The organism is Erythrobacter colymbi (genome assembly GCF_002155685.1).
Lineage (GTDB): Bacteria > Pseudomonadota > Alphaproteobacteria > Sphingomonadales > Sphingomonadaceae > Erythrobacter > Erythrobacter colymbi.
The window spans coordinates 1-54,487 of the sequence record NZ_MUYK01000015.1 but is presented as its reverse complement, the minus strand read 5'-3'; the positions used below and the strand labels follow the sequence as shown (position 1 = coordinate 54,487).

At 61.8% G+C, this 54,487-nt stretch carries 63 protein-coding genes and 1 pseudogene (1 of these 64 cut by a window edge); 53 read left to right on the top strand and 11 right to left on the bottom strand.

Going from position 1 to position 54,487, the window contains the following annotated elements; translation table 11 throughout:
* From BZF57_RS17570 to BZF57_RS17555, 4 genes are all read left to right on the top strand, one after another.
* On the top strand, window positions 1–1,057 hold the 3' portion of the coding sequence (locus tag BZF57_RS17570; protein WP_143738556.1) for a hypothetical protein. Its footprint begins 113 nt before the window's first position; 1,057 of the gene's 1,170 nt are visible here — the last part of the coding sequence; its start codon lies beyond the left edge, outside the window; it ends in the stop codon at window positions 1,055–1,057.
* A 129-nt stretch (window positions 1,058–1,186) separates the two neighbouring features.
* The gene (locus BZF57_RS17565) at window positions 1,187–1,825 is read left to right on the top strand and encodes a DUF7007 domain-containing protein (RefSeq protein ID WP_086740449.1); all 639 of its coding nucleotides are present in this window, start codon (window positions 1,187–1,189) and stop codon (window positions 1,823–1,825) included.
* Between the two features lie 5 nt (window positions 1,826–1,830).
* Complete coding sequence (locus tag BZF57_RS17560) at window positions 1,831–2,151, top strand: DUF5983 family protein (protein ID WP_086740447.1); 321 nt, start codon at window positions 1,831–1,833, stop codon at window positions 2,149–2,151.
* Window positions 2,148–2,582 carry an adenine nucleotide alpha hydrolase family protein gene (locus tag BZF57_RS17555; protein WP_086740445.1) on the top strand — a complete coding sequence of 145 codons (435 nt, stop codon included), beginning with the start codon at window positions 2,148–2,150 and terminating at the stop codon, window positions 2,580–2,582. Before BZF57_RS17560 ends, BZF57_RS17555 begins: the two co-directional genes overlap by 4 nt.
* 206 nt (window positions 2,583–2,788) lie before the next feature.
* Here BZF57_RS17555 and BZF57_RS17550 read toward each other — a convergent pair whose 3' ends face one another.
* Entirely contained in the window at window positions 2,789–3,643 is an 855-nt protein-coding gene (locus tag BZF57_RS17550) for a PhzF family phenazine biosynthesis protein (RefSeq protein ID WP_206073293.1), read from the bottom strand.
* A gap of 254 nt (window positions 3,644–3,897) precedes the next feature.
* On the opposite strand from BZF57_RS17550, the gene BZF57_RS17545 reads away from it, so the two are divergent.
* The 16 genes and pseudogenes from BZF57_RS17545 to BZF57_RS17470 all read left to right on the top strand — a co-directional run bounded on the left by BZF57_RS17545 (window position 3,898) and on the right by BZF57_RS17470 (window position 15,588).
* Window positions 3,898–5,040 carry a tyrosine-type recombinase/integrase gene (locus BZF57_RS17545; protein WP_066271265.1) on the top strand — a complete coding sequence of 381 codons (1,143 nt, stop codon included), beginning with the start codon at window positions 3,898–3,900 and terminating at the stop codon, window positions 5,038–5,040.
* Window positions 5,033–6,850 (top strand): site-specific integrase, encoded by a 1,818-nt coding sequence (locus tag BZF57_RS17540; RefSeq protein ID WP_073981529.1) that lies wholly within the window; start codon window positions 5,033–5,035, stop codon window positions 6,848–6,850. Before BZF57_RS17545 ends, BZF57_RS17540 begins: the two co-directional genes overlap by 8 nt.
* A 79-nt stretch (window positions 6,851–6,929) precedes the next feature.
* On the top strand, window positions 6,930–8,663 hold the full coding sequence (locus tag BZF57_RS17535) for a site-specific integrase (RefSeq protein WP_230959601.1): 1,734 nt from the start codon (window positions 6,930–6,932) through the stop codon (window positions 8,661–8,663).
* Window positions 8,647–9,105, top strand: coding sequence for a hypothetical protein (locus BZF57_RS17530; RefSeq protein WP_066271277.1), 459 nt, complete (start codon window positions 8,647–8,649; stop codon window positions 9,103–9,105). Before BZF57_RS17535 ends, BZF57_RS17530 begins: the two co-directional genes overlap by 17 nt.
* 103 nt (window positions 9,106–9,208) lie before the next feature.
* A pseudogene (locus BZF57_RS17525) lies at window positions 9,209–9,814 on the top strand (hypothetical protein); the annotation flags it as partial.
* Window positions 9,808–10,167 carry a DUF3768 domain-containing protein gene (locus BZF57_RS17520; RefSeq protein WP_338029948.1) on the top strand — a complete coding sequence of 120 codons (360 nt, stop codon included), beginning with the start codon at window positions 9,808–9,810 and terminating at the stop codon, window positions 10,165–10,167. The pseudogene BZF57_RS17525 and the gene BZF57_RS17520, both read left to right, overlap by 7 nt.
* A 65-nt stretch (window positions 10,168–10,232) precedes the next feature.
* Window positions 10,233–10,625, top strand: a complete 393-nt coding sequence (locus BZF57_RS17515; protein WP_143738554.1) for a DUF2384 domain-containing protein — start codon at window positions 10,233–10,235, stop codon at window positions 10,623–10,625.
* Window positions 10,626–10,688: 63 nt separating this feature from the next.
* Window positions 10,689–11,039 (top strand): hypothetical protein, encoded by a 351-nt coding sequence (locus BZF57_RS17510; RefSeq protein ID WP_086740441.1) that lies wholly within the window; start codon window positions 10,689–10,691, stop codon window positions 11,037–11,039.
* Window positions 11,040–11,091: 52 nt separating this feature from the next.
* Entirely contained in the window at window positions 11,092–11,598 is a 507-nt protein-coding gene (locus BZF57_RS17505) for a hypothetical protein (protein WP_086740438.1), read from the top strand.
* Window positions 11,595–12,053 (top strand): DUF6878 family protein, encoded by a 459-nt coding sequence (locus tag BZF57_RS17500; RefSeq protein WP_086740436.1) that lies wholly within the window; start codon window positions 11,595–11,597, stop codon window positions 12,051–12,053. Before BZF57_RS17505 ends, BZF57_RS17500 begins: the two co-directional genes overlap by 4 nt.
* Before the next feature lie 3 nt (window positions 12,054–12,056).
* Window positions 12,057–12,449 (top strand): DUF6915 family protein, encoded by a 393-nt coding sequence (locus tag BZF57_RS17495; RefSeq protein WP_086740434.1) that lies wholly within the window; start codon window positions 12,057–12,059, stop codon window positions 12,447–12,449.
* A complete protein-coding gene (locus BZF57_RS17490; RefSeq protein WP_086740432.1) occupies window positions 12,439–12,783 on the top strand; it encodes a hypothetical protein in 345 nt (114 codons plus the stop codon). Before BZF57_RS17495 ends, BZF57_RS17490 begins: the two co-directional genes overlap by 11 nt.
* A 23-nt stretch (window positions 12,784–12,806) precedes the next feature.
* Window positions 12,807–13,499 carry a hypothetical protein gene (locus tag BZF57_RS17485; protein ID WP_086740430.1) on the top strand — a complete coding sequence of 231 codons (693 nt, stop codon included), beginning with the start codon at window positions 12,807–12,809 and terminating at the stop codon, window positions 13,497–13,499.
* On the top strand, window positions 13,496–14,659 hold the full coding sequence (locus BZF57_RS17480) for a phosphoadenosine phosphosulfate reductase domain-containing protein (RefSeq protein ID WP_086740428.1): 1,164 nt from the start codon (window positions 13,496–13,498) through the stop codon (window positions 14,657–14,659). The genes BZF57_RS17485 and BZF57_RS17480 overlap by 4 nt, the downstream gene beginning before the upstream one ends.
* Window positions 14,656–14,958: a hypothetical protein gene (locus tag BZF57_RS17475; RefSeq protein ID WP_143738553.1), complete on the top strand. Its 303-nt coding sequence runs from the start codon at window positions 14,656–14,658 to the stop codon at window positions 14,956–14,958. The genes BZF57_RS17480 and BZF57_RS17475 overlap by 4 nt, the downstream gene beginning before the upstream one ends.
* Window positions 14,959–15,093: 135 nt before the next feature.
* Window positions 15,094–15,588, top strand: coding sequence for a hypothetical protein (locus BZF57_RS17470; RefSeq protein ID WP_162291042.1), 495 nt, complete (start codon window positions 15,094–15,096; stop codon window positions 15,586–15,588).
* A 20-nt stretch (window positions 15,589–15,608) separates the two neighbouring features.
* Here the strand turns inward: BZF57_RS17470 and BZF57_RS17465 are convergent, their stop codons facing one another.
* Window positions 15,609–16,448 carry a sigma factor-like helix-turn-helix DNA-binding protein gene (locus BZF57_RS17465; RefSeq protein WP_162291041.1) on the bottom strand — a complete coding sequence of 280 codons (840 nt, stop codon included), beginning with the start codon at window positions 16,446–16,448 and terminating at the stop codon, window positions 15,609–15,611.
* A gap of 114 nt (window positions 16,449–16,562) precedes the next feature.
* Entirely contained in the window at window positions 16,563–17,156 is a 594-nt protein-coding gene (locus BZF57_RS17460; protein WP_143738552.1) for a hypothetical protein, read from the bottom strand.
* Between the two features lie 389 nt (window positions 17,157–17,545).
* Between BZF57_RS17460 and BZF57_RS17455 the strand changes: the two genes are divergently transcribed.
* The 11 genes from BZF57_RS17455 (at window position 17,546) to BZF57_RS17405 (ending at window position 22,790) form a co-directional block, all read left to right on the top strand.
* Window positions 17,546–17,998, top strand: a complete 453-nt coding sequence (locus BZF57_RS17455; protein ID WP_086740418.1) for a DUF736 domain-containing protein — start codon at window positions 17,546–17,548, stop codon at window positions 17,996–17,998.
* Between the two features lie 139 nt (window positions 17,999–18,137).
* A complete protein-coding gene (locus tag BZF57_RS17450) occupies window positions 18,138–18,386 on the top strand; it encodes a hypothetical protein (protein ID WP_086740416.1) in 249 nt (82 codons plus the stop codon).
* Window positions 18,387–18,505: 119 nt separating this feature from the next.
* Entirely contained in the window at window positions 18,506–18,781 is a 276-nt protein-coding gene (locus BZF57_RS17445; protein ID WP_086740413.1) for a type II toxin-antitoxin system Phd/YefM family antitoxin, read from the top strand.
* Window positions 18,765–19,181 carry a hypothetical protein gene (locus BZF57_RS17440; RefSeq protein WP_143738551.1) on the top strand — a complete coding sequence of 139 codons (417 nt, stop codon included), beginning with the start codon at window positions 18,765–18,767 and terminating at the stop codon, window positions 19,179–19,181. Before BZF57_RS17445 ends, BZF57_RS17440 begins: the two co-directional genes overlap by 17 nt.
* 50 nt (window positions 19,182–19,231) lie before the next feature.
* The gene (locus BZF57_RS20925; protein WP_143738550.1) at window positions 19,232–19,960 is read left to right on the top strand and encodes a hypothetical protein; all 729 of its coding nucleotides are present in this window, start codon (window positions 19,232–19,234) and stop codon (window positions 19,958–19,960) included.
* 85 nt (window positions 19,961–20,045) lie between these two features.
* Window positions 20,046–20,288 carry a hypothetical protein gene (locus BZF57_RS20920; RefSeq protein ID WP_143738549.1) on the top strand — a complete coding sequence of 81 codons (243 nt, stop codon included), beginning with the start codon at window positions 20,046–20,048 and terminating at the stop codon, window positions 20,286–20,288.
* A 646-nt stretch (window positions 20,289–20,934) separates the two neighbouring features.
* Window positions 20,935–21,270, top strand: a complete 336-nt coding sequence (locus BZF57_RS17425) for a single-stranded DNA-binding protein (protein WP_196490270.1) — start codon at window positions 20,935–20,937, stop codon at window positions 21,268–21,270.
* Window positions 21,271–21,328: 58 nt separating this feature from the next.
* The gene (locus tag BZF57_RS17420) at window positions 21,329–21,595 is read left to right on the top strand and encodes a hypothetical protein (RefSeq protein WP_086740405.1); all 267 of its coding nucleotides are present in this window, start codon (window positions 21,329–21,331) and stop codon (window positions 21,593–21,595) included.
* Window positions 21,592–21,936, top strand: coding sequence for an A1S_2505 family phage non-structural protein (locus BZF57_RS17415; RefSeq protein WP_086740403.1), 345 nt, complete (start codon window positions 21,592–21,594; stop codon window positions 21,934–21,936). Before BZF57_RS17420 ends, BZF57_RS17415 begins: the two co-directional genes overlap by 4 nt.
* Before the next feature lie 70 nt (window positions 21,937–22,006).
* Complete coding sequence (locus BZF57_RS17410; RefSeq protein ID WP_086740401.1) at window positions 22,007–22,195, top strand: hypothetical protein; 189 nt, start codon at window positions 22,007–22,009, stop codon at window positions 22,193–22,195.
* Between the two features lie 64 nt (window positions 22,196–22,259).
* Entirely contained in the window at window positions 22,260–22,790 is a 531-nt protein-coding gene (locus tag BZF57_RS17405; RefSeq protein ID WP_143738548.1) for a hypothetical protein, read from the top strand.
* 29 nt (window positions 22,791–22,819) lie between these two features.
* Here the strand turns inward: BZF57_RS17405 and BZF57_RS17400 are convergent, their stop codons facing one another.
* On the bottom strand, window positions 22,820–23,053 hold the full coding sequence (locus BZF57_RS17400; protein ID WP_066542624.1) for a hypothetical protein: 234 nt from the start codon (window positions 23,051–23,053) through the stop codon (window positions 22,820–22,822).
* Between the two features lie 343 nt (window positions 23,054–23,396).
* On the opposite strand from BZF57_RS17400, the gene BZF57_RS17395 reads away from it, so the two are divergent.
* The 4 genes from BZF57_RS17395 to BZF57_RS17380 all read left to right on the top strand — a co-directional run bounded on the left by BZF57_RS17395 (window position 23,397) and on the right by BZF57_RS17380 (window position 28,537).
* Window positions 23,397–23,924 carry a hypothetical protein gene (locus BZF57_RS17395; RefSeq protein ID WP_086740397.1) on the top strand — a complete coding sequence of 176 codons (528 nt, stop codon included), beginning with the start codon at window positions 23,397–23,399 and terminating at the stop codon, window positions 23,922–23,924.
* A gap of 1,047 nt (window positions 23,925–24,971) precedes the next feature.
* Window positions 24,972–26,000 carry a DUF2493 domain-containing protein gene (locus tag BZF57_RS17390; protein WP_086740394.1) on the top strand — a complete coding sequence of 343 codons (1,029 nt, stop codon included), beginning with the start codon at window positions 24,972–24,974 and terminating at the stop codon, window positions 25,998–26,000.
* Window positions 26,001–26,340: 340 nt separating this feature from the next.
* Entirely contained in the window at window positions 26,341–26,592 is a 252-nt protein-coding gene (locus BZF57_RS17385) for a hypothetical protein (protein ID WP_073981505.1), read from the top strand.
* Between the two features lie 1,384 nt (window positions 26,593–27,976).
* Window positions 27,977–28,537: a hypothetical protein gene (locus tag BZF57_RS17380; protein WP_143738547.1), complete on the top strand. Its 561-nt coding sequence runs from the start codon at window positions 27,977–27,979 to the stop codon at window positions 28,535–28,537.
* Window positions 28,538–28,640: 103 nt separating this feature from the next.
* On the opposite strand, the gene BZF57_RS17375 is transcribed toward BZF57_RS17380, so the two are convergent.
* On the bottom strand, window positions 28,641–28,859 hold the full coding sequence (locus BZF57_RS17375) for a hypothetical protein (protein ID WP_086740389.1): 219 nt from the start codon (window positions 28,857–28,859) through the stop codon (window positions 28,641–28,643).
* Between the two features lie 496 nt (window positions 28,860–29,355).
* Here BZF57_RS17375 and BZF57_RS17370 point away from each other — a divergent pair, with 496 nt between their 5' ends.
* From BZF57_RS17370 to BZF57_RS17310, 15 genes are read left to right on the top strand one after another with little or no spacing between them, the layout of a single operon-like run.
* Complete coding sequence (locus BZF57_RS17370; protein WP_086740387.1) at window positions 29,356–29,649, top strand: ribbon-helix-helix protein, CopG family; 294 nt, start codon at window positions 29,356–29,358, stop codon at window positions 29,647–29,649.
* The gene (locus BZF57_RS17365) at window positions 29,636–32,095 is read left to right on the top strand and encodes a type IV secretion system DNA-binding domain-containing protein (RefSeq protein WP_086740385.1); all 2,460 of its coding nucleotides are present in this window, start codon (window positions 29,636–29,638) and stop codon (window positions 32,093–32,095) included. Before BZF57_RS17370 ends, BZF57_RS17365 begins: the two co-directional genes overlap by 14 nt.
* Window positions 32,096–32,097: 2 nt before the next feature.
* Window positions 32,098–35,214, top strand: coding sequence for a MobF family relaxase (mobF, locus tag BZF57_RS17360; protein WP_206073292.1), 3,117 nt, complete (start codon window positions 32,098–32,100; stop codon window positions 35,212–35,214).
* A 2-nt stretch (window positions 35,215–35,216) separates the two neighbouring features.
* On the top strand, window positions 35,217–35,501 hold the full coding sequence (locus BZF57_RS21285; protein ID WP_162291040.1) for a hypothetical protein: 285 nt from the start codon (window positions 35,217–35,219) through the stop codon (window positions 35,499–35,501).
* Entirely contained in the window at window positions 35,498–35,809 is a 312-nt protein-coding gene (locus tag BZF57_RS17355) for a helix-turn-helix transcriptional regulator (protein WP_162291039.1), read from the top strand. The genes BZF57_RS21285 and BZF57_RS17355 overlap by 4 nt, the downstream gene beginning before the upstream one ends.
* Window positions 35,809–36,582, top strand: coding sequence for a hypothetical protein (locus BZF57_RS17350; protein WP_086740381.1), 774 nt, complete (start codon window positions 35,809–35,811; stop codon window positions 36,580–36,582). The genes BZF57_RS17355 and BZF57_RS17350 overlap by 1 nt, the downstream gene beginning before the upstream one ends.
* Window positions 36,579–37,043, top strand: coding sequence for a DUF2726 domain-containing protein (locus BZF57_RS17345; protein WP_086740379.1), 465 nt, complete (start codon window positions 36,579–36,581; stop codon window positions 37,041–37,043). Before BZF57_RS17350 ends, BZF57_RS17345 begins: the two co-directional genes overlap by 4 nt.
* Window positions 37,040–37,372 carry a helix-turn-helix transcriptional regulator gene (locus tag BZF57_RS20915; protein WP_143738546.1) on the top strand — a complete coding sequence of 111 codons (333 nt, stop codon included), beginning with the start codon at window positions 37,040–37,042 and terminating at the stop codon, window positions 37,370–37,372. Before BZF57_RS17345 ends, BZF57_RS20915 begins: the two co-directional genes overlap by 4 nt.
* Entirely contained in the window at window positions 37,369–38,013 is a 645-nt protein-coding gene (locus tag BZF57_RS17340) for a hypothetical protein (protein ID WP_086740377.1), read from the top strand. Before BZF57_RS20915 ends, BZF57_RS17340 begins: the two co-directional genes overlap by 4 nt.
* A 53-nt stretch (window positions 38,014–38,066) precedes the next feature.
* Window positions 38,067–38,270 (top strand): hypothetical protein, encoded by a 204-nt coding sequence (locus tag BZF57_RS17335; RefSeq protein ID WP_086740374.1) that lies wholly within the window; start codon window positions 38,067–38,069, stop codon window positions 38,268–38,270.
* Window positions 38,271–38,309: 39 nt separating this feature from the next.
* The gene (locus BZF57_RS17330) at window positions 38,310–38,615 is read left to right on the top strand and encodes a hypothetical protein (RefSeq protein ID WP_086740372.1); all 306 of its coding nucleotides are present in this window, start codon (window positions 38,310–38,312) and stop codon (window positions 38,613–38,615) included.
* Window positions 38,608–39,444 carry a CsgG/HfaB family protein gene (locus BZF57_RS17325; protein ID WP_086740370.1) on the top strand — a complete coding sequence of 279 codons (837 nt, stop codon included), beginning with the start codon at window positions 38,608–38,610 and terminating at the stop codon, window positions 39,442–39,444. Before BZF57_RS17330 ends, BZF57_RS17325 begins: the two co-directional genes overlap by 8 nt.
* The gene (locus tag BZF57_RS17320; protein WP_086740368.1) at window positions 39,425–40,633 is read left to right on the top strand and encodes a nuclease-related domain-containing protein; all 1,209 of its coding nucleotides are present in this window, start codon (window positions 39,425–39,427) and stop codon (window positions 40,631–40,633) included. The genes BZF57_RS17325 and BZF57_RS17320 overlap by 20 nt, the downstream gene beginning before the upstream one ends.
* A complete protein-coding gene (locus tag BZF57_RS17315) occupies window positions 40,630–41,100 on the top strand; it encodes a hypothetical protein (protein WP_143738545.1) in 471 nt (156 codons plus the stop codon). The genes BZF57_RS17320 and BZF57_RS17315 overlap by 4 nt, the downstream gene beginning before the upstream one ends.
* 42 nt (window positions 41,101–41,142) lie before the next feature.
* Complete coding sequence (locus BZF57_RS17310) at window positions 41,143–42,498, top strand: DUF7986 domain-containing protein (protein ID WP_086740364.1); 1,356 nt, start codon at window positions 41,143–41,145, stop codon at window positions 42,496–42,498.
* Window positions 42,499–42,663: 165 nt separating this feature from the next.
* Here BZF57_RS17310 and BZF57_RS20910 read toward each other — a convergent pair whose 3' ends face one another.
* The 4 genes from BZF57_RS20910 to BZF57_RS21160 all read right to left on the bottom strand — a co-directional run bounded on the left by BZF57_RS20910 (window position 42,664) and on the right by BZF57_RS21160 (window position 45,965).
* A complete protein-coding gene (locus BZF57_RS20910) occupies window positions 42,664–43,152 on the bottom strand; it encodes a hypothetical protein (protein ID WP_143738544.1) in 489 nt (162 codons plus the stop codon).
* A gap of 113 nt (window positions 43,153–43,265) precedes the next feature.
* Window positions 43,266–44,210, bottom strand: coding sequence for a XamI family restriction endonuclease (locus BZF57_RS17305; protein ID WP_067407128.1), 945 nt, complete (start codon window positions 44,208–44,210; stop codon window positions 43,266–43,268).
* The gene (locus BZF57_RS17300; RefSeq protein ID WP_086740362.1) at window positions 44,207–45,799 is read right to left on the bottom strand and encodes an Eco57I restriction-modification methylase domain-containing protein; all 1,593 of its coding nucleotides are present in this window, start codon (window positions 45,797–45,799) and stop codon (window positions 44,207–44,209) included. The genes BZF57_RS17305 and BZF57_RS17300 overlap by 4 nt, the downstream gene beginning before the upstream one ends.
* Window positions 45,789–45,965 (bottom strand): hypothetical protein, encoded by a 177-nt coding sequence (locus tag BZF57_RS21160; protein WP_156076270.1) that lies wholly within the window; start codon window positions 45,963–45,965, stop codon window positions 45,789–45,791. The genes BZF57_RS17300 and BZF57_RS21160 overlap by 11 nt, the downstream gene beginning before the upstream one ends.
* Before the next feature lie 310 nt (window positions 45,966–46,275).
* Between BZF57_RS21160 and BZF57_RS17295 the strand changes: the two genes are divergently transcribed.
* Together BZF57_RS17295 and BZF57_RS17290 are read left to right on the top strand one after the other, a co-directional pair.
* Complete coding sequence (locus BZF57_RS17295; RefSeq protein ID WP_162291038.1) at window positions 46,276–48,501, top strand: EAL domain-containing protein; 2,226 nt, start codon at window positions 46,276–46,278, stop codon at window positions 48,499–48,501.
* 1,183 nt (window positions 48,502–49,684) lie between these two features.
* Window positions 49,685–50,287 carry a recombinase family protein gene (locus BZF57_RS17290; protein WP_086740358.1) on the top strand — a complete coding sequence of 201 codons (603 nt, stop codon included), beginning with the start codon at window positions 49,685–49,687 and terminating at the stop codon, window positions 50,285–50,287.
* Here BZF57_RS17290 and BZF57_RS17285 read toward each other — a convergent pair.
* Together BZF57_RS17285 and BZF57_RS17280 are read right to left on the bottom strand one after the other, a co-directional pair.
* Window positions 50,277–51,080 carry an HNH endonuclease gene (locus BZF57_RS17285; RefSeq protein WP_086740356.1) on the bottom strand — a complete coding sequence of 268 codons (804 nt, stop codon included), beginning with the start codon at window positions 51,078–51,080 and terminating at the stop codon, window positions 50,277–50,279. The two genes, BZF57_RS17290 and BZF57_RS17285, sit on opposite strands and share 11 nt — an antisense overlap.
* A gap of 6 nt (window positions 51,081–51,086) precedes the next feature.
* Entirely contained in the window at window positions 51,087–52,916 is a 1,830-nt protein-coding gene (locus BZF57_RS17280) for an ATP-binding domain-containing protein (RefSeq protein ID WP_086740354.1), read from the bottom strand.
* Window positions 52,917–53,046: 130 nt separating this feature from the next.
* Between BZF57_RS17280 and BZF57_RS17275 the strand changes: the two genes are divergently transcribed.
* A protein-coding gene (locus tag BZF57_RS17275; RefSeq protein WP_120222458.1) for an IS3 family transposase occupies window positions 53,047–54,413 on the top strand; the annotation gives its coding sequence in 2 pieces (ribosomal slippage) (window positions 53,047–53,398 and window positions 53,398–54,413; 1,368 coding nt in all).
* The last annotated feature ends 74 nt before the right edge of the window (window positions 54,414–54,487 follow it).

Sequence of the window (54,487 nt, the reverse complement as noted above, 5' to 3'; positions counted from 1 at the left end):
CCTGCGCCGCCTGACCAGCAAGCGCCAGCGCCGCCCCGAGCACGCAGCGGATTGTCCATTTTTCCGCGAGCAGGCTCCCCAGCGCTTGCGCGAGAAACGCTCGGCCGAGGCTCCCGTGATCGATGTGCCCGAAGGCCTGTTCATCGCCCACCGCCTTGCGCCTGAAAAGCTGGCCGAAGCGCCCACGGACAGCGAACCCGACGACCGCAGCCGCGGCGTCACCATTCCGCGCCTCGCGCGGCTGCTGTGGCAGTTGATGGATATGGCCCACGTCAACGAGGTTCATCCCCTGCCAGCAAGCAGCGGACGAAACATGACGATGGCCTCGGAGTTTGCGCGCTTGCGACATGCGGCGACGCGGCTCGAAATCGCGCCCGGCATCCCCCTTTCCGCGCACCTTTACACGCATATCGATCCCTACGAGCGCAAGGCCGTCTTCGCTCGTCTGCGCAAGGCCGCCAGAACATGGCCGGAGGGCCTCGCACCACAGGCATTCCTTGCGCTCTATGCCAACGACATTTCGGGAACGACGCTGTTACTCGGACAGGGCAAGGAGCTCGAGCTCAAAACCCGGGTGCAATATTCAGGAACGCTGATCGGGCCGCCCTACCTAGTCCTGGTGGTGGTGGGCGAGCACAATCCGCGCGACGGCTATGCTGCGCTCCGCGCGTTCGCCCAGCCACTCGCCCGAACTTCCGCCTTCGTCCCCGTCCACAATGCCCATGAGCGCAAGGTGGCCTGCGAACTGCTCGACCTGCAGTACCATCTGCGAAAGCGCGGGATTGCCCTTGGCTTCAAGCGGCCACTGTTCGACCTGCCCTCGAAAGTCGGCACGGTGCGCCCCGACTTCATTCTCGACATCCACGATTCCACAACTGGCGAACTCATAGAAACGGCGCTTGAAGTCATCGCCAAGGACGATCCCGACTACCTTGCCGCAAAGCGCCATCAGCTGGCGCTTCTGAACAAGGCCGGACGAGTCATCACCGCGCGCGCCGCGACAATCGAATCCCACGGGACGGGCGCGATCCTCAAGGCCAATCTAGGGATCGGCTGAGCGCGATCGCATCCCGAGAACCGACCACGCTTGCCGGCATATCCGGGCCACCGCCCACCGCCCCATGACAACCTCCAGGCTGCGAAAGGGGAGGGGGAAGAATTGGTCAGATCCTTGAGGAGATGACCGATGCCCAAATTCAGCATGACCGAAACGCCGCGGGAGACCCTCTGGGGCGCGCCGCAGACCGCAACGCAGCTGCTGCCCGGTATCTGGGAAGTTCACACAGCCAGCCATGGCGGCATGATCCTGTCGGACGAACGTCAGGCAGCCATGCCGGCAGCGCTGCGCCTCGATAGCACGTCCTATGAGGAAGACGTTGACTGGGCGCTTGTCGTCCTCGGCTTCGCCGCCGAATTCGCCGGTCTGCCAACCAAGGGTTTCGATCTCCTTGTGCAGAACGCCCGCGCAAGCGTCAGGGCATGGCACCCCGATCGCTATGCGGCTCACACAGGCGAGGCCGTCGAAACCAGTGACAGCCCCATCCTGCGCCGCCGGCAGGCGCTCACCGATATGATTAGCAAGTATGTCGTGGTCAGCGCCTCGGGCGACTGGGCAGATTGGGTCCCGCAGGGCCAGGTCGGCGTCGTCGCACGGCGTGTCGCCCGCGTCGATGCCCTCGGCCACGCCCATTACGAAGGCGATTCCATCCACGGACTGGTGGACAAGGACGCTTACGATAGCAGCCGGATCGTCAACGGGTTCGATGAGATAGGCGCTGTGCGCATCGCAGCGGGTGGCCCCGCGACCAAGGAGGTTGTGCTGTGACCCCCATGACGAACCCAGCGGTGACCGCGCATGAATTTGCAATGATGCTTGCGCTGAGCACCGCCCACATGTCGCCGGGCACGGCGGCTGACTGGATGCCCGAATGTCCCTGGGCCTGCTTCGCCAAGGGCGAATGGGGCTGGTTCATGTATGTCTGCGACGATGTCGGCATCACCGAGGCCGCCAGCGTTCCCCTCGAAATCCGCTCCGCTCTCCATGTCGCCCGCAAACTGCGTTGCCAATGGATCATCTGGGACTGCGACGCGCCGATCGTCGCCGATTTGCCCGAATACGACTGGGGCGCAGCAACCGGGGAAATGTTGTGACCGCTGCACCGCGCTGCGCCACGGCAGCAACCCGCGCCCGCGACCTCCTCGACCTTCCGCAAGCACCAGTGGTGCTCGCTTACGGCATCGGGGTCGATTCCACAGCAATGCTCATCGAGCTTGTCGCGCGAGGCGAAACGCCTGATCTCGTCCTGACAGCCGATACCGGTTCCGAGAAGCCCGCGACCTATGCCTATCTCGACATCATCCGGCGATGGATGGAAGGGCACGGTATCGAATTCCAGATCTGCCGGTATCAGCCCCTGCGCTTCAAGCACTGGCCACCCTACGCGACGCTGATCGAGAACGTCCTCACGAATGCGACACTTCCGTCGATCTCGCTCGGCCGCCACTCATGCAGCTTAGGTCTGCGCCTAGCCAGTGTCCTGTTAGCTTGCCGTGAAGGAAGGACAGGCCGGGCGACGCGCTAATCCAAAAAGCTAGCGCCGGCCGGCCTGTCCTTCCTTCACTTCAGCACTACAATTTCGGATCGGCGATCTGTGAGGCAAGCGTCCGGAGTTGGCGTGCAATGGCCGCTTTTGGGATCGCGCCGCTCGCTCGCTCATGGCCGGATGTGGGTGGATTTACGACGGTCCGGTTTTGGTCAGTTGGTTTGGATAGCTGACGCGGTTATGAATTACTCCATCGTCCGCACGGCACCGCAAACTTCAGCGCGGCCACCAACTCTGGCCGGCGCTCGCGCGTAAAGCACGCACGGGGTTCCCATGTCGTAGCCTTGGTGGACCTCGATTTCACTGGTGGGATGGCCGCACTCTGCAAGATAGGCAACAAGTGCGGCGGCGGCCGCTCCTGTGGCGGGATCCTCGTAAACTCCGCCAGCAGCGAAGGCGTTTCTTGAATGGAACCGCCTGTCGGTCTCTTGTTGCACTAAGCTGACGGTTGCGAGATGCCACTCACGCATGAGCACCGCCCCGAGCTCCATGTCGTAGTTCATCTTGGCCAACTGAGAGCGATCTTGCAGACAAAGGAGGAGGTGCCGCGCTCCTGCCTCGATTATTGCTGGGGGATAGCGGTCATCCAAGTCTGTCGATTCAATGCCAAATAAGCGCAGCGCCCGATCGAGAAGTTCAGGTTGCGTAGGCTCGTGACGAGTTGGTGCAGACCACAAGGTGGCCCTCAGGCCATCCATATCCGCTGAGCCTTGCACCACGGCAGAACCGTCATTTAGCTTTAGGTCCACCGGTTTGGTTACACCCGCCTTAGCAAGTGCGGCACCGAGCGCGATGGTCGCATGGCCGCAAAAGGAAATCTCCGCATTCGGTGCGAAATATCGGACGCTGTATCCGTCTTCAGATGGCGCAGCAAAAACGGTTTCCGAAAATCCGACTTTCGCAGCGACCTGCTGCATGGCTTCGGATGCAGGGAGTTCATCGCAGATCACTACTCCGGCAGGGTTGCCGCCGTGACCTTCGACAGAGAAGGCAGCCAACCGCTGAACCGAAGCCTCAATTGCATGTGGCTTAATAATCACGTCCGCTTTCTAGCATCTTAGTTCGTCGCGGCAACGACTGAAATGGGGTCGCTTCCTGAGAGGCAGCTTCTGGCGCAAAATCGCTGATAGCTGCCATTGGAGCAATGGCCCTCAGGTGACGTCCTGGTCACTGGATCGAGCCGGCGCGCAGCAAGGCATCCCGGAAAAATACCGATTCGCCGAACCTTTTGATTGCCGGCGCACTAATAGCGTTAATGTTCGTCAGGATCTCATCGCGAGAGGGTTACGATAGCATGGCATCGATCATCCGGGCATTGGCGAGCGATTCGGGTATCCCTACCGGCTTCCCGATCCTGTTCGACGCTGACATGGTGATTATCGAACCTGCCTTCGTCTGGCTCATGGAGCATGCCGAATTAAGCGGGTGCGCTCAGGCCTCGGAAACCGTCCGGACCTATGGTGAACATCTCCACGACTGGTTCGACTCGCTCGAACAATCGGGGATCGAATGGCGCGAGGCCGACGAGCGTGTCATCGCTGCTTATCGCAACCGGATGCTGGAGAATCCCAGCACGCATACCGGGCGGCCGTATGCCCGGACCACAATCAATGCGCGCGTCTCGACCGTCTGCCGCTTCTACGGTTGGGCGCTCGACCGGGGGCTGATCGACCATTGCCCGTTCCGGTTGACCGAGAAGATGACGCTGATGCTTGACGGTTCCTATCGCCCAGGGTTGCAGCGGCGCCAGGTCAACGAGCTGATCGTCTCGCGCCCCGAAAAGCTGCCACGGCCGCTGCGCGCCGATGAGCTGGCGCGGCTGTTCGCGGATCTGAGGCCCACGGCCCGGCTCGCCGCGCAATGGGCGCTCGGGGCCGGCCTGCGCCGGAAGGAACTTTGCGCGCTCGCCGTCGAACAGATCCCGGATAGCTGGCCGCTCGACCTCGACAGCGATCCGCTAGTCGGCGTGCCGCTGTATATCACCAAGGGCGATCGGCCGAGGACGGTCTATCCGCCGCTTCGGCTGCTCGATTATACGCACTGGTATATCGGCGAGCAACGCGCCCGGATCGTTCGCCGTGCCCGCCGTTCCGACCAACGCTATCGCGCGTCGCCCAATCTCCTGCTGAACGAGCATGGCCGAGCCATGACCCGCAAGCTCCTGACGGCGCAGCTCTCGGAAGCGTTCGCGGCCGCAGGACTCCACGGGACGCTGCACTGGTTGCGGCATACCTTCGCGATGGCGATGCTCGCCCGGCTTCAGTTGCAGGCCCGCACCAATCCCGATCTCAACCCGCTCAAGGTCGTGCAGGTACTGCTCGGCCACGCCTCAATCACCACCACGGCGATCTATCTGCGCTGCGTCGAACTGCACGAGCGCGACCTGAGCGAAAGCCTCGCCTATCTCTATGGCGAGCTGATCCCCACCGATGACTAGAGTGCGGCTAGATCGGACTCTGGGGCTTGAACCGACGCCCGCGGACCATCCGGCGGAGATCGCTGAAATCCAGTTCCGCGACGAATGGGGAAGGATAGTCCAACGCTTCGACCCGACGCTGTTCGGAATGCCGGACGACATCAGCGCAGCTATCTCGCGCGCCTTTCGTGATCATGATGTGGCATCCAGCGCCGCCACCCGCACCGCACGCTGGTTCGCGCTGCGTGTGTTCGGCAGGTTCCTGTGCGAAGATTCGCGTGTCAAGCGCGCGGTCGACCTCGATACAGCGACGATCCGGCGGTTCATCACATGGCTGGCGAAGCCCGCCAACGGGCGCAGGCGAGGCGTCCAGTCACAATCCGGTCAGCTCGGTATGATCCGGCCAGTGCTTAAGCGCGCGATTGCTGACAATTCGGGCTTGTTCGCACCGGGCTTCGCCGTTCCCAGCAATCCGATCCCGCTCGCTGGCGTCCAGCGGCTACCGCAAGCCAGGCTGACACCTGCCGCAATGCGCGCCATGTTGGCAGTCTGCTATGGCCAGATCGACACTGCTTGGGATAAGTTCCAGCACGGGCAAACCATCGTCGCTCTTCCGAACTTGCCGCTCCGTGGTGGCCAGACCGCCGAACGGGATCGCTGGATATGGAAGCTCCACCGCCTCGGCCACGGCGTCATGCCGCCCGCCCGAGGCTCGGACCTTAACAAGCCCGATCGGCAGCGGATCGCCGATGCAGGCGGGTTCCGCGAGCTGGAAGGCTTTCTCCACCTCACGACCGACACGCTGGTTGCGTTCTATATCGTGCTGCTGATCCAGACGGCGGCAAATGCCGGTCCGCTACGCCAGATCAAGCGCGACTGCCTGGTGCCCCATCCGCTCGAGCGGCATCGCATTATGGTAGAGTGGGTGAAACCCCGCGCGGGCGGCAAAGTGAAACGCATGCAACGGCGGTCATTCGATAATCGCCGACCCTACGCGGCGCCTCGGCTGATAGAAAAGCTCCTTGCGATGACGGCGCCGTTGTTGCCGCATGTGGAACCGTCCAAGCGCGATCGGCTGTTCCTGCATCGCTTCCTTATGACGACTGGCCGCCTCGAGCGTGATCATCAAGCCGGCCATATCGCGCAGGCGACGTTGCGATCGGCAATGTTGCGCTTCTACGAGCGCCAGAACGCTGCAATCGCCTCGTGGAACGAAGCGCATCCCGAAAAGCCTCGTACGCTGCTTCCCGACTTCTCGCCCAAGCTGTTCCGCAGCAGCATGGCAAGCGCCCATTATACTGCATCGCAGGGCGACATCATGGCGGCCAAGGCGGTCCTTAATCATGCAAGTGTCGCCACCACAGATATCTACGTCGACGGCGATGCGGTTCGCCGCCTCGAACGCGATACGATCGCCCGACTTCAGGCGCTTATGATCACATGGGTCCGTGGCAAGACAATCTCGGATCGCTCGCAACATCGAGGCGCGGATACCGGTGCGCCGGTGACGGCGCTGTTCGGCCACGACTGCCTCCGCCCGACTGACGGCGGACACGCCCATCCTGGTCGCGTGTGCCCGAAACTGGGAGGCTGCCTTGCCTGTCCGGGCCTGATCGTCCCGATCGACCCGGATCATCTCGCGCGGATCGTCCAGGCCACCCGGCATCTTGAAGCTGCGCGGGAGCGGATCGACCCGGTCCGGTTCGGCCTCTTTTACGCGCCAAGCCTTCAGGTGCTGACGCAAGACCTGCTCCCGGCGTTCCCGCCCGAGATGATGCCGGACGCCGAACGGCTCATGTGCGCCCTGCCTTCGCTGCCGGACCTGGAATAACCTCATGGCCTCCGTCCCGACATCCACGTTCACCCAGCTTCCGGCTCCATTACTCGGGAACGAAGGCGTACCCGCCGCGATGACGTTCAACTGGGGGTTCGAGATGCCGGACGGAAGCCGGTTCAGCGACGATCAGTGGACGCTGCTCCGGAACGCGGCCGAACTGTTCCTGCTCTCGCTGCGGCACGATCCACCCGAAGGCCGGATGCCGCTCCGAAAGGAAACAATCCGCGGCCACTTCAGTCATATCCGCTTCCTTGCCCGGTGGATGGCGGCGGAAAACGTCCGACGCTTCAGGGATCTCGATCAGGACACCGTGGGTCGCTTCGTGGCGATGCTGCGCGCGCGCCCGGGCAGGAACGGCGCGTTGCTCTCGCTCAGCACCGCAGAAGGCCATCTCGGCACGATCCGCACCTTCCATATGCAGCGCGACAAGCTGGACGACGCGCCGCCGACGGCACCGCCTCGCGCCGCCTCGGTCGGGAAGCGGCACTGGAAGCCTTATGGTGGTCATCCCTATACCCCTGACGAGATCGCCGTGCCGCTGATCAGCGGGGCAATCGAGTTGCTCGGCGATCCGGCGGATCAGATAATCGCCCTGCGCGACCGTCTCGCAGACTTGTATGAACGGCTCCGACCACGGCACCAGGGACGAATGCTCCACTGGCATATCAGACGCGCGATGCTGGCCGAGCCATGTCCCTGCGCCGATCGGTATCCGAATCCGGAATGGCCACTGCGCCGCCTGGCATTCATGCTCGACCGGCTTGGCGATGCCTGCTTCACCGTCATCGCCTATCTTGTTGGCGCGCGCGCCTCCGAGATACTCAGGCTTGAAGAGGGCTGCCTCGAACGGCGCGCGACCGACGAAGACGGCGTGGAACACGTCTATCTGGTCGGCACGATCACGAAGACGTCGCTGACGGAACATGGCGACCTTCACCGTTGGCTGGCGCCCGAGCCGGTCCAGCGCGCAATCCACATACTCGAGCGTCTCTCCGCTCCGCTCCGCGAACTCAGCGGCGAGAAGAATCTCTGGCTCCACCAGCTCGGTCGCGGACGATCACCGCTCCCGACGATGATGCCCGTCGCCCGACTGCGGTCACCCATGGTCAATGTCCGCTTGAACGAGCGGCTTGCGCCGTTCCTCGCCTTGCCGGACCACCAAGGCGGCACCTGGCGCCTGACCACCTATCAGGGGCGCAAGACGTTCTCGCGGTTCATCGGGCGGCGCGACCGCACCGGCCTGACGGCGCTGCAACGCCATCTCGGACATGTCCACCGCGAGATGACCGACCGGGCCTATGTCGGCACCGACTTCGAGCTTGCCGAGTTGATCGACGAGCAGGCCGCCGAAGAAACCCGCAAGGCGCTGGAAGACCTGCTCCTGGCTCCGCACGTTGCGGGGAAGGCGGGCGTCATGCTCTCCGAGCGATCGCCGTTCCGCGGGCGCACGGGATCGGGCGATGTCGATGCCTATATTACCGAAATCCTCGCCGAAACGGATATGCGCCTCGGCGTCTGCGACTGGGGCTATTGCCTTTACCGCCGGGAGACATCCGCTTGCCTCGGCGGCGAGCGCGAGCCAAACCCAGTGCTTCGCACGCAAAGCACCTGCTCAAGTTGCGCCAACTTCGCCGTGACTGACCGGCATAGGCCGGTCTGGGAGGCGCGCCTTGAACGTAACACCGCGCTGACCCAGCGCGATGACCTCGATGTCGAGAGCCGCGCGCTTGCCGAAGCACGCATCCAGGAATCTCTCCGCATCTTGGCCCAGCTCGACAAAGGAAATGCCGATGGCGTCCGAGACTGATCTGTCCACCCCACAAGCCCGTCGGCGGGCGAACACCGATGCACGCCTGCGCGAAGCCCTTGGCGTCCTCGCTAATAACGCGTCCACCGCGCCGACGGTCGCCGGGCTCGCACGAGCAGCCGGGGTCGGCCGCAACATCATCTATACCCACCATGTTGGCGTTCTCGACGCCCTGCGTGAGCTTCAGTCGCAGCGTGAGGGGGCCACTGAAACGGCCGCAGGCGAGGCTGATCGCACACGCTCTGCTCTTCGCGATGCTGAAGCCAGGAACATCGCCCTTGCGACACATAATGCCAGCCTGCTGAAGCGCGCTATCGAAGCCGAGCAGCGGGCGGAACGGCTCGAACGCCGCAATGCGCAACTCGTGCAGGATCTCGATCGGATGTGCCGGCCCGTTCCGATCCGCACCAACGCCGGAGAGCCCGATCCCTCTGCTGCCTGAAGGCGGTCACGCCCTAATCGGGCGTCATGCAAGGGGAGAGGGTGAAGGAACGACGGAAATGCGAGCTTTGCAAAGCCAATAAGACAGGTCGATCCAGACCTAATGCAGTCTGAAATGGAAGATCGCTCCCCAGGACAAATTCATCGCGGCATGGCGACCAGCCATAGACGCATGGGGCCGCGGGCAGAAGGTCGTCCGGCTGATCGGCTACGACGCTTCGCCGGCCGACACCCGCAGGCACGCGCACGCTCTGACGATCCCCAGCGAGCGGTTTGAATGCCGCTACCCTCTACGGGAATGGGGCTGGACCCGCGATGATTGCATCGCCCGGATCGAGGCCGAAGGCCTTCCGGTCCCGCCGAAGTCGGCATGCTTCCTGTGCTGTGGCTCGAAGCCCGAAGAAATCCGCGATCTTCCGGCATGGTGCCTCCGTATCATCGTGCTGGTGGAGGCCCGCGCCGCACCGAGGCTCCGAACGGTCGAGGGCCTCTGGCGATCTTCAACGCGCACCAGGCCCGGCCGAATGACCGACTTCATCCGCGCCGAGCGCCTACTTCCCGATGCGGAAATTGACCGGATCGAGGCCGACGCGCCCACGTCCCTGAAACTCTTCCAGGAAGCCGCAGCTGAAATTCCGCTCCCCGAGCGGCCGCACCTTGCCGACTGGATCGAAAGCTTCCACCAGCAACTGGAGACAGCGCCGTGCTGACTGAACCAATCGGACGAGCCAAGCAGATCGCCAAACTCAATGATCGGGCACGCTCTGGTTTCGACCCCAGCGCTCGCATCATGTTTACACGCGGCTGCCTCGACGCGTTCTGCAATGGCGACACCCCGAGCGGGCTTGTCGCGCAGGCCGAGCTCATCAAAACCATGCGTCGCCACCGCTTCGAGGAGGACACCTACGGCGAACGCGACTTCGGGGCGTTCACTTTCAGGGGCGAAAAAGTCTTCTTCAAGATCGACTACTTTGACCTCAACCTCGAGTACGGGTCCGAAGACCCGGCCGATGCCTCGATCACCGCACGCGTGGTCACGATCATGCTTGCATCGGAATACTGATCCGCGCGATTGTTTGAGTTGACCGGCACGGCTGCGAAACGCAGCTGGCTCAATCTCACCACGTCGTGAACGAGGTGCAGGCCTTCAACCGAGAGAATTCAAGCAATATGGAAGATCCCAACAGGAGCACTACAATGGGCGGCGCGCCCAACGCGCGTGCCTTGGCCGCGCAACTTGATATTTCACTTGCTCAGCTCGCTGAACTTGTGGGCGTGAACCGGAGCACCCTTGCAGCCGAACCGCTGGGCAAGAAAGGCCGCGAGGCGCTGCTCCCACTGCTGCGCCTGCTGGTCGATGCCAGCGAAATGGCGGGATCGCTCGACCGCGCTGTAGCATGGTTCAAGGATACGCCGATCACCTCCATGGGAACCAAGACCGCCATGGAACACGTGCGCGATGGCAACATCGCATGGGTGCAGGGACACCTCACGAACATTGCAAACGGCTCTTACGCATGATCGACAGACGAACAGCCGCGCTGCATAACACATAACCCATAACACTCATCCAAGGAGGTTCATATGAGCAGACGCCACGTTCCCCTGAAGGAGGGCTGCACGCGGGTCGCACGTGTGATTGTCGGCTATGACCGACCCCTGGAAACCTTCTTTGCCCAGGCCATCGCGATCAATGCGGACGGTCAAGAAGACTGCCTGATCTGGCAAGGCACTTATCCCGGCGAACTTCCGACGCCGCGCAGCGCGATCGCGCTGATCGAGCCGTACTGCGATGTGCCCGAAGACCTCGCGAAGCAGCTTGAAACAGATCGCCTTGCCACTTTGGCCCAGGCTGATGGCCCGAACCAGCAAGCCGCAAAGCGCGCCCTCATCATCGGCGAGGCCGAACCACCCCGGCCAAAGCCGGGCGGTTAAAGGGGAGGGGGAGGGGGCTTTCGATCCAAGATAGGATCGAAGGAGAACTCCCATGCCCATTATCATCGATGTCGGCGTTGCGCCGGCGAACGAAGACTGTGCGCAGCTCGGCATCACCCCCGACTTTGGCGCAGCGAACCGCCTCGAGGTGCTTGCCTACCGCGCGGCGATCATCGCCGTTCACGGCGCGCCGCCCAGTGGCTGCCGTCTGGAGCCCAAAAGCAACCACCACGATTTCGGCAGCTATTGCTCGCTGACGCTGATCGTCTCGGACGAGGCCTCTGTCAGCGCCGCACATGCCTACATCGCAGCCGTCGAAAGCGGTCTTGGCAAATGGACCGAGGCCGCGATGGCGCCTCCCATCACCTACCGCGATGGCATCGCGCGCTGGCACAAGCGCACCGCCTCCGACGTCGTATTCGGCGTGCTGATGAGCACGCGGCCCGATGATGACGGTCAGTTCCGCATCCCGGCTTTCGCAACGATCCACGCCAACCTCTCGGCTGCCTACGAGGCCGAGGCCGCGCGCTTTGCCGCCCTTCAGGGAGAAATCGCATGACGACGCTTGCCGAATCCAACACCGCAACGGCTGCGCGCGATGACGCACCCAAGCTGATGCTCGCTGCGATCTGCGCATGCGCCAGGCTTCACGGCATCGCCACGATCACCATCAGTTACGATGGCTGCGGGGACGAAGGCGGGATCGACGGCGTGACGCTCTCCGGCCCCGCCCTCGCGGACGGTGAGCCCGTCCCCGAGATCGCGATGCCGGACATGCCATGCTCGACGTGGACCGTTCCCTATCGCGGCGACGCTGTCGCCATTGAATCGACCTTCGAAAGCGCCCTTGATGATCTCGGCTACGAACTGATCGCACAGAACCACGCCGGTTGGGAAAACGGCGAGGGTGCGTTTGGAGAGGTGATCATCGATGTCGAGGCCGGTCGTGCCACGCACGACCACAACACGCGATATGTCTCCTACGACAGCACTGCCTATGAATGGGAGTGCTGAGCCATGTCGCACTGCTACTATCATGCGCTCTCCTCGGTGAAGCGCTGGGGCGGATGCGTCGAAGACTACCGCCCCTTGCACGACTGGTTCGACCAGTCGAAGGCCATCATCGCCGATCCGCGCCACCGGGCGCTGCGCCACCACGCCGAAGGCATCTTCATGCTCGAGGCACTGTTTGGCCAGACCATCACAAACAGCGACGGGCATATCGTGCCCGTCCGGCTGATCGGCGAACAGCATGTGCTGGAGGATCTCGGCCACATCCCGTCCTTCGCCGACTGGGCGCGCGCCATCCGCCCCGAAGCCTGGATGCTGCGCGGCAATCCCAAGGGATCGCCGGGCCTCGATCCGGCCATCACCAAGGCCAGCCTGAAGGAGGCCAGCCATGCTCACTGACAGCGAACGCTTCGCCTTCGTGCCCCATCGCATCCATGTCTTCGAAACGAGCGGCAATGCTTACGACGGCGTCCAGACCGACGACCGGATCGCGACCGGCGACCTTTTGCTGGTGATGGACGAGGCCGTCGTCGGCGTCGCCATGACCTGGCCATTCGCCGTCACTGCCGAGGCCGGACACCTGCACCAGGTTGCCCCCAAACCCGGCGACACATTCGACGAGCTCGCCATCTCGCTCGGCGTCGATCCGGAGGCACTGCGCCGGGCGGTAAGCCTTGCCCGCCAACTCGGATACGGCATCGAACCAGCACTTCAGTCACTCACGACGCCCTGACAGGTCAATTCAAGGACACCATCATGGCTAACAATTACCTCTACGCCGCATTCGCGGTGAGCGTCACCGCGTCCGAAGCCCAGCTGATCGCCAATGTCGAGGCCGCGATCGATGCCATCGAGCAGGATCTTCAGGGCAAAGCCCGTCAGGAAGCCTTCGATGCCCTTGGCCCGGAGTTCGCTGCCACATTCCCGCCTACCAGCGACGACCCCTTCTCGGGCCTCATGCCGATCTTCCCCGACGAGGACTTCCCATGTCTCGATGCAGACGTCACGATCGAGGAGGGCGATGCAAACGGCACACACACCGTCAGCTTCAGTGGCCACCAATTCGGAATCGAGCAGGTTGCGAACCTGCTGTTCGCCTGCGCCAAGTCGACCCTGCCGATCGGCTTCGAATACGCCTACACCTGCGACAAGCTGCGCAACGACGAGTTCGGCGGCGGTGCCGTGATCATCACGGCCGACGGCATCGATTACCACAGCACACACGCCATCGTGCGCGAGGCGCTGTCGAAGGAACCCCTGCCGACATGCGCGCGCCTCGTGCTGACCATCCGCGACCCGGAACACGGCCTGATGTTCTGGAACACCGACACAGGCTTCGGGGATCTCGCTTCCGCGACGCTATTTAGCGAGCAGGAAGCCGCCGATTTCGACGTCCCCATTGCCTTTGACGAACCCGAGTGGCTGGCGTGCCCGGCAGGCGTTCCATGAACGCGCTATCGGTCCTGCGCGCAGGCACTTTTCCGGGCGCACCGCCGATCGCGCTGCCGACCGCGATCAAGGCCGCCCTGCGCCAAGGTGCCTGGGTGGTCTTCAACCTCTCGGGCGGCAAGGATTCCTCAGCTGCGCTCTTTGCCGCGATGCCCATGCTCGATGCACTCGGCCACCCGCGTGACCGGCGCATTGCCATCCATGCCGACCTCGGCAGGGCCGAATGGGACAGCACCGCACAGACCGTCGCAAGCATCGCTGCAAGAGCCGACATCGCGCTAACGATCCGCCAACGCCAGAGCGGAGACCTGTTCGACCGCTGGAACCAGCGTTTCGAAGCCGGCAAGGCACGCTACGAGGCGCTCTCGACCTACAACCTGATCGGCCCCTGGTCATCGGCGTCGCTGCGCTTCTGTACGTCCGAGCAGAAGGCACAGGTCATAGGCCCATACCTCGCCCGCCTCCTCGCCGGTGAGACCATCATCCAGGTCATCGGCATTCGGCGTGACGAAAGCAGAGCAAGGGCAATCGCGCCAGACTGGAAGCACGACACCCGCTTCGCAGCCAACGGCAATCGCGCCGGCACCCGGATGATGATCTGGCATCCGGTCATCGACTGGTCGACCGCCGATATCTTCGCCTTCCATGAGGCAAACGCCATCCCGCTCCACGAAGCCTATACACGTTACCGCTCGAGCCGCCTGTCCTGCCGATACTGCGTGCTGCAATCGCTCGCCGACCAGCAGGCAGCCGCCTCAGCCCCATCCAACCAAGAGGCTTTCATCCACCTGGTCGAACTCGAGGCACGCTCGACCTTCTCGTTCCAGCCCGGTCGCTGGCTTGCCGACAGTGCTCCGCACCTGATCCCGGCGAGCCTCACTGCCAGTGTCGCCCGTGCCAAAGAGGATGCTGACGAACGGCGCCGTCTCGAAAGCACCATGCCGCATGACCTGCGATTCCAGAAAGGGTGGCCGCCGCGTGTGCCCACGCCCGAGGAAGCAGCACGGATTGCAAAGGCACGCGACCCCCTTCTGCGACGCCACGCGCTCGAAAACCGCTTTCCACACGGCGACGACGTTCGAGGCCGCTTCGCCGAGCTGATCGCTGCCAAATCTTCAGGAGCACGGCAGCCACATGCTCCGCCGAGGAACCTGTCATGACACCCTCCCCCGAATACCTGCGAATGATCGCCGCACGCAATGCGACTGAGACGCGTCTCAGAGAGCTGGATCGGAGACTTCGCGAAGCCGCCGACCGCGCGGTGGACTCACCGGCAGCCCATCGCGGCGACAGCGGATGGCGCAAGAGCGACGAGGCCGCCTACCAGGCCGCACTCGCCGCGCTTCGCTACCGCAGCCGCAACGAAATCGGCGCACTCACAGTAAAGCTCGACCGGCAGCAGGCTGCCATTCGCGCATGGCTGGCGAAGGCGGGCGGGCACAGGGCCAAGCGCAACTGAGCCGCCATTGCTCCCGTCAGCGACGCGGCGGGCGTCCCCCGACGGGACACATCAGGCTGCAGCGCAACAAAGCCTTGCGCTGCAATCGTTTTTAGATTCAAACCCACTCATCTGAAGGGGCGCATCATGGAGATTGTGTATCACTTCGACACGGCAAGCGCAGCCCTGCGCGCTTGCGACAATGGCGACGTCGTTAGCGGATCGGTGCTGGTCATCCCATCCGATTGCATCGTCGGTCTCGCAAGCAATCCGCCGCGCGCAATCACGGCGCGCGCTGGGCCTTTCAAGCCCTTCTTCGGAAACTCGCGCAGCGCCATCCTGACCGAAAGCCAGCATGGAGCCGAGCAGATCCGCGCCGGCGTCGACGAAGCCTACCGCCAGGGTTTCCCGGTGCCAGAGGCCCTCGCGGATTTCGCGACGCTCCGCTCCGAAATGTCGGCTTGTGCCCGCGAATACCGCCTGACCAGCGACGAGGTACTCGCGCTGGTCGAAGCCTGCGAAGCGCGATCCACCGAATTCTGGAACACGCTCGGCCAGGCCGGGGCCGATTCCAGCGCGGCCCGAATTCTTCAGGCCGCCATCACGAACCTCTCAGCCGCACGGCGCAAGCTGCTCGACCGGCCCCTTTAACGCTCTCAGCATCGGCCGCGCTAGACGCGATGATGGGGCATCCCGAAGCGCTGAAAGACAGTGAGCTCCCAAGGCAGCCATATAAGCAGCACGAATGTGACAAGGAACACGACGGCAGCCTCAGGAGTCAAAACCAGCAGCAAGCCTGCAACAGCAGGCACCCAAAGCATCAGGAGCGGAAACCGAAGATCGATCATCTCAGTGATCTTTTTGACCACGCTAACGGCCCGACGAGGCGATAAGCGATCGTCAGAGACGCCATCGAATGAATGGTCTGACCGAACCACGCGACGATCAGAACCTGCAAGCCCCTCGATAACAGGCAAGCGCCCGGAAACCCTTTCCTGACTGCGCGCCAACTCTTCCGCATTACGCCGACACTGCGCCACCATAGCCTGCTCGATTTCGCCAGCCCTGCGTTCCAGGTCCGCCCGTTCCTGCGCCGCGCGTGCATCCTGCCATGCCGCATACCTCTCACGCGCGGCCCTGGCTTGCGCCTCATCGACTGCGCGCTGCTTGTTCAGTTCGGCCCGTTCCTCGGGCGTGACACGACCACTTGCGTGAAGGTACCAGAAAATCTTGCGCTGCGCCTTCCTGACCATCTGATCCGCGCCATTGCCTGTAAGGCCGAAGACTTCGCCTATCTCGGCAAAGGTCATCGGACCATCGCCGCCGGCGCCGCATAATCCATATCGCAGGCGAATCGCACGCTCCAGACGTGGGGGCAACGAAAGAAGCGCGGCGGTGAGCCGGTCGCGATCAGCAAAATTCTCATCCATTTCGACGGTGGCATCTTCGAGGTCTGAAAGCGCCTCGATCCCATGTACCAGGCGCTCCACTACGTAGTGGTCGTCATCCACCACCGATCGCCGCCGCCCCATGCGATCAGCACTCTTGAACCAGCGCAGATGACGCTCGATGGCGACGACCGACCCATGACAACCGCAGGCATACTGAGCGCTGTGACATGAGCATCAGCCAGTGCTCATATCATAGTTGATCTTGCAATATTCCTCACCGTCAGGGTGTTCGTACCAGTCGAACCAAAAATTGTCTGACGCGAGAGCCTGCTTTCGGTCTTCGAGCCGGTCGATCTGCCGAAGCGCAACTTCCTCGTCACGCTTTCGTCTCAGCCAGGGAGCCAGCGCCACGACGACCCAGGGTACACAGATACAGACCGCCATCAACAGCGCCATGGGTATCGCCAACCCCAGCATTGCCCCGTGATGCGCGCCGACTGGATTGCTCGAAAAGTACACAAGGCTGCCAACACCGCCAATCGCCAGCACCCCGGCGAGGAGCGGAGGGATCAGAAAGCCCGGCGTCCACGCCCGGCGCGCACGCACCTCGACAAGAGCCTGCTGCAACCGCATCGCTTCGCTCTCGTGGCGAAGCTCTTCCCAATGGATGGCGTTTTCCTCGGCTTCCTCCTGAGTTGCCAGAGCTTCTCCCTCTTCCTCGATCGCAGCCTGAATCGCGACACGACGTTCGCGGTGCTCAAGCCTGCGCGCACGAAGCGCGACGACGCGAGGCGGCGGATAGATTGCGACTGAGACCATATCGAGCAACCGGCAATTGGAACCAGGACACAAAAAATCCCACGCACCCCCAGTGGGGTCAATCCGGGAATTTTTTTCCTACAAGTCTGCGGCGCATGGACCGGCGCGTCCTTTTTAGCCTTTCGCGAATTCATCGGCCCTCCGGCAACTATTCGGTCGGCGCACTGAAAACAGGCACGGCTTCTGAGCTTGCTTTCCCGAATGCCCGACCTCCGCTCCGCATAACCAAAGCCCCCAGAGCTCCCTGAAACGATCCCATTGGCACGCCAGAAGCGTGGCCAATGGAGGGCGCGCGACCCGCGCGCCTGCTCGTCCCGCGAGCGGGCCGAGGAGAGGAGGGGGATTGAGAAGGGTGTCGAGGACGATGGTGTCCGAGACGCAATCTCAGGAGAAGCATCATGAACATCGGTTCCATCAAGCAGAACGACAGCGGCGTTTTCATCGGCCGCGTTGACACCATGGCTGTCGCGATGACGATCGCGCTGAAGCCGGTCAACAGCAACAATCCGAAGGCTCCGCGCTTCGAGATCCATGCGCTGACCCCGGCGCGCAAGTGGATCCAGGTCGGCGCGCTGTTCGAGCTGTTCTCGAACAACACCGGCGAGGCCTTCCTCAACGGCAAGATCGACGATCCGTCGATGACCGCGCCGCTGCAGATCTCGGCCTTCCAGCAGGATGACGGCAGCTACAACATCGTCTGGTCGCGCCCGACGCGCCGCCGCGACGTCACCTCGCAGCTCGCGTCGAAGCAGGACGAGATGCCCGCCTTCGACATGGGCGAAGACAGCACCGGCACCAGCGGCACAGCCAGCGACGGTCTCGGCGAATCCACTGCCGAATTCGCCAGCTGACACCAGCTCCCCCAGCGCAAGGCGGCTCCCAGTCCTCCGGCCGTCTTGCGCACCTTCGGGCCCGTCTCTCTCACCCCGAGAGACGGGCCCTTTCTTTTGCAGGCACGGCCCAGGGCCGTGCCCTTGGAAAGGACATCTCATGACCACCATCACCGCCATCATCGATGTGCGCGAACACACCGGGGTGCCCGGTAACGCCACCATCGAGCTCACGCCCATCGGCACGATCGGCGGCATCAGGCTCGCTGACGGCCGCCACGTGCGCCCCTGGATCACTTGGGAGCTCGAGGAGGCCGACGGAACGCACCGCGACCTGACGTTCGATGAGCTCAGCGAACTCGGGTTCGTACCGACCCTCGACAAGACCATCGCCATCGAACTTGCCTGATGCGATCCGGACAAGTGCCGCTTCCAAAACGGAAAATCGGCTGATGCCGATTGCAGGGGCAGGGCGCTTAACTCTATTCTGCCGCGGGCAATACACGCACCTCAAGGAGCAATCCCCTCATGGAACGCCACTTCACCGAGACGATTTCCGCCTCCGCCCTGCGCAAAAACTTCGATGAAACCCTCAAGGCGGCCACTACGCGCGCAATCGGGATCGAAGAGAAGGGCGCGATATCAGCTGTCCTTGTTCCAGCGCATGAATACGCTTCACTGCGCGCCCTTGTCGGACGCGCGATACAGTCAAGTGCTCTGGCGGACATCGTCAAGGATCTCACCTCGCCCCGTCCCGGAGCGCATCCCCACTCGCCCGAAAGGTACGATGATGCAGCAGCATGACCCATCAAACCATCCCGAGGCGGGGGGAATTGTCGACTTCCACTACATCGAACTCAAGGATGTGGGTGGCAAGACCAGCGGCGAGCAGGATCTTCGTCCATGTCTGATCTGGAATGTTCGCGTAATCGAGATGATTCAGCTCGTGGCCGTGCTGCCGATCGTCTCCGGCGCAACCAAGGCACGCGTCGCAATCTCGCCCGCCGAACGCGCCGCGCTAGGCCTCGCGGATACTACCGATGTCGTCTTCGAGGAAGCGAACGTGTTTCTATGGCCCGGACCTCACCTTGAGCCGCAAGCCGATCGCAGCCTCGTCCGACCTCGCCGAGCCTCGAAGCAGCTGCTGAACGCAATCGCCGACGGCATGACCGGGCGCATCTGCAACATCATCTTCCGTCCCTGACTGACATCCGTCCAAAACTGCCGATAGGCTCTCTGTCCCAGGAGAACGCCATGCCAGATGAGAAGCCAACCGCCGAGCGACGCATGACCGCGAACCTTGCTGTCTACCCTTTCGCCATAGCGCGACATTGGCGGGAGGTGCGGGCGTCCGACGGTACGCGTATTCCGAACCACCTCTTCGCTTCATCACGGGCAGCCGCGTTCATTCTCGAAAACGGTCCACCCGAGCATCTCCGACGGGAATGGAACATTCCGCCGGGCGCGATTCATGTCGGCCCCGCAAAAGAGAGAGTCGACGATGTAATTGCCTATCTTGGCCTGAGTGATGCCGACATCCAGTTTCTCGAGAACTACTACCGCCTGACCGGGGGCATGCGACCGTTCTCGCTTCTCACCGACCGCCGGAAATTCATGGCGCTGTGCAAGCGCACTCCGGGCTTCACGATCGACATGCGGGACATCGCCAAGCTGGCAGCCCCTGCATCGACGGATGCCCGCTATGCGGACCCGGAAACGCTCGATGAGCTGCTCTATCTCGATCCCGGCACGCTCGTCCCCCTCAATACGACCTATGAATTCGTCCTGGGCAAGGGCGATCGAGAAGCCGGGCGCCGCGCTCTCAACGAGCTTGAGTTCGGAGCAGACATTCTCGTGCGAGAGGACGGCGTTCACATCGCAATCAAAGACTTCGTGGGTTTTATCGAAACAACCCCAGATGACCCACCGCCGCCCAGCCCTATGAATTGGCTCCGCCAACTCAGACGACAAACAGGTCGCTAATTTCGCTAAGCACCTGACCGCAGAGCAGCCGAGCGTCCTGACCAAGGACCGCGGCGCGCTTCGTGCCGCCTAATGGAGCCCCGCAATGCATGACAACCTGATCCGCATCCCGAAGCGTTTCCTCGACGATCATCTTGAGCGCGACCTCCCGACGCCCAGGATCATTCGAGAAACCGCGTCCCATTATTTCATCGATCCCCGAGACCCTGCCATCGGCGAACTCGCCAATGATGCCAGCCACTATGCAGACGGGCTCGATGAAGCACCGTCGGGAGTCGTCCGGTCGGCCCGAGCCACGCTCCGCGCGATCCGGCCCGCAGTGCATTGATCATGCACCGCCTTCGGCGGTGGCAGCCGCCTCAGCCCGATCGCCGGCGCCTCCTTGTACAGCAAACCAGTGGCAGCACCGCAGCGCCGCCCCTGCCATGGACGGACCATTCGCCCTCGAACTGACGACCGGCGCCGCTCCATCCGGTGCCGCCGCCTTCCAGCGCGTTGGAATGCCCGATACCGACGAGCCGGCCGCCCTTGCGTGCTGCGGAAGCAGGCAACCCCGTGCCGAAGCCTGTGACATGCGAAACTCAGACGTCCGGCGCAGCCACTTCGGGCACCCTCGGACCACCGCCGCAGCGGGCCACCCGCTGACCAGGGCTCGGCTCCGCGTATCGTTTCCGTCCGGTATCGCGGGCGGCGGGATTTTCCCCCGGCGAGCCTGTGCACGACGAGCCTGACGCTGTTCAATCGAATCAAGGCCCCTCGTGTCCGACAGCCCGTCCGCCGCCAGTGCCCCTGCCTCTCTGGTCGCGGTTAGGGCCAACCTGCGAAAATGCGAGCCGTGTTGCTCGGCAAGCCGAGCTGCCCGCACCACCTCGATTTTCGAGGTTTCCCGCGCATGCGCGCGGTGTCCCACCACTCCCGCCGAGGCTCGATAAGGGCACCGGCGGACGAGCCGCCGGCCACAAGGAGGCTTTATCATGAACAACGTCAATCTCGTCGGCCGTCTCGCCAAGGACCCCGTCGCCCGCGACACCGGCGAAACCCGCGTCACCGAGCTGATCCTGGTCACCGAGCGGCCCGTCATCCGCGACGGCAAGGTCCAGAAGGATGCCGAGAGTGGCTACGCTCTCAAGGACGCCGAATTCCACAAGGTCACCGTCTTCAACGGCATGGGGCTGCCGCTCCGCGAGCACAAGAAGAAGGGCGACCAGCTCGCCGTCACCGGGCGCATCCACTACTCACGCTGGAAAGACGCCGACGGCACCGAACGGTACGGCACCGAGATCATCGCCGAGAACGTGATGTTCATCTGACCCCGCAGGGGCGGCACCGCAATGCCGCCCCTCGCTTCGCTTCGATTGGAGAACGACCATGTCATCGCTTGCGCCCATCCTCAATACCGGCTTCGCCCGCGCTGCACAGCAGCTGCCGCCCGATACACGTCCGGTGCTCGCCCTGCGCCCATCGTCGTACAGCTGCTGCCAGTACGAGATCGTAACCGCCCGCTACATGCCCGACCATCGTCCCCTTGCGCCGTGGCGCGACCTGTCCGGCGACGACCTCGCTGACAGCGGCTCCGACCAGGTGCTTGCCTGGGCATATGCCGACGCCATTCTGATCCCGGGAAGCGCGCGATGACCGAACCCGTTTTCGTCTTCGGCAGCAATCTTGCCGGCCGCCACGGCAAGGGCGCAGCCCTGTGGGCACGTCAACACCGCGGCGCAATATACGGGCAGGGCATCGGTCTGCAAGGCAACAGCTACGCCATTCCCAGCAAGGACCACCAGCTGCGCACCCTCCCACTTGCTGCCATCGAGAGCCATGTCGACACGTTCCTCGCCTTCGCGCGCTCTCGCCCCGAGCTCGCATTCCAGCTGACGCCCATAGGCTGTGGCCTCGCTGGCTATCGTCGCGAGCAAATCGAGCCGATGTTCGCGGACGCGCCGCCCAACGTCCTGTGGCCACCCGAATGGCGCTGATGTAATCAACCCGTACATCAGCCACTCGCCGCTGCCCTGTTGAGAAGAACACCAAGAGAAGGAATCTACAATGCCATTCGACCCGACGAACGTCCCCGCAGAAATCTTCAAGAAGCTTTCGATCGCCCTCATCAATGGAACGGACGCTGACCTTACAGCCGAAGAAGTCAAAGCGCTCGTCGACGCCGGTCTGCTTGAAGCCCTTGAAATGGCAATTCTCAAAGAGAAGCCTGAGCCAGGGGCAACAACGGAGCATTAAACGATCCCATACATCACCCAGTCGTCACTACCCTGCTGAGAAGCACGCGAAAAAGGATCTCGCCATGCGCAAAAGACCATTGCCCAACTACCAAGAACGGCTCGTCATGGTCAGCTGGCAGCACCTCTCTGCCGAAGAATGCCAGCAGCGTGCTCTCGCCGCCCTCTCGCCGGTCATGTGCAGGGATGCGACCAATCCGCATACGGAATGGACCTACTGGGATCCGCATGGGCGTGATCACTTCGCGGACCACGCCGGGCAATTGAGTGGCTTTTCCGCGCTGCAGGTCGATCTGCTACGCCCCACCTTCGACTACCTGCATCTGCGCGATGCAGATTGCCTCATGGACACCATTGACGAAGTCGACGACCGGATTCTGGCGGTCATCGGGGCGAGCTGCACATGGCTGTTTGCCACCATGAGCACCGAAAACGACCACCCACTCTCGGGAGCACGGCGAACGCTCGTCATGCTCGATTGCGACAGGGACGGACGCGAACGCGATAACTCTCCGGGATTCGCTACGCTGCCGCGCGACACGCTGCTCGAGATCGAGCGCGACCTTGAGGATTACATTCTCGACAGCCTCAGTTGATCGGCAACCCCCCGGTTCACAGTCACGGTTCACGGTTCACGATCAAGGATTACGCCCGTGGCATCGATCTTCGCCCCTCGGTGGCCGCAGCTGCACCTCAGGTGCTGTGCGACCATGTCCAGCTTCATCGGAATCGACTTGGCGAAGCACTGATCGCGCAGCTTCGACGCGGGGACCAGCACGACACGCCGGCATCTGAGGCATTCGATCTGCGCATTGAGCCCATGACGAACCAGATCGGCGACTGTGTCGATACGCTTCATTCCCATGAGCAGCGTAGAACATCATGAGAACATGATCGTCAACTCGTATGGCAAGCCAGGCAGGGGGTAACCTCTCCCGACCTTCGGCCGGGACCGCGCTCTACTGCGCGCCCCGCGCCGCGGCCCTGGCTGCGCTAGGGCCTGCGTCTGCGGTTCGCTCCGCCGAGCCCCTGAAGAGTCTCGGCCCTGCGGGTGACGATCGCTGACGCACTGCCGCGCACCGCGCTTACGCGCTCCGAGATTATCGCAGAAAATCTCGAGTTGTTGTGACCAGTCAGGCGAACCCTTCCAACCGCCGCCCTGTCGCACTATCCAACTGGCGACCGCACAAAGGTGATTGAGTATGAAACCCAATACCCATCGCAGCTCGCAGTTCACACATGAAGATGACTACCGCCTCAACTTTCCGACCACCCTCACCGATGTTTATATGGGCCTGACTTTGCGAGACATCAGCATGCGGTACTTGCTGGACGCAACGGCGGACGGTGACGCGGCCAGGCTCAGCATTACAGCAAACGTCCAAGCATTCCGCGCTGACGATGGCATCATAATGTCGATAGGCTCGTGCAACATTGACCTTATAACCGATTGGCACATCCAGTACGATTTGGGGGAAGGCGATTGGCAACCTTGGGGCCCATTCCAGAACCTTCCCCAAGGGTACATCGAGCTTCTCAACCCGCTCCATTCGCCAAATCGCGGGGCGATGGGCGATGTGACCTCAATCGGCGCTATCGTTCTATCGGACCGGGCGATTAACCGGATTGCGAGCCAAATCCGCGCTCGGCCGGAATCTGAAATCAAGATTGCGGGGCAATTGAGCGATGCAGATTTGGTCGCCGTAACAAACCTCAACATGAGCCATTAGGAACAAAGCGTGACGTCTACCGACCTTCGGCCGGGACCGCGCTCTATTGCGCTCGACGCCGCCGCCCTAGCTCAGCTCAAGCTTCGCTAAGGGCTTCGCGTGCCCACCTCGCTTCACCGACCCCCAAGGGGTCTTGGCCCTGCGGGTGACAATCTGACGCATTCAGCCGCGCACCGCGCTTACGCGCTGCGGCCATGATGAGCGGGGCTTTTCCAGCGGCTCGGGCTTCGCCCGGGCTTTGCGTTTTTGATGGCCCCGCCGGCCCTCGGTCCCGCCGCGCGCCGCGCGAGCAGCCGGGGACCGGACGACGACTGCCGCCGCCGCCTCGATCTCCGACATGCTTCGCGCGTGCCTGCTGCGGCTCCTGCGGGGGCCGATTCCTGTTTCGCTGACGCAATTTCTACCGCCGCCGCCCTGCGGGCAGGTTCGGCGGTCCCTACCCATCGCTGCCTGCCGCGGCCCTGACGGTCCGCGTGCGCGGCAACGCCGGTCGGGAGCTTTACAGCCGTAGTTCGCGCGTATGCGCGAAAGCGCGGCATTCGGCATCCTCCGGCCGGTCAAGGATCGGCACAGGCTGTCGCTACGCTTGCCTGAGCCGCCCGCGTGGCGGCGATGCGCGCTGGTGCCCGCGCGATCGTCCCTGACAGTCCGTCATCTGCCGAGCAGCCACGCTGAACGGCTTCCAAGATGGGAAGTGTTCCCGCTGTTAACCCTTCGTCGGGCCGAAGGGGCGGTCCGGTGTGGCGCTGAAGCGCCTGACCGGCCCTGCCTTCGTCTCTCTTCCTCGGGGCGGGAACGTCTCTTCCACACACACAGGAACACCTGCCGAAACATATCAGTCTTCGGCGCTCGTCAAGGATCGCGGTCCCCCCAATTTTCCGCCGGGTGACCGTGTCGCTGCGCGCCGGCCACCCGGCAGAAAATCGGCTCCCCCGCGCCCGCAGGGCGGCGGCGCGACAAGCGCGCCGTCCCTGACTGCACGCCTCCCGACTGATGGGTTTTCGGGGTTCCCGTCGTGGGAACGATTTCAATCAATTGGAGGCTTTTATGACCAAGATTTCGAACCTGTCCGACCTCGCGATCCTCGCTGCCGAGATGCGCGCTTCCCAGATCGAAGCCGACATCGCCAATGAGTTCGGCCACGCCAACAATGGCGAATACAGCGCCGCGTTCATCGAAACGAGCGAGATGGCGAAGCTCAGCATCGTCGCCGAGCCCGAGCATGCCGACATGCCCGATCCGGAAATGTCTGCCGCCGCCGTCGAACTCATGATGAAGACGATGTTCGATGTCCTGCGCGATACGAGAATGCAGGAATGCGCCGCAGATCTCGCATGGGGCTTCTGCAACAGCTTCCACATGGTCGCCAAGCGCATCGAGGGGCGTGAAGACGACGCCGCCAAAAAGCTGGGCGAGCTCGCCCGCAATTTTGACCCTTCGGAAATCTACGCGACCGAGCTGGAGGAAACACAGCAGCTGTGCCAGACGCTCGAAGGCATCCGCGCAGCGCTCGAATGCATGCGCGATCACGCCGCCGAGGTCTACCGCGTCGAAACCGGTCGGCCGTTCTCGACGGTCAGAGGCAGCCGGGTGTCGAGCAAGCTCACCGCCTCGGTGGTCGACGCCCGCGACTATCTCGCCGGACGCGCCCAGCGCCGCCGCGAGCAATACGCACCCGAAGGCCCGGTCGTTGCCTTCTCGGGCGGAGCACAATGGCACGATGACGCAATCATCTGGACCCGGCTCGACAACATCGCCAAGCGCATCCCGAACATGATCCTCGTGACAACTGCTCAAAACAAGGGCTGCGACACGATCGCACGCTGCTGGGCGGCCTCGCGCGGCATCAAGCTCGTCGAGTTCAAGCTCGACACCAGCAAGGGCCGGAGTGCAGGGTTCGTCCGCAACGACCGGATCGTCGCTCTGAAGCCGGTTGAGGCGATCGTCTGCCAGGGCTCGGGCATTCAGGCCAACTTCGCTCAGAAGCTTCGGGACGCCGGAGTGCCGCTCCACGTTCTCCGCCTCGCAGACCAGCGCCCTGACGAGCTCGCCAGCGCAGCGCGCACGGCTCGCTGAGCACCATGGGAGGCTCCGGCATTCGCCGGAGCCTCCCTTTTTCTTCTGTCGCGCTGACACGGGCTCAGGGGGCATCGAACCCCCTTCGCCCGTCGGGGACGCTCGATCTGACGATCGAGGAGGAAAGGGGGAGAGGGGGCTGTGGGGCGAGGAGGAGTGTCTCGTGTCGTCCCAGTCTGACGGTTGCCCGCTGGCACGCGTCAAGGATCGCCGGTCCCCCCAATTTGCTGTGCAAACCGGCTCCCCCGGCGCCCGCTGGCGCGGCGTTCCTGAAGGAACGTCCCTGACCCGCTGGCAGGCACCGTCCCTCGGGAACTCCCATCGAGCACAGGAGGTTCACATGGGCATGCAACTGGAATTGTTCAAAGCACTGCGGTCTGTTAAAATCGACAGCACCGACGCCGAGAAAGTCGTCGAAGAGCTGGAAGGACACATCGCGATGAAGGTCACTGAAGCCAACGCTCCGTTGATCGCAGAGCTTCGGGCCACCCGTGAAGCGATCTCGAGGGAAGTCGAGCGCACCAAGTGGTATTTCAGCACCGCAATCGTGATTGCAGGCTTGGTGATCGCAATCACCAACGCACTGAACTGAACCAGGGGGCTTCGGCCCCCTTTTTACTCGACATCTATGCACTCAAACCGGCGCGGCGCTGCTCGCCAACGCATCGGCACATGCGTGCCTCGCTGGCATCGCCGCCGCGCCTGCCGCAGCGCGTGATCGAAGCATCGACGGGCCGTCGTCGGCCCGGGCTGGGGCGACCCTCGGCGCGCGGGCACCGGCAGTCCCTTGCTGGCCTTGCGGACCTTCGTCCGCATCGGCTTCGCGCGGTCTGCCGTGCGCCCGATCCCGGCGCGGCGCTGCTCGCCAGCGCATCGGCACATGCGTGCCTCGCTGGCATCGCTGCCGCGCCTGCCGCAGCGCGTGATCGACGCATCGACGGGCCGTCGTCGGCCCGGGCCGGGGCGACCGTCAGCGCGCGGGCACCGGCAGTCCCTTGCTGGCCTTGCGGACCTTCGTCCGCATCGGCTTCGCGCGGTCTGCCGTGCGCCCGATCCCGGCGCGGCGCAGCTCGCCAGCGCATCGGCACATGCGTGCCTCGCTGGCATCGCCGCCGCACCTGCCGCAACGCATGATCGAAACATCGACGGGCCGTCGTCGGCCCGGGCTGGGGCGACCCTCGGCGCGCGGGCACCGGCAGTCCCTTGCTGGCCTTGCGAACAGTCGTTCGCATCGGCTTCGCGCGGTCTGCCGTGCGCCCGATCGCGGCGCGGCGCTGCTCGCCAGCGCATCGGCACATGCGTGCCTCGCTGGCATCGCCGCCGCACCTTCCGCAGCGCGTGACCGACGCATCGACGGGCCGTCGTCGGCCCGGGCTGGGGCGACCCTCGGCGCACGGGCACCGGCAGTCCCTTGCTGGCCTCGCGGACAGTCGTCCGCATCGGCTTCGCGCGGTCTGCCGTGCGCCCGATCCCGGCGCGGCGCAGCTCGCCAGCGCATCGGCACATGCGTGCCTTGCTGGCTTCGCCGCCGCGCCTGCCAAAGCGCGTAATCCACGCATCGACGGGCCGTCGTCGGCCCGGGCTGGGGCGACCATCGGCGCGCGGGCACCGGCAGTCCCTTGCTGGCCTTGCGGACAGGCGTCCGCATCGGCTTCGCGCGGTCTGCCGTGCGCCCGATCCCGGCACGGCGCTCCTCGCCAGCGCATCGGCACATACGTGCCTCGCTGGCATCGCCGCCGCGCCTGCCTCACGATGATACTTGAATAATTTTCGGCAGATACGTAAGTCCTGCTGCGCAGCTCTCCCCAAGACAGCTGCCAGCAACCCGAGGTCTCCCATGAGACCACCCTAGATGGCCCTGCACAGCGACCCGGCAGGGCCATCATTTTTATCACCATCGTTGCCGTTCGCGACATGTCGCTCACAGCAAGAGGGGAGGAGGATTGATCGAGCGTTCCATTGAGGAGTGCTTGACCATGACAATGACCTTTCAGCTGCAGAGCAAGGTTGCTCCAGTCTCGAAACCGGCATGCATAACGCTTCAGCAACTGACTGCCTTCCGAGCCTTCGCGCAATCGCATGGACAACTTGTCGGCATCTTTGACGACCCCGATTTCTCATACTTGGCAGATGGCTTCGATGCCCGCGTGTGCCCATGGAGCTGGGCGACCCTAGCCCGACTTTTTGGGAACCAGGAAGCGGTAATCAGCGTCATCGAAGAAGCGCAATTTCTCGGCCTGAACGTCCGTATCTGGAGAGAAAGCGCTGATGCTCAAATTATGATGGGCGTCTCCTCGACTCCAGACGGCGCCTTTCCGATCAATCTCAGCGATACCAATGGTCAGCTTCTGCTTGACGCAATCGGCATGGGCAACGCTCCGACAGGGTCGATTGACGCCGATGATTTGAGCCAAGCAATCAATGATCCACCAACCCGCCGACATCTCACATGGGGCGGAATGGAAACATGCCTCGAACAGCTCGACAGGATGCTTCGCGCATGCCTGTCAGCCGATCCACAACTCGTCTGGCGATAGCCTCCAGCCAGACCAAACGAGAAGGGCGCTGACCATGTCAGCGCCCTTCTTTATTTGCCTTCACGGCTTCGAGAATCCTTACCGCGGTTTCGAAACGCTCCTGCTAAGCCAGAAGACGCTTCTCGACCTCTTCGATTCCGAGCGATTTCATACGGCTCAGAAGGGCCTCAAGACGGTCTGAATCGAGCTTCGTGAGAACGCTCTTTGCCATCGCCGATGCACGCTCTTCGGCTTCGCGTTCCGCAAGCCTCTTCTTGCGCTCTGCGAGCTTCAATTCTTCCTCACGAATTGCGGCTCGTTCCTTCTCGATCTTAGCTGCCATCACACGTTCCCTTATCGCCCTGCGCTGCAAAGAATAGGGCTATCCTTCTGAGGATCAAGACGGCAGTGAATGTCCAATCGCTGAACAGCGATTGATGATGAAAGCGCCTTCGCCAAGGCTTGGCGCTTTGGGGGCGGGATCGCTCCGCGCAGCCCAATCATCCCGTAGCCGAACGCACCGCGCAGCGGCTTCGCCACAGGAATTCCAGACTCACATCAGGACCAAAGACCAGGACGGCACCAAGGCCCGGTCGCAGTCCCTAAGGAGTGCACACCCTATGCGGCGCCCGCGAACAGATTTCGACTTATATTCAACGCACTATCAGCCGCTATCAGACTATCATTTCCTATCAGGACGGCGTGAACGCGTCTATCTATCTCATATCTCGATTGAATCTGCAATTTCAAATTGATAGTCCTTTTCAGTTTCGGCGGGGCGGCTGCTGTGCTAAAAGCGACCTGCGGAAGTCCCACCATCCACCTCGAGTGGATGGAAAATGTCAGACAACAACTTCATCAACCTGCGATGCAACCCGCAGGAACTGGCTTTAATCGACGCCTTGGCAAAGCAGCGAGGTTGCACCCGCAGCGAAGCTGTCAGGATTGCGATCAGAGCAGGGGCTGACCCCGCAATGACGGGTCTTGCAGTGGACCTGCGACGCCTCATCCTCCTGGTGGAATACACGCAAGCTGCAGTGGACATCATAGTCCACCGCGAGCACGCCGACGTCGCTCCGGAAATCGAGGCAATTGCCAATGAGCGCATGGAGGAATTCCATGCGACGCGATGACATCCGTTTTAGCGGCAAGGGTGCCACGATCCAGCATCATTCCGCACGCGGAAAGGTAACCCGAAATGCCGGCAATTTCACTCGCGGATCGCAGCTCGTCACCCACGAATTCTGGATGTGGTTTGCGGGGATCAAGATCCCGCTGCTGATCTGGTTTCTGGTCTTCAGCCTCGCACTTGCCACGACCGTCAGCCTCTCGCTCAGCACGCCTGAAATTCATCTCGTCCTGATGCGCATGTATTCGGGTCTTTGGTCGCTGATGCTGCTCGACCCAACGAAGGTCATTCACCTCACTCTTCCCAATGGGATGATCCGCCCCACGCTGATGGGGGCAGTGCCTTACGACCCCTACGTTGCCTCTGCCTCAGCCAAAGCGCTTCGCTGCCTCCTTGGATCGGCTTTCATGGCCATCTTCATCGCTGCACCGCTCAGCATCTGGTTCATCGAGTTCTCCCGGAAACGCGGCAAAACGATCCTCGAAGAACGCCATGAACGCGGTGCGATGCTGGTTGAGCGCGAAGTCTTACGAGCCGAGGTCCGGGCCCATAACGGCAACCGTTTTGCCTATGAATGCTCGCGTCTCGATCCTCCGCGCGAACCTACTGACATCATCAATCTGGACCGCCAGCAGAAACGAGAGCTTGGGATCCATCAACCCTACGTCATCGCAGGCATTCCCTACCCGTGGCGACTTGAGCAAAGTCACACCATGCTGATCGGCACGACCGGTGCCGGGAAGACCACTCAGCTGCGCTCGCTCGTCACCCAGCTGCGCGAACGCGGTCAGAATGCCGTGATCTTCGATCTGACCGGCGCGTTCGTCGAAGCCTTCTACAATCCGGAAACGGACACGATCCTCAACCCCATGGATCAACGGTGCGTGCCCTGGACCATCTTCAACGACTGCGAACTCTATGCCGATTTTCTGACGGCCGCGACCGCTCTGATCCCATCCCACCCCGATGAGAAGGAGCCGTTCTGGCAGAACGCTGCGCGTACGCTGTTCGTTGAAATCTGCATGAAACTCAAAGCCGACGGCGAGATGTCAAACGCGGCCATTGCCCACCACCTCATGACCGCCAACCTGAAGCAGATCCATGCCAAGCTGAAGGACACTGTCGCGGCTCCCCTGACGGCGGAAACTGCGGCCCGCATGGCGGAGTCAATCCGGTCGGTCTTCAACACCAACGCCAACGCCATCCGCTACATCCCAGACCCTTCGCCCGAGAAGCCTGACAGCTTCTCGATCAAGGCATGGATCAAAGCATCCGAACCAGGCTCGATCCTGTTCATCACGTCGAGCTATTCAGACATGAACTTCACCCGGATGCTGCTGACGCTATGGACCGACATGGCCGTCACCGCCCAGATGACGCTACCGCGCACGCGCGATCTTCGAACCTGGTTTCTGTTCGACGAGGTCAACGCTCTGCATGCCCTTCCTGCCATCGGCAATGGTCTCCAGACTGCCCGAAACTATGGCGGTGCCTTCGTTCTCGGCATCCACTCCTTTGCCAAGCTGGAGGAAACATACGGCGAGAAAGGCGCGACCAATCTGGCCGGGCTTGCGCGCACCAAGCTGATCCTCGCCACGGCCGATTACCAATCTGCTGAACGCTGCGCCGAATTCATCGGCAACCGCGAGGTTCGCCAGATGGATGAAGCCTACAGCTACGGCTACAACAACACCCGCGATGCATCGACCCTGACGCCGCGCAAGGCAATCGAGCCGCTGGTCATTCCCGACGACATTACAAACCTCCCGTCGATGCACGGGTTCATCAAGTTTCCCGATGGGTTTCCGGCGGCGCGTATCAAGCTTCAGTGGAAAGATTACCCGGAGGTCGCCCCGGGGTTCATGCGGGTCACCAGCATGGAGCCGACGCCCTACAAGCCGCCCGAGTCCAAACGGCCGGCGAGCCGGCCTGTTGGCGCGGAAGGGGGGAGTGAGGGTGGTCCTGAGTCCTTGCCGCCAACCGGGCGCGTGGAGGCTGAGGAAGCCGAGCGGGAGACAACCGAGGCGCTGGAAAAGGCGGACGGCGCGGAGAAAGCTGACAGGCGTTCGGATGCCGAAAAGGCAGCCGATGCGATGTTCGTCAAAAGTGCAGTCACAGACCGGCACAGTGCGGACGATCTTCAAGGCAGGGACAACTCGGCCACCAGCGGTGAAGCTGAAGATCAAACACCGAGATCACGATCGATCGCAGTGGGATCGCGCTATGCCACCGCAGCGGCCGACAAGACCGAAATCGCACGGCAACAGGCGAAGGACGCTCTGACCGATAAGACCCTGGGAAAGCAGGACCGCGACCGAACCGAAGAACAGATCCAGCGCGAAAACCGCGAGGGCGCGGGAACTGACCAGAAGGATCAGGGCCAAGGCCACGAGAGGGAAGCTTCGAACGATACTCCCACGATCGACGATGACTTCGGGCTGGGAGACTGATCATGCTGTCGGTCGCATCGGTCAAATCCGCCTCAGGCGCCGCCGAATACTTCGCCAAGGACGACAAGCACCCGGCCGACTATTACGTGGGAGACGGCGGAGAAGGCGGGGTCGCAGGCGAGGGCGGACCGGGCGATGGTGGGGCCGGTAGCGGTTCAGGCGAAAGCAACGGAGCCGGCAGTGGAGGCACACAAACCGGCAGTTCGCATGGCACGGAAAAAACAGGTTGGGAAGGAAAGGGGGCAGAGCTGCTCGGACTCTCGGGCGAAGTCACCAAGGATGCCTTCGAAAAGATCCTCAATGGAGAGCTGCCCAATGGTGAGAAGATCGGCCAGGTGCACAACAGGCAGTCCGGTCTGGACCTTACATTCTCGATGCCAAAGTCTGCCAGCATCCTCGCGCTGGTATCGGGCGATGAGCGCATCCTCAATGCGCACTGGAGCGCGGTCAAGGAGACGATGAGCTGGGTCGAGGGCAAGTTTGCCGAGGGCCGGACATATGAGCGCACCAAATCGGGCGAACCAGTCAAGACAGGTAATCTTGTCTACGCTCTGTTCGCGCATGAAACGAGCCGTGCGCTCGATCCGCAAGGTCATATCCATGTCGTCATCGCCAACCTGACCCGAATGGCGAACGGTGCCTGGCAGGCGCTTCACAATGGCCAGCTATGGAAGAACAACACGGTGATCGGCGCTGCCTATCATGCCGCCTTCCGCGAAAAACTGGCCGAGCTTGGCTATGTAACCCGTCTGACCGGCAAGCACGGCCAGTTCGAGATCAACGGGGTTCCCAAGGAGGCAATCGACGAGTTCAGCAAACGCCGCGAAGCGATTGTCGAAAAGGCCAAAGAGCTGGGGCTCTCATCTCCGGCCGCTATCGACAAGGTGACCACAAACACCCGCGATCCCAAACTCAATGTCGAGGACCGCGAGAAACTCGCCGCCGACTGGCGAGAGCGCGCCGCGGCCATCGGGTTCGACGGTAAGCAGGTCATCGAGGAAGCGAAATCCCGCGCGGCCGGTAACACACCCGACAAACTGACCACGCCGACACAGCGCCTCAGCGAGACCATATCGAACATCATGACAGCGCTCGGTGGGGTCTTCAGGGAGAAGGACCCGCTGGTCACTCAGGGGCTCGAGCGCCTCAAATTCTCACCAGACGACCTGCGCGCGCAAGCGGCAGTCGCTTCGGCCATACGCATTCTCGAACAGCGAGAGGCGGCCTTTCCGATCCCACAGATCACCAAAACTGCGCTCGATCTGGGCTTGAGGGGTGTCACGGCCGAGAAGGTCGATGCCCGCGTCGAGCAGCTGCTTGAGAGCGGAAACCTTATCCCGGGCCAGTCAAACCGGATCGATGGCGCGCTGACCCATGTCACGACGCCGCACGCCCTTGCGACCGAATCCCTGATCCTCGCCCAGATCGACAGGGGCAGGGGGGCTGCAACGCCGATCGTTGCGCCTGACGCTGCGGTCGAACGCATCAATGCCGTCTCCGGCGACAAGCAGCTCAACACGGGCCAGATGGCCGCTGCCGTGCTCGGGCTCTCGTCCAGCGACCGGATCGTTGCGGTGCAAGGGGTCGCGGGGGCGGGCAAATCGACCATGATCGCGGCCGTGGCCCGGGTTGCCGAGCAGGAAGGTCACAAGGTTTTGGGGCTCGCCTTCCAGAACAAGATGGTTGGCGACCTCAGGGATAGTGCCGGCATCGAAGCACAGACCGTGTCGTCCTTCGTGAATGCCTATGCCAAGGCAGCCCTCGCAGGGCGGGGCGAAGCATACGAAGCCGCGCGCGGCGCGCTCAAGGGTGCCGTGCTGGTGCTCGATGAAGCCTCGATGGTCGGCAGCGAGCCGATGAAACATCTGGTCGGCATCGCCAATGCGCTCGGCGTCGAGAAGCTCATCATGATCGGCGACCGCCAGCAACTCTCCTCGATCGATATGGGCAAGGCTTTCGCGATGGCTCAGGCCGGGGGGATCGCGATGGTCCGCATGGACGAGAACCTGCGCCAGCGCACCGACCAGCTGCGCACGATCGCAGCGCTCGCAAACCGCGGGGAAGTGCGCGGGGCGATGGAAGTGCTCGGCGACCAGCTGAAGGCCAGCCCCGATCACATCAAATCGGCAGCGGACCAGTGGCTAAGCCTTCCCAAGGATGAGCGCGACAGAACGATGGTGTTCGCCTCCGGCCGGGACGCCCGTGCTGAACTCAATCAGCGCATTCAGGACGGCCTGCGTGCTGACGGCACCCTCGGCAAGGACAGCATCTCTCTCAAAGTGCTCGAGCGGGTAAATGCCGAGCGCGAGGAGTTGCGCTACCCCCAGACCTACAGGGCAGGGCAGACGCTCGAGGTCGCAAGGGCGGTGTCGGAAATCGGGCTCCGGCGCGGCAGCTACGAAGTGCTCGGCGTCGATGCCAAGGGCCGCGTCGAGCTGAAGATCGGCAACCGCACAGTGCGGTTTGACCCGCAGAAGATCGACCCCAACGACAAGCGCGACGCGCTCGGCCTCACGCAGCGGAGCGAGATCAAGCTCCACGAAAACGACCAGATCCGCTGGACGGCGAACGACAAGGAGCGGGGGCTCTACAATGCCTCGCTGGCGCAGGTCACGGGGGTGAGCAAGGACGGCATCAGCGTGAAGACCGCCGATGATCAAATGGTGCATCTGAAGCAGGGCGACCCCATGCTCGAACGCCTCGGTCTCGCATATGCCATCAACATGCACATGGCGCAGGGCGTGACCACCGACAAAGGGATCGCAGTGATGAGCGGGTCGGAAAGCAACCTGTCGAACCAGCGCCTGTTCAACGTCACCGTCACTCGCGTGCGGGACGATCTGACCCTCCACACCGACAACAAGGACCGCCTGATCAGCGCGATCGAGCGCAACGAGGGCAACAAGACCAGTGCGCTCGAGACGGTCGGCCGCCTCGAGATCGATGCACCAAGGGAAGGTGCGGCGGGGCCGGGTAAAACCGACAAGACGTTCAATCCCGAAGTGCCCGCCGACCTCGCCAAGCCCGACAGCATGGATCTGAGCAAACACCGCGTCGCGGTTGAGCCCCGCGTGCCAGACAAGCCCTTCCCCGAAAAAGACATCAGCCTGGAGATCTGATCATGCATTCCTCACCCAACTACGACTACGTCATCCACGGCGACCACATCCATTGGTGCAATGTCGAAGCCCACGGCATGGAAGTCTGCCAAGAGTGGGCCATGATAGACCATATGGGTGAACCGGGCCAGAACTTGGCCACCGAAGCCTACTATTCAATAATGCTCGCAATGGCGATCACGCTCATGGCCGGCCTCATGTGGGGCTTGGAATGGCGCTCGCAGAAATCTGCCGGGAAGATGCCATGCGCGGCGGCCACCTCTCAAGCTTTGGTAGCCGACGCATGAACGAGGTTCCCAATCCTCTCGACCGACCAACCCGCGACCTGTCAGGCCTTGCGCACCGTTTGAAATGCGCACGGGTCTCCCTCGAGCTCACACAAGAGCAGCTTGCCGCACGCCTCGGGATCGCCCGCCAAACCCTCAACGGCTACGAGCAGGGCCACACAGACCCGCCGGCGAGCCTTCTGGCGCAATTGTGCGATGATTATGCGTTCGACCCTGTCTGGTTGCTGCTGGGACATCAGCCGACTCTGATGATCGCCCCTTACGACGGTACGGGCTCCGCCTTTCAAGGCAGCGAGGAGAAGGGCTGATGGGTATCGATGACCGCGACTACATGAAGGAACGCTATTGGGAGCGTCAGGGAAAGAAGTCGCCGTCCAGGTGGAGCTTCAACAAGGCTGAGCGCGAAGCGGCAAGAAAAGCGGACGAGGTTCCGCCCGGAGGGGCGACCTGGGTCGGCAAAAACACCAGTTTCGACCAGTACGACCGCATAGCGGCCGCAGGCTTCTCTCGAAAAAGGAACGAGCCCCGCGGACAGCACGGACGGCGAATATCGCGTCAGCCGCGTCAAAATGTCTCGTCGGGGACCAGACGTTTCGCAGCATGGGCGATACCGCTCTTGTGCCTCGCTACCTACGCCATTCCGATGTTGGGTGATCTTAGGCGGGGAGGGTGGCTGCCCGACACCGAGCCCGGCCTCCCGTTCCCAGAAACCGGCAGCGTTAGCGTCGCAAGTGATCTCCCGATGAAAATTGTGCGCAGCCAACTCGCGGTGAGGACAAGCGATTCCAACGCCGTTGTTCAGCTCGTCCACCCTGAGACAGATCGCCATGTGATCTCCGTCTTCGTCGCGGCAAACAGCGAGGTAACGATCCCCGCCCCCGTCGGGATCTGGCGCATGCGTGTGATCGAAGGACAAAAATGGCATGGAAATGCCAAGTTCTTCGGGCCCAACACCCAATACGAAACCGTGGCCGAGCTGATGGAGTTCGGGCACTCGCGCGGGAACGGCATCGACCTCCACCGTCGGATCGACGGCAACCTGAAAACACGGCAAATGCTCGTGGGGCCGGAGCCGCTATGACGGAGCTCGGAATCCTCGCGATCATCGCCCTCGTGGTTTTCGTGGTCATGCTCATGTCCACCAAACGCGGCATAGGCTCGCTGCCCGTCCGCGCGGCCCCGCTGATGACCAAACGGGAGCGCGTCGTATGCGCCATGATCGAGCGGGTCGTCCCTCACGCGAGGGTGCATGCGCAGGTCTCGATGGGTGCGATCCTCCGGCCGGCTGCAGGGCTCGATCGATCGCGGTCGACCAGCGTGCGCAACCGCTTCTCGTCCAAGCGGGTCGATTTCGTGCTCGAGGACCGAGCGAGCGGCGACATCATCGCCATCGTCGAGCTGGACGACCGCACGCATAATCGCTCGGCCGACCGGCATCGCGACCGCATGACAGCGAGCGCAGGCTACCTCACAATCCGGCTTGGTCCAATCCGCCACACCTTTGCTACCGTGCGCCAAGCCTTGGCGGAGGTACTGGCATGACGAGCAGCGTCGGCGAGCGAAACCGTGCAGTGCGGCTTAGATCTGGTCTTTCACAAGATCGCTTCGCGCGAAGCCTCGGCTTTACCCGCCGCGCGCTCCTCATCTGGGAAGCGGCGATCGCAGAACCGCCAATTGCGATTCTCAAGCCCCTGAGAATACTGTATAACGTCGATCCAGAATGGATCGTCATGGGCGGCAATCTCAAGCCAGCGTCTGACTTCCGCATCGAGCAAGAGGTGTGCCCTTACGATCTGTCACGCCGCGCATTGACCGCCAGAACCAATCGGGGACGATCAAACCCGACCGAATTCAAGAGGAAGACACCATGAGTTTGATGTCCATGCTCACGCGGCCCAGGTTCTCTGCGGGGGCAAGACCTTCGTCGTCCGAGCCAGATCGCCTGCGACCGCCGGATCGCGCCTATAAGGACTATTCCGCCCGCCTTGTCTCGGTTTCCTGGCACCAGCTGACCGACGAAGAAGCGGCTGCGCGCATCGCGAGCGATTTCAATAATGACTTCCTGTGGGTGAGGGGGCTTGGCCGTTTCCAGGACTACTACCACAAACCAGACACACTACCACTGAGGGAGCTTGCCAATCCAAACTACGCTGACGCGGCCTGGTTTCATGTATTCCAGATCGATCTGCTCCGACCGGCCCACGATTACATCGACCTGCGCTCCGGTGGCCGCGACTATGCGATCCTGATAGCCGACCAGCAATTCGAAGACGCCATGCGCTCGCTGGGGATCATGCCCAACTGGTGGACCATCTGCTGCTCGACCATGAACGACCATCCGAAGAGCGCCTACCGCCGGTCGATCATGGTTCTGGGAAGAGACCTTCACGGCAACGATGCGCCTCATGAAGACATCGTCGTCGCCCTCGCGAACCCGGAAACACTCGATCTTATCGAAGACGCGCTGGAGCACAGCCTGCGCGCAGAGATCGAATTCCAGACATTCGAGTGAACCCAAAGAAGACCGGCACGCGCGCCACAACCTGCTGAAGAAAGGACGATACGATGAGCAACTGGAATTTCGAGGACATGGGCGATTTCGCCGACGATGCCGCCGCCGAGCGCTGGGCCAAGCGCAACGATATCGATTTGCGCGATATCCGCACCAGCGCCAGCGGCAAAGGTGTCCGGCTCGAGGTCCGGCGATCCTCGCTCGGCGACAGCCGTGCGCAGGGCGATCTGCGCGATGGCCGCAGAACTGGATGGTAACTGGTAACTGGTATCAGGTAACACGGGAAGGGACGCATAATGACACACAGACATCTGATCATCGGCCTGCCGGCCGTGGCGGTCGCGATCGGCGTGCCTGCTGCGGCACAAGCTGCACCAGCCACGGATGTGGCAGCCAGCATGGCAAGCTACGCCCGAGACACGGCAGGCGTGGATGCTCCGGCCCGCGCAGCCGAAAAGCAGGCGCGCTACGCCGCCCGCAAGGAAGCAGACGAACCCACCGAGTGTGACGACTGTGCCAATTGTGCGCCGTGCGAAGCTTGCAAGGAATGTGATGAGCAAGCGGCAGCTGCCGAAGGGAAGGGAGCCCAGGACCATGCGTAATACCGCCATCTTTGCAGGAGCGGTCGCCGCTCTTTCTCTCATCACCGCCCCCGCGATCGCTCAGGTGACCGGAAAGGGCGGCACCGGCGTCGATGAGAACACCGAGCTGCCTCGCTGTGCGCAGCCGCTCGGGGTGGTCGCATTGGTCGAAGAGAAGGCTCCCAGCCCGACTGATGGCCTCGCCGGCGAACTCTCGCCGGGGATGGCAGCCTTGCTGCGGATGGCCGAGGCGCAGCAGGGCGGGGGAACCGCACGGGTCGATCCGCTCCCGCTCATCAAGCTCATGGCAGCGCGCTCGAACTGCTTCCGCGTTGCCGATCGCGGCGCAGCGATGGGTGCGCTCGAGCGGGAACGCGCCATGAGCGGCGCTGCGCCGTCGCAGGCGATGGTCAAGGCAGACTACCTCATCAGCGCGCAGGTGCTCTATTCCGATGCCAAGAGCCGCGAGAGCGGCGGCGGGATCGGCGGTGCGTTTGGCAGCGCGGTTGGGCTCAAGAGCAAGACCCTTGAAAGTCAGGTGCTGCTGCCCCTCATCGACGTGGATACAGGCCTTCAGGAGGCCGTGGCGACCGGCTCAGCGCGAAAGAAGGACGTGGGCGTGGTCGGGGGCGGTCTGCTCCTCGGTCTCGGTGTTGGCGCGCTGGGCGGCACCTACGGCTCGACCGACATCGGTAAGATTACCTCGCTGGCGGTGCTCGATGCGTTCCGCAAGCTGATCGTCGAGGCACAGGCACGCATCCCGCGCCAGGCCTCAGAGGCCCCGCAACCGCCAGCTCAGGCCGAAGCTGACAGCGCGCAGGGGGTGTCTGATGATCCTCAAGGCCAGTGATGGGCGTGCTGGTGACATTGAGGTTCTGGAATCACTGCTGAAGGAAGAGATCACAGACGACCAGCGCCGCGGCATCGAGACCGAACTCTATACGATCCGAAAAGGCGCCAAGGGAGAGCGCGAAACTGCGCACATCCTCGACCGAACCTATGGCCACTCTGAAAGGGTGGCGGTGATTCATGACCTGAGACTTCCCGATGGGCTGGGCGGCTACGTCCAGTTCGACCATCTGCTGCTTCACAGCTTCCTGAAGCGCGTCGCGGTGCTCGAGACGAAGAATTTCAGCGGGCGCATCTCCAAGAACGACCATGACGAATGGTGCGTGTGGTATCAAAACCGACGGCAGCCCGTCGACATACCCAATCCCGTGGCGCAGGCCGATCGTGCCGCAAGGTTGCTTGAGCTCTGGCTCAAAGCACACAAGCATTCCGCTGCATTTCGCCGCGTGGAGGGATGGGTGATCGTGCCACCAACATGCAAGATCGATCGCACGCGCATCGGTACCGGCACACGGATCGTGAAGGTCGATAACTTTCATGACCGGTGGACAGACGACGTCAGCTTCGCCGATGCGACTGGTTTCTTCACAGCGCTCAGCGCCGGGCAGCTGGGCGCGGTGGCGGCGCAACTCGCCTCGCAGCATGTGCCAGCAGCCTATGCGTGGAGAAAGCGATTTGGACTTGGAGATGTGTCATCGCCTCAAGCCACGACTACGCACGCACCCGAACCCGAGAATGTAATCGCCGAACAGGATGTCGAAATCGACACCGCGCGCGGACCCTTTGCTGAAGCCGCCATACTGCCCCCAGAAGGTCAGCCTATCGAGGAATGCCGAGACACAGCAACAATGGTGGCAGACCCGCCTCCAGCACCTGATAATCATGCAGGCGATGCAAAACCGTGGGCGCCCGATCAGGGCAAGGGCGGGCTCGTCCAAGAGCGTGACGGGGCCAGCGCGAAGGCTGGAGCGCTCAAACCGGTGATAGAAGGGATTTCCGAGCGAGTCCTCCCGGATGGGCGGATAGCCTTCCTCGCCAAGCCTGGCACCCCCGCGGCCGAGCAGCTGACTGCCGCTTGCAAAGGCCGGGCAATCTGGAATCCGCGTTTTCGCAACTGGCTGTGCAGCACCGAGCGGGCAGCAGAAATCCGCGATGCGCTGGTTGCACAGCCAGCAGGAGAACCATCATGAATATGGCAGCAGGGATCGGCAGCGCACAGTGCCCCAAATGCCATCGTTCAACTGGTCACTGGATCGAGCCACGTATGCTCCATGTCTGTGGCTCCTGCGGCGTGCCGCTGATCCGCTTCAGGGTGAGCCGCAAGATCAGGCTCTATCGCATCATTCCGGTGACCGATCTCATTCGCATCGCGGGGTCGCTTGTGACCATTTCGGCGATCATTTCGGCCGTCGCAATCCCGGGGGGCATGCGCGCTGCGGTGTTCATGGTGGCCACCGCATTGGTTGCCTTCGGTGTCGCTGACGTCAGCCAGGAGGTCTTCGGCATGCGAGCCAAGCGCCGCCCTGGCAGTGCCATCATCGGCGGTCAGGCGACACCATCATGGAAGTCTGCCGCGCGATTGGCAATCGGCCTGACCTGCTTCATGCTTGGGATCGTGGGCTTCATGGTATGGGCAAGTGTCAGCACGGAGATGTGAGCAACGCCCAACGACAACCTTCTAATCCCGGGGATCAACTGTATGAACGTCGGCCACGATCTTTCCCGCATCATAAAATTCGCGACCGGCGATGCCTGGGCCGAGGCCCTGCATGATGCTCTGACCGATCACGTCGGTGCCGCAATGGAGGAGTTCGACCTCGAATTTGACGAGATCGGCGACCTTATCAGCGATCACTACACCGGCGTCTTGCTTGGGACCGCACTCGAAGACCTGATGACGCGCCGGTTCGAACCCGATGGAGACAATCTGGTAGACGACTACCTCAAGCGCCGCGGTTGGAACGAAAAGGCACCAACAAAGGCCTATCTGCGCGCCCTGCGGGACTCAGCGATGAGCTTGTACGAAGTCAGCGACGTCGTTCCAGGTGAGGGGTTTGCCGCTCGCGATCTCGTGCGTGGCGGGGACCCCATTCGTATCAGGGAAAAGACAGGTTCGCGCACTTTGCGACAATGGGACCGGATTGCCGTGCGGGTTGTGCCCGAACGCAGCGCCCACGTGTTGTCCGGTGTCATCCTTCCTTTCACGCCAGAGGCTGCCGAAGCGCTGCTCGAAGCGTTGAGGGCCGCGAGCGGGAAGCGCCGAAAGTCGGCGAAAATCGATATCGACGACGACTTGCTTGCCAACATCGCCCACCTGTTCACGACCGCATGGCTGTTCGACGTCCTGCCCAAAGCGATGGGGCTGCAATCCCCCATAGTGCAGAATACCGATGGCGATGACCTCGTGTTCCACAATGTACGCTTCCCACTCAAGCGCGGGACATCCGCTGAAGCCGTCGGTGCGCTGCTCGATGCGCAGCCCGAACTGCACCGCGCGAACGATCAGCTCTGGAACTGGCTGAAGCCGTCAGCAGACACGATACCGCGTGCAAAAGGGCCCGGGAAACTTGCGTTCGGAACAAGCACAGATGATGGCCGGACGGTGTTCGGCACCATCGAAATCAAGGGCAAGTCTCTCGTTCTTTCGGTCAACTCAGCCAATCGGGCCAAGGTCGGCACAGCAGCGCTGTCCAAGCTGCTGGGCACCGCCGTGGGCAAGCCGTTGACCGAAATCGTGACGATCGAGCAGGCGATGCGCGACCACCAAGGTCGGCCGTCGGCAGAGCCTGCTGTTCCGCCGGAAGCGGCTGCGCAACTGGTTCATGATGTTATGGACAGGCATTACCGCGAAACGCTCGACCAGCCTGTCGGCATGCTGGGCGATCTCACACCCCGCGAGGCAGCAAAGACCGCGAGCGGGCGCAAAAAAATCGCTGAGTGGCTCAAATTTATCGAAAACCGCGCAGCAAATCACCCCGATGCCGCCGATCCCATGGCAACCTACGATTTTTCATGGATCTGGCGCGAGCTCGGGGTCGAAAAGCTCAGGAAATAGCAGGTCCTTTACACTGCAACCGACTACCGTATATTTGTGTCCCAATAATGCACTGAGGCTATTCAGAACTTCCAATCTGCCAGATTGATAATATAGATTATGTTAATAGCTATACCAAAACCGTCAATTCTGGCAACTATAAGATCGCCTGATCAGGCGCATGATTTAGTCAGAATTTGATCGATCCACTTTAAGTCTCTCGGCGTCTTCAATTATCGCCGAAGCAAGTGATTCGTCACCGAACCCCTCAAGAATTTGATCAGCTAATCGAACGAGTTGATCGCCTTGGCGCGCCCAACGCTGATCCACCGAGAATGAGAGCTCAACCCCATTGTATGCCTGATGGGTCAGAATGAATCGTTCCGGTGCTCGATGCTGGTCACCGGGCATGAGGCCGCTATCGCGGAACGGATCTAGAAGCAGCTCAGATTCCAAATCATCCGGGATGTTCTTGCCAAAATGGCGGGCCAACATAAGAACAATTTCCCAGTCCCAATGTTCATAACGTCGCTGACCAGTGGCGAGCATTAACGGCAAATCAGAGCACACATCGCCATACTGAAAAAAATAACTCTCGATCAACGAGTCCCATCCAACCACAACGGCAGCGCCACCGTCGTAATCATCGGACGGACTGAATAGATACCTGCTCAAACACGGCCTCCTGACGAGATCGCCTCATTTCAACTATTTCAGCCTACAATAGAATACACCCTAGTCGCTGGAAACCACCAGGCCGAAAAATCATGCGAAGGAGACTCAGATTTTCATTGAGCCGAGAGCCAATCAACAAAGGTGTCCAGGTCATGCGTCCAGACCAGATATAACCCACTCTCCTGCGCAGACTTCAGGCTTTCGATCCCGAATACGCCGGACAGCAACGCGACGGGTACGATCTCCTCTCCAGCCTTTCCGCGCCAATGCTTGGCTTTAGCTGCCGTGTCGTTAAGCACCCGCTTTATGCTGTTGAGCGCCGACGAGGAATCCTTTGCCTCGATTGCGATGATGCGGCCGTCATTGGTCCCGACCAGAATGTCTGCCTTTCGACCATAGACCGTGCATTCGCCATAAAAGGTGTTGGCGGATGGCCAGTGTGTCGGCGCGGTGATTTTGCCCTTGTTCGGGGTCGGAACCTTCTCGTAGCCTTGAAGCAGCAATCGGTCCTTCAGAACGGACTCGACCTTGCGACCATAGCCACGACGCTCCGTCTGAAGCGTCTGTGTCGCGTGAAGTGCCGCTGTCGCTCTGATCGCATGCTTCAGCTCATGCAGGCTTGGCGTCCGCCGATCATCGATCCAAGGGAAGCGCACCGGATCGGACATCTGGCAAATCAGGCCGAGCACCTTCACCGTCAGCTTGTCATCTGCGCGAAGGCGGTTCTTTGTGAGGCGCTGGGTTGACCGTGTAACCAGCACCCCAAGATCGTCCTCGGACACCGGAGGACCGGCGACGTAACGAAGAGCATCGAGGAGCGCCGGCTCGAACAGGATCGTTCTGACGGTGGAAGGGTCTGGGTTTAGCGGGTCGACTCCAACCAGCGTCTTGAACAAGCGCAAGACCCCGCTTTGCCGCAAGCGAAGATGCTCACGATAGCGGTCGCGCGGCTCCTTCAACCTGCGATCGACGAAGGCGTCAATCGAGCACTGCGCCTGCCCCTTGAGTTCATCGTCGGTCCAGATCTTTGGCCGCCGGTCGGCATTGGGAAGGTTCATAGGCCAGCAAGCTCGGCCAGGCGATCGGGAGATGGGATGCGCAGACGCTCGACCTCGCGCGGTTCGAACTTGGTGAGGCCCCCGGCATAGGTTCGGCCCGAAGTCGTCGATACGTTGCCGGTAAGGAACGCCAAGAGCTGATCGAGACGTTCGTCATCCATCGGCTCTCTTGGGTAAAGGCCATGAGCGATGTTGATGTGGCGAGCATTGCACCGATTGCGGACGAATGCGGGCGGGCGGCGGGCCATATAGGTGCACAAGATCGGGGCAGGCTCTCGCAGGCCGACGGACCACCATGCGCGGCGATGCCGGGCCACAAAGCCTGACGGCACATCGTGAGCGCGCGCCCAGGCAAGGAACTCGTCGACTGCCCGCCGCTCCTTGGGGGACAAGTCGTTCAGATCCACCGGCAGATCGATGACCCTGCGCAAAGCGTCGTCGCGGTCGAGCGATGGTGCCGCCGCAATGAGCTCCCGTGCCCGGGTGACCGTCGGTAGCAGAAAGCGGGAGGGCAAACGATGCGCGCGCGCACCAGCAATCCAGATGCTATTGGCACCGGTGACCTGGCCGCGGTGAACGCGGAACAACTCGCCAAGTTCGATTTCGTCGGCGCCCGGCACTGGCCCCTCGCGAACGAAATGAGACCACCTCCCCGCCTTCTCGAGGCTGGTCCACGGCACGGCCTGCCCGCCCTTCAGATTGTCGAGTTCATCAAGACCCTCAACCGCGCGGATGGCAAGATCATCAGTCTGGCCGCCCAGTTTGAAGCAGGTGATGGCCCCCGTAGTCATCGCATCGGCGAATGGCTGCGCATTCGGGCTGATGACATGCAGAGACGCACCCCCTAGCCCGTCCGCCAGCATCTCGCGCAAGACAGAGCCGTAGTTGACGTCGATCCATTCGGCCGACGTGATGAACGCACCAAAATCACCAGGACGGCCGATGCTGCGCGTCTTCAGAAAAAAGTGAATGTGGAGACCCGCGAGCTTGCTGGCCCGAAATCCGTGCTGAGCGGCCGTTTCAGCGAACCATCGCTTCCATCTCTCGCCGATCTGATGGTGCCGCACATAGGGAGGATTCCCGATGAACAGCGTGGCACCCTTGATCTTGCGAAGCTTCACTTCGCGGTAGTCGCGCGCCACGACGGACAAACGGTTTGAGAAGCCGCAGACGGCAGCGTTGGCGCGAAGCAGAAGCAGCGCGAGAGGGTCGGTTTCGACACCAATCAGCCTGGCCCTCGGGAAGGCACGAGCGGCCGCAACCAGGAATCGGCCAGAACCGCAGCCCGGATCGACCACGCGCGAGGGCACGTCCTCCTGATCTTCCGCCCAAGCAAGCATCGATGCCACGATAGCGTGAGGCGTATAGGTCGCACCGCTATCCCTACGCTCCTTGGGGGACCGAAGGGTGCAGAACAGCTCTCCCAGCGGATCATCACCAGCTGCAATGGCCTTTCGGATGGGTTCGATTACTTCGGGGCTGGGAGCCTCGGAAGAAGCTATCAGAAGCTCTTCGGCTCGCGTGACCGAAAGGCCTTCACCAATCAGGGCATGAGCCAGTCCGGCGAGCTGGCGCTCATCAAGAACCACTGCCCCCCTCCCCCTTGTCGGTCTCGTACCCGGTCCAAAGCTCTTCGAACAGCTTTCGAAGGGACAGCCCGCGGTTGGCGGCCTCGGCCTTTACCGCGCGCGCCATCTCGGGCGACAGCGAGAAGCCGACAATCTGACGGCTCGGTTTGTTGCGCACATTGGTCATAAGACGCGTATTGTCGACTCGTCGACAAAGGTCAACTGCATCGAGGTGCCGGTGGCCGATCCAAGGGCTCCGTCACTCGCACGAACGGCGTCAGCGCAACCCGGAGACCGCGTTAAGAATTATTCGATATCTGTTAGTTATGCTCGCCGCCGACAAATTTGGAGCCGCGGCGCGGCGATCCGGAGCAGCGGTCGTGAAACGAGTTTCAGCAGTGCGGTGGCTACGCCGCAAGTTCAGAGATGTCCTAGTCCAGAGGCGCATCGGCAAGCCAAGCGCGAAGCGTCGCGTGCGCATTTGGGCATCGAAACCGATGAAGATCGTCGCAATGGCACTCGGCATCGGAGTGATCGCAGGCCTCGTCGAGCTCGGCTTGCCGGCTGAAGACGTTTACCGTGCGGTGAGAGCGGAGATCCGGTCCCACGAGGCTCCGAGCGATATCGTCGTCGTCACGATCGATGATGCCACCCTCAATGAACTTCAGACCGACATTCCCGATCGGAAACAGGACGCGCAGCTGATCGACCGGCTGTTCGCAGCCGGTGCAACACGCGTGTTCTTCGACAAGGCCTACGCTGATCCTACAAACCAAGCATCCGATATGGCATTGGCCGAAGCACTGGCCCGCCACGACGAGGTCTACCTTGGTGCAGCACCTGCATCAGAGGTGGGCATTGAGCGCTATGCGACGATGATGCCAGCGAGAATATTCCGCGAACGAGCAAGGCTCGCGTCGATGGTCGGGGAGGCAGGCCCCTTTGGCCTCAGCTACCGATTCCCTACACTCGAATTGGTCGATGGGAAGAAGATACCCTCCATATCAGCAGGGCTAGCCGGTTACCGTGGAGACCGGCGCCTCTACCGGCCTGACTTTGGGATCAACATCCATACGATCAAAAACGTCAGCTACATCGACGTCCTGAGGGGCAGGTTTGCAAGTAATACATTCGACGGTGCAGCTGTCGTGATCGGCCAAACCTTCTCTGGAACGAGCGACACCCATTACGAACCGCTTGGCGCCAAAATTCCCGGCGTATACTTCCACGCGCTCGGTGCACATACGCTCCGCGAAGGGGTACCTGTAGACCTTGGGTGGCTGCCCGCCCTCCTCTTCTCCGCGGCAGCATTGCTATGGCAAGCGCAGCGGATGAAGCCGGACCGAAAAGTGAGCGCAGCTGCCTTGGTCCTTCTCATTTCTGTGCCGCTTGGTTTGGACTACCTATCCATAGGGGTCGATATCTTCCCGGCAATCCTGTGCCTGGCTATCGGGACGGTGAGGCTGGAGCGACATTCGCAGAAAATGTTCGACGAAACGACAGGTTGCCTGCGAGTGGAGGCGCTTGAGCGATTGGAGCCCAGTGAAAACCTCAGCGTTTTTGCTCTCAAGATCAGAGAATTTTCTTTCATAACAAGAAATTCATCCGACGGGGTAATCATCAAGTTCATCGAAGAAACGATAAAGCGACTATCAGCGACCGAAGCAGGCACCCAATTTGCGTTCCACAAGGACACGATCATTTGGCTGCGTCCAAAACTGCAGTCTCAGGAGCTGATCGAACATCTGGAAGGGCTGCATGCACTGTTCAGAACAGGGGTGGGACACGCAGGTGGCACCGTCGATATCGCAGCACACCTCGGTGTCGATGAAAACTGGGACGCCAGCATGCGTTCGCGGATCGCGACAGCGATCCAATCAGCGGAAGATGCTCTTCACGCCGGCACACATGCCATCGTTGCGAACGCCGAATATCTCGAGCAGCGGGACAAGAGGCTCTCGCTGTTGTCCGACCTTGATGAGGCCATGGCGCGCAACAACGTCCAGGTAGCCTACCAACCCAAAGTCGACCTGAAAACTGGCCGAACTATCGGTGCCGAAGCGCTGCTGCGTTGGACTCACCCTCTTCACGGAGCGATACCCCCTGAGGATGTGATAGCGATGGCAGAGGCTCATAAGCGGATCGACGACCTCACGATCTATGTCATCGATACTGCCCTCGCCGGTGCCAGGCTGGCACGCCAATTGAACCCGGACTTCCACATCGCGATCAATATGTCCGCGGTTGCGCTGACGCGGGTTCAGCTAATCTATGACATGACGTACCTCATGTCGAAGCACCGTGTTCCGGCCGAGAAGATCATCCTCGAGGTCACAGAGACTGCACCACTGGATGACCGCCGCGTAGCAGCGGTGATGGCGGGCCTGCGTGAATTTGGGATTCAGCTTTCGATCGATGATTTCGGCACAGGGCAAGGGGCTCTGAGCTACGTCAAACGCATCCCCGGCTCGGAGGTGAAAATAGACCGCACATTTGTCGGTGACATGCTGACGTCGGCCGAAAGCCGTTCAGTTGTTCAGGCAACCATCGACATCGCGCACTCTCTCGAACGGAGAGCGGTGGCCGAGGGTGTGGAAGATGCCGAGACGGCAAAGGTGCTGCGGGATATGGGCTGCGACCACGCTCAAGGCTACTTCTTCGCTCCCGCGATGCCCATCAACGAGATCCTTACGCACCTACGCGGCGCACGCACAGCTGCGTAGCGGTTGCAAAGCAATAATACTATGTTAACCATGCCTGTTAGCACTTGGGTGCAAACAGGAGGTCAACATGTGGAATTGGTGCAGAGAGTTCTTCGGCGTCCGCTAAGCTAAGCCCAGAGCCGATATCAGAAAGCCCCGGGCACTCCGGGGCTTTTTTGTTTGGAAAATCAATCGGCTCCTCACTTCGGAGGCCACAGTCCGCCGCAGATGTCTGCTTGACCAGTGCCGCAGCTGCGATATTCTCAACTGCCAGGAGGAAGGCGGATGGGTCGCCGAAGGAGACGGACGAGTTTCGCCGAAGATATTTGGCTCGCATTGACAGCCGGATATTGGCCTGCGCTTCTGGTAGCGGCCATTTTCTTCGCCATTCCGTACGTCTTCGAGTGGTTTCTGAGCCGCCCATCTGACAGTGAAATTTTGAATATAGCCAGAGACGCCTTAAGAACGACTTGGGGTCCGCCCCTTCGTGTAATTTGCTTAATAGTAATGTCGTTGGCCCTCACGGCGGCTTCGTACTTCGCCTTCAAAGAGCTTGCCAATCGCGAGTAGCCGACAGGCTCAGTCGTCAGGTGACCGCCAAGCCGCAGACGTTGATCACGAGATCTATTTCGGAAGGCAAGACCAATTATCGCGGTAGGCCAAGGCATCTCTAGACGAGAACCCGCTTAACCCTGGATTTCTCTGGTTTTTGCGGGTCAACTCAAGAGCGATATGCTGTGGCATGACATAGAACCTGTCCGCGTTCCGATCGATGCCAGAGGGCGTCATTCCTAAGCGAACCAAGATGTAAAACAGATTGGCCGTCGGTTCCTTGGGCTTGACACACCATCGACCCGGACGGCCCTTTCCTTTCACATCCACGATGAAATGTGCGCCTTCCGGCGAGCGCACGACAAGATCAGCCAGTGGCGCATTAGGGCCCAGGGTAAGTGCTACGCTATGCCCTCTTCGGGAAAGCTCGGCTGCCGCCAAAAAGACCGCAGACCACTCATACTGATTGCGCAGACCACTCATTCACAACCGATAATTCAGCGTCGATCGTCATGTCCAGTAAGGATCGCTCAACGGACACCCTGCGCGCGCCAGAGGTCAGACCTCCCTCCCCTCTACAAATCCAGCTTGCCTGCTCTCTCATTAAGGTGGTACGCTTTATTTTCTCACACAGGGGCCTCATCCGTTACAAATGACCAACACCCTCATCGGATATGCCCGCTGCTCAACCGACAAGCAGGACCTCACTGCTCAGCGCCGCGCGCTGATCGAACTCGGCGTACCCGAGGACCGCATCTACACCGACCACGGCCTCACTGGCCGCAACCGCGATCGCCCCGGCCTCGCCCAGGCGTTGGCCGCGGTCCGCGCCGGCGAAACGCTGGTCGTGCCGAAGCTTGATCGCCTAGCCCGATCCGTGCCCGACGCGCGCGCGATCGCCGACGAACTCGAAAAGCGCGGCGTGAGCCTCGCGCTGGGCAAGCAGGTCTACGACCCCAACGACCCGATGGGCCGGATGTTCTTCAACATCCTCGCCACCTTCGCCGAGTTCGAGAGCGACCTCATCCGCCTGCGCACTCGTGAAGGCATGAAGATCGCCCGGGACAAGGGCAAGCTCCGCGGCAAGCCGCCCAAGCTGTCAGACCTCCAGCAGCGCGAGCTCCTCAAGATGCACGCCACCGGCGAATACTCGATCAGCGACCTCGGCAAGCTGTTCAAGGTCTCGCGGCCGACGGTGTATCGGACAATCCGGCGGGGGGAAGCGGCGGAAGCGAGCGATACCGCTAGGAAATGAAGCCAAACCGCTCACGATGCCGCGCAAGCTGACGTCGGTGCGCCTCATCGAGCGGGAGCAGCCGGGCGCGCTCGGGTGCGAGAATAGCGAGAGCTGCTTCACTCAGGGTCGGCTTAACAAGCGCGCGGCCCTGATCATCGAAACTCACGAGACCTCGGTCAAACGCTGCGTCCCAGTGCGCGGCCAGCAGCAGTCCGTTGTAGACATCCAATCGCTCGTCGTCACTGCGGCAGTCCGCCCATGCAACGATGTGACTCGCACGCAGCAACGCTTCATCACCAATGCCGGTAAGTGGGCAGCGCCCGCCCCAATAGTCCAGCAATGCTCGGCGGAAATAGCCCTGCCCTACCCGTTCCTTGACGATCCGATCGACCTCGGTGCTGCCCAGACCGGCAACCTCGGCCTGGTACTGAGCGAGCGGAAATGTGGGCAGACTGCGCGCCAGATGAAAAGCTCGGGACAAGGCTGACCGAAGCTCCGCTTGGGTTTCGAAGGCAAAGGCTCCCTTGAAGTGCGCGGGGGGCGACACCGCCGCATCGCGCAGTTCAACAGCCAGTTTGGCAGCGACGCCCGCGTGTTCGACAGCCAGAAACCAGGGAGATCCATCCGAGTTGACACCGCTGGCGAGCGCGACCTCTCCGGGCACGCCCTCATCGGATTTGAACCAGAGCCACCCGTCGGCGATGCCGTTGGCCTTGCGGAAGCCATGATTGAAGGCGGCCTGATCGAGCTCTACCCGGAAGATTGGATGGGCACTTGTGTGGCGCCGACTAAGGCGTTCATTTAGTGACACGCTAGGTCAGCTCCAGCTCTCGCACATCTCGGGTTGAAGCCGATCAAGCACTCCCGGAAGCCCGTCCCCCGATACCGTCAGGCCGAGGAAAGTCGCGGCTCTCGTTGCCCCGACGTAGATGTATCGGTCAAATAGGTCAGGCTGCTCAAGGGCTAAGCGATCAACGTTTGTGAAGAAGACAGCTTCGAATTCGAGACCCTTGATGTGCTTCACATCGAAGATCCGAACCTCTGTTGCCTGACCCTTAACTTGCCCGCGCGGGCACGAAACGACAGGCAGGTTCAGGTCCTCGACCATCCCGCTCAAGACGACCGCGAGCTGCTCCATTTCGTCCTCGTTCTCAACGAGCACCGCGATGGTCGGCATCGTCCCGGCACTTAGCATGTTGATCTCGGCAATACGGGATGCCAGCCACTTCGCGCGCTCGTCGATCGAATTCAACCCCAAGCCGAGCGCAGGCGAGAAGCCGTCATTGTCCATTCCAACGGGACCTTGCTCAACAACTTCGCCCCCTTGTAGCCTAGCAAGACCCACCGCAAATTCGGCAAGCTTGCGGCTTTGTCGATAGCTGATCGAGATCGGGTGCAGCTCGATGTCCGGCACGGCCCACCCAAGATCTTCATGGCTCCGGCTACCCCAGATCGTGAGACGTTGATTGAAGTCCCCAGATATGAAGACAGCGTCAGTTTCGACGCTTGCGAGATTGCGCATCACTGCCAATTGGAGCGGCGAAAAGTCCGTCGCCTCATCGATGAGGATCTGATTTCGGCGAAGGCGCGCGACTGCGTCCATAAGCACGGGCCGGCGTTCATCTAGCCGTGATTGGAGCAACCGATCCTTCGACATTGCTCGCGCTTGTCCGACGATTGCGAGCAGAATGGCATCGAGTTCAGCTGGATGGGCATCACTCCCGCCAATCGCGTTGTCAGAATACCACTGCCCCTCTGCACGCATCGCCCTGCGGAATTGCCGATAACGTAGCGACACACCCGACAGCCACGTCGCGGGAGCTTTCGCTATCCGTCGCGCTGCCCGCTGCACGAGGAGGCGCCCGCCGATAGCCTTCAGGTCAGGCAATTCGAGCGACCGATCGCGTAGGAACTGCAGAACCTTGCCATTCCGGGTGCGTGCGCCCGGAGATCGGCCAGTTGCCTGTCCGATCGCACGTGCACGCATCGCCCTCCGGAATACATCGACCGTCAGTTTGCGCCCGGAAACAGGCCGACGAGCCTCTTCATCGTCATCCTCGTCATCGTCCACATCATCGTCGAGATCTTCGGCGACGTCCCCGGCGGCCTCAGCCATCAGCTGGGCCACGAAGGCCGACAGGTCATCAAGAAGGCTGGCATCAGCTCGTGCATAGGACTGCAAGGGAGCATCCAGTGCGGCTTGAACAGCACCGGTCATTTCGCTTGCCGTCTTGCGCAGTTCATCGGCAACGCCCGCAATCTCGCCAACGATCTGAAGCGGGTTGCCTGCACCGCGGTCGAGCATTCCGATCACTCGGCGACCAATAGCCGCAATGCGAGCTTCTTCAGCTGCAGCAAGGCGCTCTGCCTCCGCACGCAGCTGCGCTACGAAAAGGTCCCTCTGGAATGCATCGAACGCTTCAAACCATTCGATCTGATTCTGCAGCGTTCCTGGCAGAAACACCGGCAAGTCGGGCTTATAGACAAGGCCACCCCGCGTCCCCGTGCTCAGGATGGCCAGATCATTCCGGCAGATCTCGTGACGGTAGACGTCCCACACCTTGAGCCGCTGGTCGTGGACTGGGACACCCTCCTTCCCCAAAGCATCCATCACATAGAGCCGTAGCAACTCGGTCGGGGTGAACATCGTCCAGCTGTTAGGGTGTTCAAGCCCGGCCTCATCTGTGCCGTCTGTCCCCCGTCAGCACCAATGGCACAGATTTGAGGTTGTGATTTAAGGAGGGTTGGGGCTTCGTCGTAGTGACGAAGGAACGAAGATGAAGACCCAACCCTCCGTGAAAAAATCCCCTCCCAAGAAGGCCCCAGCTGAGCGGGTGGTCAAGGATATCCGCCGAGCAACCCGGCGCCATTTCTCTGCCGAAGAAAAGATCCGCATCGTGCTGGACGGCCTGCGTGGTGAGGACAGCATCGCAGAGCTGTGCCGCAAGGAAGGCATCGCCCAGAGCCTGTATTACACTTGGTCGAAGGAGTTTATGGAAGCAGGTAAGCGCCGGTTGGCCGGTGATACCGCCCGTGCCGCGACCACTGGCGAGGTGCAGGATCTGCGCCGCGAAGCCCGCGCCCTGAAGGAATGCGTGGCCGACCTGACGCTGGAAAACCGTTTGCTCAAAAAAAGCATGATCGCGGATGGGGGCGACGAAGAATGAGGTATCCCGCATCCGAGAAGCTCGAGATCATCAGGATCGTCGAGCAGTCCCACCTGCCTGCCAAGCGAACGCTGGACCAACTCGGCATCGCCCGGCGGACGTTCTACCGCTGGTATGACCGCTACCTCGCAGGCGGCCCGGAGGCGTTGGCGGATCGGCCATCGGCTCCAGGCCGGGTGTGGAACCGGATCGCGCCCGAGGTGCAGGACCAGATCGTCGAAATGGCGCTGGAGCAGTCCGAGCTGTCACCGCGCGAACTGGCGGTGCGATTTACCGATGAGCGCCAATACTTTGTGTCCGAAGCTACGGTTTACCGCCTGCTCAAGGCCCACGATCTGATCACCAGCCCGGCATACGTCGTGGTGAAAGCGGCTGATGCGTTCCATACCAAGACGACCCGGCCGAACGAGATGTGGCAGACCGATTTTACCTACTTCAAGATCATCGGGTGGGGCTGGATGTATCTCTCCACCGTGCTCGACGACTTCTCGCGCTACATCATCGCCTGGAAGTTGTGCACCAACATGCGGGCCGAGGATGTGACCGACACGCTGGATGTAGCGTTGGTCGCATCCGGATGCGACAGCGCCACGGTGTTGCACAAGCCCCGGCTGCTCAGCGACAATGGTCCCAGCTACATCGCGGGCGAACTGGCTGAATACATCGAGGCCAACAAGATGAGCCACGTGCGCGGCGCCCCGATGCACCCCCAGACCCAGGGCAAGATCGAGCGCTGGCACCAGACCCTTAAAAACCGCATCCTGCTCGAGAACTACTTCCTGCCCGGCGACCTTGAGGCCCAGATCGAGACCTTCGTCGAGCACTACAACCACCGCCGATACCACGAGAGCCTAAACAACGTGACGCCCGCAGACGCCTACTTCGGCAGGGCACCAGCCATCATCAAACAACGCGAAAGGATCAAGCGACAGACCATTGAACATCGGCGCTTGCAACACCGTAAGCTCGCCGCCTAAAACCCAACAACAGACGAGGCCCGCACTCCGCTAATTTACGCCGCGACCTGTGCCAAATGTTCTGACGACGGACA

Bases quoted from the DNA above. Each gene is read 5' to 3' on its own strand.
- BZF57_RS17445 (WP_086740413.1), top strand. From the start codon at position 18,506: ATGGAACGCCACTTCACCGAGACGATTTCCGCCTCCGCCCTGCGCAAA.
- BZF57_RS17405 (WP_143738548.1), top strand. From the start codon at position 22,260: ATGCGCAAAAGACCATTGCCCAACTACCAAGAACGGCTCGTCATGGTC.
- BZF57_RS17540 (WP_073981529.1), top strand. From the start codon at position 5,033: ATGACTAGAGTGCGGCTAGATCGGACTCTGGGGCTTGAACCGACGCCC.
- BZF57_RS17290 (WP_086740358.1), top strand. From the start codon at position 49,685: ATGACCAACACCCTCATCGGATATGCCCGCTGCTCAACCGACAAGCAG.
- BZF57_RS17510 (WP_086740441.1), top strand. From the start codon at position 10,689: ATGAGCAGACGCCACGTTCCCCTGAAGGAGGGCTGCACGCGGGTCGCA.
- BZF57_RS21285 (WP_162291040.1), top strand. From the start codon at position 35,217: ATGCATTCCTCACCCAACTACGACTACGTCATCCACGGCGACCACATC.
- BZF57_RS17385 (WP_073981505.1), top strand. From the start codon at position 26,341: ATGGGCATGCAACTGGAATTGTTCAAAGCACTGCGGTCTGTTAAAATC.
- BZF57_RS17565 (WP_086740449.1), top strand. From the start codon at position 1,187: ATGCCCAAATTCAGCATGACCGAAACGCCGCGGGAGACCCTCTGGGGC.
- BZF57_RS17500 (WP_086740436.1), top strand. From the start codon at position 11,595: ATGACGACGCTTGCCGAATCCAACACCGCAACGGCTGCGCGCGATGAC.
- BZF57_RS17450 (WP_086740416.1), top strand. From the start codon at position 18,138: ATGACCACCATCACCGCCATCATCGATGTGCGCGAACACACCGGGGTG.
- BZF57_RS17295 (WP_162291038.1), top strand. From the start codon at position 46,276: ATGAAGATCGTCGCAATGGCACTCGGCATCGGAGTGATCGCAGGCCTC.
- BZF57_RS17310 (WP_086740364.1), top strand. From the start codon at position 41,143: ATGAACGTCGGCCACGATCTTTCCCGCATCATAAAATTCGCGACCGGC.
- BZF57_RS17315 (WP_143738545.1), top strand. From the start codon at position 40,630: ATGAATATGGCAGCAGGGATCGGCAGCGCACAGTGCCCCAAATGCCAT.
- BZF57_RS17280 (WP_086740354.1), bottom strand. From the start codon at position 52,916: ATGTTCACCCCGACCGAGTTGCTACGGCTCTATGTGATGGATGCTTTG.
- BZF57_RS17530 (WP_066271277.1), top strand. From the start codon at position 8,647: ATGGCGTCCGAGACTGATCTGTCCACCCCACAAGCCCGTCGGCGGGCG.
- BZF57_RS17355 (WP_162291039.1), top strand. From the start codon at position 35,498: ATGAACGAGGTTCCCAATCCTCTCGACCGACCAACCCGCGACCTGTCA.
- BZF57_RS20925 (WP_143738550.1), top strand. From the start codon at position 19,232: ATGCCAGATGAGAAGCCAACCGCCGAGCGACGCATGACCGCGAACCTT.
- BZF57_RS17545 (WP_066271265.1), top strand. From the start codon at position 3,898: ATGGCATCGATCATCCGGGCATTGGCGAGCGATTCGGGTATCCCTACC.
- BZF57_RS17495 (WP_086740434.1), top strand. From the start codon at position 12,057: ATGTCGCACTGCTACTATCATGCGCTCTCCTCGGTGAAGCGCTGGGGC.
- BZF57_RS17325 (WP_086740370.1), top strand. From the start codon at position 38,608: ATGCGTAATACCGCCATCTTTGCAGGAGCGGTCGCCGCTCTTTCTCTC.
- BZF57_RS21160 (WP_156076270.1), bottom strand. From the start codon at position 45,965: ATGACCAATGTGCGCAACAAACCGAGCCGTCAGATTGTCGGCTTCTCG.
- BZF57_RS17560 (WP_086740447.1), top strand. From the start codon at position 1,831: ATGACGAACCCAGCGGTGACCGCGCATGAATTTGCAATGATGCTTGCG.
- BZF57_RS17370 (WP_086740387.1), top strand. From the start codon at position 29,356: ATGTCAGACAACAACTTCATCAACCTGCGATGCAACCCGCAGGAACTG.
- BZF57_RS17415 (WP_086740403.1), top strand. From the start codon at position 21,592: ATGACCGAACCCGTTTTCGTCTTCGGCAGCAATCTTGCCGGCCGCCAC.
- BZF57_RS17320 (WP_086740368.1), top strand. From the start codon at position 39,425: ATGATCCTCAAGGCCAGTGATGGGCGTGCTGGTGACATTGAGGTTCTG.
- BZF57_RS17365 (WP_086740385.1), top strand. From the start codon at position 29,636: ATGCGACGCGATGACATCCGTTTTAGCGGCAAGGGTGCCACGATCCAG.
- BZF57_RS17480 (WP_086740428.1), top strand. From the start codon at position 13,496: ATGAACGCGCTATCGGTCCTGCGCGCAGGCACTTTTCCGGGCGCACCG.
- BZF57_RS17380 (WP_143738547.1), top strand. From the start codon at position 27,977: ATGACAATGACCTTTCAGCTGCAGAGCAAGGTTGCTCCAGTCTCGAAA.
- BZF57_RS17345 (WP_086740379.1), top strand. From the start codon at position 36,579: ATGACGGAGCTCGGAATCCTCGCGATCATCGCCCTCGTGGTTTTCGTG.
- BZF57_RS17455 (WP_086740418.1), top strand. From the start codon at position 17,546: ATGAACATCGGTTCCATCAAGCAGAACGACAGCGGCGTTTTCATCGGC.
- BZF57_RS17330 (WP_086740372.1), top strand. From the start codon at position 38,310: ATGACACACAGACATCTGATCATCGGCCTGCCGGCCGTGGCGGTCGCG.
- BZF57_RS17410 (WP_086740401.1), top strand. From the start codon at position 22,007: ATGCCATTCGACCCGACGAACGTCCCCGCAGAAATCTTCAAGAAGCTT.
- BZF57_RS17400 (WP_066542624.1), bottom strand. From the start codon at position 23,053: ATGAAGCGTATCGACACAGTCGCCGATCTGGTTCGTCATGGGCTCAAT.
- BZF57_RS17350 (WP_086740381.1), top strand. From the start codon at position 35,809: ATGGGTATCGATGACCGCGACTACATGAAGGAACGCTATTGGGAGCGT.
- BZF57_RS17375 (WP_086740389.1), bottom strand. From the start codon at position 28,859: ATGGCAGCTAAGATCGAGAAGGAACGAGCCGCAATTCGTGAGGAAGAA.
- BZF57_RS17490 (WP_086740432.1), top strand. From the start codon at position 12,439: ATGCTCACTGACAGCGAACGCTTCGCCTTCGTGCCCCATCGCATCCAT.
- BZF57_RS17475 (WP_143738553.1), top strand. From the start codon at position 14,656: ATGACACCCTCCCCCGAATACCTGCGAATGATCGCCGCACGCAATGCG.
- BZF57_RS20920 (WP_143738549.1), top strand. From the start codon at position 20,046: ATGCATGACAACCTGATCCGCATCCCGAAGCGTTTCCTCGACGATCAT.
- BZF57_RS17390 (WP_086740394.1), top strand. From the start codon at position 24,972: ATGACCAAGATTTCGAACCTGTCCGACCTCGCGATCCTCGCTGCCGAG.
- BZF57_RS17340 (WP_086740377.1), top strand. From the start codon at position 37,369: ATGAGTTTGATGTCCATGCTCACGCGGCCCAGGTTCTCTGCGGGGGCA.
- BZF57_RS17425 (WP_196490270.1), top strand. From the start codon at position 20,935: ATGAACAACGTCAATCTCGTCGGCCGTCTCGCCAAGGACCCCGTCGCC.
- BZF57_RS17420 (WP_086740405.1), top strand. From the start codon at position 21,329: ATGTCATCGCTTGCGCCCATCCTCAATACCGGCTTCGCCCGCGCTGCA.
- BZF57_RS17485 (WP_086740430.1), top strand. From the start codon at position 12,807: ATGGCTAACAATTACCTCTACGCCGCATTCGCGGTGAGCGTCACCGCG.
- BZF57_RS17395 (WP_086740397.1), top strand. From the start codon at position 23,397: ATGAAACCCAATACCCATCGCAGCTCGCAGTTCACACATGAAGATGAC.
- BZF57_RS20915 (WP_143738546.1), top strand. From the start codon at position 37,040: ATGACGAGCAGCGTCGGCGAGCGAAACCGTGCAGTGCGGCTTAGATCT.
- BZF57_RS17305 (WP_067407128.1), bottom strand. From the start codon at position 44,210: ATGAACCTTCCCAATGCCGACCGGCGGCCAAAGATCTGGACCGACGAT.
- BZF57_RS17505 (WP_086740438.1), top strand. From the start codon at position 11,092: ATGCCCATTATCATCGATGTCGGCGTTGCGCCGGCGAACGAAGACTGT.
- BZF57_RS17440 (WP_143738551.1), top strand. From the start codon at position 18,765: ATGATGCAGCAGCATGACCCATCAAACCATCCCGAGGCGGGGGGAATT.
- mobF (WP_206073292.1), top strand. From the start codon at position 32,098: ATGCTGTCGGTCGCATCGGTCAAATCCGCCTCAGGCGCCGCCGAATAC.
- BZF57_RS17535 (WP_230959601.1), top strand. From the start codon at position 6,930: ATGACGTTCAACTGGGGGTTCGAGATGCCGGACGGAAGCCGGTTCAGC.
- BZF57_RS17335 (WP_086740374.1), top strand. From the start codon at position 38,067: ATGAGCAACTGGAATTTCGAGGACATGGGCGATTTCGCCGACGATGCC.